The following is a 57671-nucleotide window of genomic DNA, read 5'->3' as shown; positions in this document are numbered from 1 at the left end:
ACCGCGTGGTTCGCAAGCGGTGCTCGCGCTCGATGGTTCACTCGTTCTCGCCCGGAAACTTGATATTCCGGAGACGATCGAGACGAATCAAATCCGTGGCTATTTGTTTATGGAGATCGGACATAGTATCGTCTTACCGTTTGAAGAACCATATTTTGATTACACGGTTCTTGAAGAAGACGGCAAGCGGGAAATCATGCTCTATGCCGCGCCAAACGAGGCGCTCAAGCAATACACACAACTGTTCAAACAAAAGCATTTGCGACTGGTCGCAGCTGAACCACAACCGCTTGCGACCTACTTCGGGATTGAAGCCCATCATCCGGTCGCGACGGAAGCTGATACGTTATTGATCTGGAATGCGAATGCGACGAATCACCAGCTGATCATCATCGAAGATCACGTGCCACGTCTGATTCGCTCGGTCGACACGTTTGCGGCTGACGCGTGGGATGTTGATGTCATCGATGATCAATTGCATTATCGTTACCGCTCGGATGATCCGACGGTCGAACTCATCTTAGATGAGATGTTGCTCGAGTTCTCGCGTGTACTCGATTTCTATCGATTTTCGCTCGCGCGCGAAGGACGAGAAATCACGAATGTCGTCCTTGCCGGGGACTTCCCGTTCCGTGATGAACTGGCAACACGTTTCCGGTCGAACTTTGATTTAAGTCTCGATGAAATTCCAGATATGATGACGATCGACGGACAGTCAATTCCACGAGCGTACTTACCGCTCGCTGGTCTTGCTTCACCGCGAAAAGACCGCATCAACTTATTACCGGAAAACGACGAAGCACCGAAATATCCGCTTGTCGCTTCACTCATTCTGTTGTTGTTCGGCGGACTCGCTGGTGGTTATCTCTACTGGCAAACCGATCAATTCGCGGATCGCGTCGAATCGACGAACGATCAAATCCAGATCGTCCGTCAGTTGCAGTCGGAATCGGACCAATCGGCAAAGCAGGAAGTCGCGCAACTCAAACAGACGGTCGAAGGACTCGAGACGACGCCGCGCCCTGCCGTACCGACGCTTGAACGGATTACCCGTTATCTCCCGGAACGCGGTTATATTCTTCAATTCGCCTATGGGACAGATCATGCCGTGACGATGACGACCCAATTCGAAACGCTCGATGAACTAAACGATTTTTATCGTGAATTGTTGACGGATAAAGTCTTCTTGGGAACGAATCTTGCGAGTGTGACGACTCGGACGATGAATGAAAAGGCGGATGTCGTTACGACGACGACGGTTGATCCGACGACCGGGCAAGAAATTCCGACGACGGAAATTACACCGTCGGATGATGCGAAATCTGAAGAACCACGTTATATCGGACAATTCTCGTTGAACGTCAACCCGACGGAAGTCGTCAAAGGCGAAACGAACGAAGCTGATCCGGCAGTACCAAAAGAAGATCAGCCGTCTGAATCGGAAACGGATAGCTCGACGGAAGCGACTCCTTCAACCGATCCGACGACGGAGACGACTGATCCGAATGTAACGACTGAAATCGAGGAGGTGCCGGACAATTGAAACGTTATAGTAGCTTCATCCTCCTCGGTCTAACGATCTTAATCGTTCTCGGTGCGGTCGGTTACTTCGGTTATACGACCTATACGACACACCAAACGTTGCAAGAAAAAGAAGCGACGTTGAAACGGGAACAGATGGTGCTCGAGCAAGCGAAAGCGAACGAACAGAAAGTCGACGTCGCTGAGTCGAGCTTCCTGCAACAAAAAGTCCCGGTGACGGCAGCGAACGATGACGTCATCGATGCGATTAACGCGTCGAGTCAGATTGCCGGTGTCAAAGTCCAGTCGATCACGTTTGGTCAGGCGACCACAACGCCAACGCCACAGTCACCGGTGACATCAACGCCTGCCGTTGACGGAGCAATGGCGACGGAGTCTGATCAAGATCAAGCGACAACAGCTGCGGCGACAGGAACGACCACAGCGAATGCGACGCCACTTCCGGCATCATTGACGGTTGAAGCCCCGTCGTATCTTGAATTGATGGCATTCTTAAAACAAATCGAGCGGACGGATCGAATCACGGTCTTACGCCAAATCCAGTTATCGGGACCGGAAGAACCGGGTCCAAGTAGTGGGACGCTTTTGCTTGAGGATGAGATGCTTTCATTCACAGTCGAGATTGAATCGTATTATCGTCCGGACCTGACAAAGTTGACGCCGGATAAGCAAACGCCACTCGAGGAGAAGACACCGAAGTCGGATCCATTTGTCGATGTGACAGGAAATTAAAAGAAAACAAGCGGTTCCTATGCTGTTAGGGACCGCTTGTTTTTTGTTAGACTATTCGATGACTCGAATTATCCGATTCGAAATTAATGGGAAAGAACGTGATACTAATGATAACGCAACCACACTTGATTCTCGCCTCAGCTTCACCGCGCCGGACGGAACTCTTGCAACAAATCGGAATCGTTCACGCAGTCGTACCAGCGAATGTCGTCGAAGAAGCGCCGTACCCGATGTCCCCGCATGAATACGTCCGTCATCTATCGCAAAAGAAAGCGCGAGCGATTACAGCGGACGGTGTCATTCTGGCAGCTGATACAGTCGTTGCAATTGACGATATGATTCTCGAGAAGCCGGCAGATAGGGGAGAGGCACGGGCAATGCTTGCCCGTCTATCGGGACGCGCACATGAAGTCGTGACAGGAGTAACGATTCGCTTTGGTGAGAAGGAAGAGACATTCGACGTGACGACACACGTTCATTTTGGTGCATTGCCAAACGAATGGATCGAAGGCTATATTGCGACGAATGAGCCCTATGATAAAGCGGGTGGGTACGGTATTCAAGCGATGGGTGGTCTGTTCGTCGAAGCGATCGAGGGTGATTACTATAATGTCGTCGGATTGCCGATCCACGAGATCACGAAACGTTTCGCGTCCTTTGCGATCAAGCCGATGTTTGCGTAATCCTGAAACAGAGAGGTCGGATGCTGTGATTGAATGGCCAAAGGATATGGTTCAGTTGAAAGGCTTAGCACAAGCGACGACAGTCGAGTTGCTGGCATGTCTTGTCCGAAGCGGAACGCGCGACCGGACACCGCTCGAAATCGCGGAAGAATTACTGCACATCTATCCTTCACTGATTGAACTCGAGGCAGCTGGAGTCGGTGGACTCGAGAAAGCACCAGGTGTCGGGAAGGCAAAGGCGTTGCAAATCATGGCGGGACTGGAACTCGGTCGCCGTCTCGTCACGGAACCGAAGTGGATTCGACCGACGATCCGTTCACCGGAAGACGCCGCGGAGCTGTTGTTAGAAGAGATGCGCCTCTATCAACAGGAACATTTCATCTGCCTGTATTTGAATACGAAAAATGAGGTTGTTTCGAAAAAGACGTTATTCATTGGAGGATTGAACACGTCAATCGTCCACCCGCGAGACGTTTTCCGGGAAGCGATTCGCTGCTCGGCTGCGAACTTCATTGCCGTCCATAATCATCCGTCCGGTGATCCGACGCCAAGTCGGGAAGATATCGAGGTATCCGAGCGACTTGTTGAGGCAGGACGACTCATTGGAATCAGTTGTCTTGACCACATCATCATCGGGCATGGACAATTTATTAGTATGAAACAGCGCGGATTTATGTAAGAATAACGTCTGAAGGGAAAGTTTCGTTTCTTTCCGTCAGACGTTTTTTTGTGTGTTTTCTAAGGCGAACTGTAAACAAGCTGTAACGTTTTAACGCTTTCCAATGAAGGCTTTTCCGTTATAATTAGTGAAGTGTATTCTCAGAGAGGGGTTTTTTGAATAATGTTTGGATCATTCAGCCGTGAAATCGGCATTGACTTAGGTACGGCTAACACGCTCGTGTATGTAAAGGGGCAAGGAATCGTCGTCCGTGAACCGTCCGTCGTTGCTTTCCGTACGGATACAGGGAAAATTGAGGCAGTTGGTAATGCAGCAAAAAACATGATCGGTCGTACGCCGGGTAACGTGACTGCACGACGCCCGATGAAAGACGGGGTTATCGCGGATTATGAAACAACCGCTACGATGATCAAATATTTCATGGATCAAGCTTCAAAGAAAAAAGGCTTGTTCTCTTCTAAGACGAACGTCATGATCTGTGTACCAAGCGGTATTACATCGGTCGAAAAACGTGCGGTTGAAGATGCAGCGAAACTTGCGGGTGCGCGTGAAGCATATACAATCGAAGAGCCATTCGCAGCAGCAATCGGTGCAGGTCTTCCGGTTTCAGAACCAACAGGCTCGATGGTCGTCGACATCGGTGGTGGTACGACAGAAGTTGCTGTCATCTCACTCGGTGGTATCGTCACAAGCCAATCGATCCGTGTCGGTGGTGATGAGATGGATGAGTCCATCATTCGTTACATCAAATCGAAATACAACTTGATGATCGGGGAGCGGACAGCTGAGACGTTGAAAATGACGATCGGTTACGCTCGCATCGATGAAGAATCAGAAAACGAAACGATGGAAATCCGTGGACGCGACCTCGTCACAGGTCTTCCGAAACAGATCGAAGTCACAAGTGCTGAAATTTGTGACGCACTTTCAGATACGGTCGAAGCAATTCTTGCAGGTGTTAAGCACACGCTTGAGCAGACACCTCCTGAATTATCAGCAGACGTCATGGACCGCGGTATCGTCCTGACAGGTGGTGGGGCGCTCTTAAAGAACCTCGACGCTGTCATCGAAGACGAAACACGTATTTTGACACTTGTTGCAGAAAACGCACTTGATTGTGTCGCAATCGGTACAGGAAAATCACTCGAGATGATGAATGTCCTTCGTTCGAAATCAGGCATCTCGCAAAAAAGATAAGGACGGGATGAGCGATGAAGCGATTTTTAAATAATCGAAAACTGCTCATCACACTCCTTAGTTTTCTCCTTTTGGTGATCTTAATCGGGATTTCGCTGCAAGGGCGTAACCAATCCCACTGGTATCAAAGCTTCGTGCGTGATACCGTGGGCGTCGGTCAACGCCTTTTCGCGACACCGATTGGCTGGATTGATGATACGGTCACTTCGATTAAAGAAGTGCGTGATGTGTACAAAGAGAATGAACACTTGAAATCACGATTGAACGACTATGCCGGCAATGCCGTGAAAGTCCGTGATCTTGAGCGTGAGAATAAAGAATTAAAAGACATGCTCGACCTCAAAGGTTCGATTCGCGACTATAAACTGTTACCGGCAGAGATGATCGGGCGGACATCGTCCGAATGGCAACGGTTCGTGACGATTAACATCGGCGAACAAAAAGGGGTCAAACCGAACATGGCCGTCGTAACAGCAGATGGATTGATCGGTCGCGTCATCCAGGCGAGCGCTTATACGTCCCTTGTGCAGTTGATGTCGGATACGAGTCGGACGAATAACGTTTCGGCAACGGCAGACGACACGAAAGGAAAAGGAGTCTTCGGAACGATTGAAGGCTTCGATGAAGAGACGAAACTACTCAAGTTCACGAAAATTCCGAACGACGCGAAGCTGAAAAAAGGGCAGACCGTCACGACGTCCGGTCTTGGTGGAAAGTATCCGAGCGGGATCGTCATCGGAAAAATCGAAGAAGTGAAATCCGATCAGTATGGGGCTTCGAAAATCGCATACGTCAAACCGGCAGCAGACTTCGAACAGTTCGGTCATGTCTTCGTGATTGAACGCGAAGCGAAGGAACCTTTCGCTGAGACCGATAAGGGAGGGGACACTCGTGAATAACGTTAAGTTGTTTTTCGCCGTGTTCCTTCTTTTTATCTTAGAAGGAACGTTGTTCGCGGGACCGCTTGGAGATGGTTCGCCGTATGTCATTCATACGACCTTGATCGGTCTGATGTTCCTCGGTCGGTACGGGAAGCTTGAACAAGCACTCGGATTCGGACTCGTTTTCGGATTGCTCTATGATTTCGTGTACTCGGATATTATCGGAATTTACTTATTTGCGTTATCCGCCATTCCGCTTTTTAGTAGCTTCGTGCTAAAATATGTAAAGGAGAACGTATTGACGATTCTCGTCACGTTCACGTTCAGTGCCATTTTGTATGAACTCGATATATATTTCTTCACGGCTTCGGTCGTTGGTGTCGGGGTTTCCTTCCAAGAACTCGCGACACAGATCATTCCAAGGAGTTTGGTTGCCCAGTTGATCGGGATCATCATCCTGTATTATCCGATGACCCGACTCGTGCAGTCGACCCTTGACGAGAAAAGAGGATGAGTCATGATTGAGCGTAAACGTTATGTAACGATGAAAGGCCATCGTGGTGGCCTCGCCGTCTATGTGAATGAAAGGTGCAGTGTGGATGAATTTCTTGACGATTTAGAGTTGACGCTTGCGGACAAATCCGTCGAGAACGGACGCGCCGTACCCATCACCTTCTTCTTCGGTCGACGTTATGTCGATGAAGGGGTGTTGACGGCCGTCGAATCTATCGTCGCGCGACATGATTCCTTCTCTTTCAAAGGCTATGACAGTGAATGCATCACGAAAGACGAGGCAAAAGCCTTGTACGGAGAGCGGACGTTCCATTATTTTGGTGGCACGGCACGCAGTGGGCACGTATTAGACGTTGAAGGTTCGATCGTCATCATCGGAGATATCAATCCGGGGGCGGTCGTCCATGCGACAGGAAGTATCTATTGTCTCGGAGCTTTGCGTGGTACCGTTCATGCAGGTAAAGGTGGTAATACGGAAGCAGTCATCGCTGCAAGTGTGTTGCAACCGAAATGGGTCGCGGTCGCTGGAACCGTCCATGAGGAGCCGGATGACGCACCGATTCCTGCTCTCGATATGGGCTGTGCATTTTTAGGCGAAGACGGGGTGGAATTCTCCCGCCTTCAAACCGTTCCGCTTGCGCGGATGGATCAGTTTGCGATTGATAGTGAAAGAGGGTGACGGATATGGAACAAGTGAAAGAACAGGTACATATGGAGGCGAAGACGAATATGGGACGCGCCATCGTCGTCACATCCGGTAAAGGCGGCGTCGGTAAGACAACGACGACGGCGAACATCGGAACAGCACTTGCATTGATGGGGCATTCGGTTTGTCTCGTCGATACAGATATCGGGTTACGCAATCTGGATATCGTGCTTGGTCTCGATAACCGGAGTATCTATAACATCGTTGACGTCGTAACGGGACAATGTAAATTGCACCAAGCGCTCGTCCGCGATAAGCGTTTTGAAGAGATGTATCTGTTGCCTGCTGCTCAATCAAAGGATAAGTCCTCCGTCACACCCGAACAGGTGAAGGCAATCATCGACACGCTGAAACTTGAATACGATTTTGTATTGATTGACTGCCCGGCAGGAATCGAACAAGGATTCATGAATGCGATTGCTGGAGCGGATGAAGCTGTCGTCGTAACGACACCGGAAAAAGCAGCCGTCCAAGATGCGGACCGGATCATTGGGATGCTCGAACGCTCAGAACGAAACATCGTTCCAAAACTCGTCATCAATCGGGTGCGTTCGCACATGATGGCATCAGGTGATATGCTCGATATCGATGAGATCATGCGTATTCTTTCAATCGATCTACTTGGTCTGATCATCGATGATGAAGAAGTCATCGCCGCTTCGCACCGCGGTGTGCCTGTGACGATGAATCCGGATAACCGGGCTGGACTCGGCTACCGGAACATCGCCCGCCGGATTCTCGGAGAATCCGTGCCACTGCTTGATTTAAATGAACAACCGCAAAAAGGGTTCTTCGTCAAATTGAAGAAGATGCTTGGGATGAAATAAGAATGGGAAATTAGACTAGGACGACATCGTCGCGCCTAGTCTAATTTTTTTGGAGGGATCAGTATGCGATGGATTAGTGAACAGACCGCTTCACTCGAACGATTGGCGTTGGTCGAAGGCGGTCGATTGATTGAATATCATGAACGGATGCGTGACGAGATCCGGGTCGGAACGTTCGTTTATGCCAAGGTCGACCGGTTGCATCCGACGCTCGGAGCAGCCTTTTTGATCGCGACTGACGGTACGCCGCTTTACTTACCGCTTAATGAAACGGTGGAAGCACTTCGTCGCTATCCGGACGTGCCAACGATCGGACAAGCCGTCCAGGTCGGGCAGACATTGCTCGTTCAGGTCGTCAAGGAAGGGGTCGCACCGAAGCAACACAAGGTGACGCAGAACATCACTTATGGTGGACGTTATCTTGTCTATTTCCCGTACGGTCGCCGCGTCCGTTTCAGTCGGAAGTTGGATCTCGTCGTCCAGCGTCAACTGGCGGAGCAATTGACGACGACGGAAGAAGAAGGGATTCTTTACCGGACGGAGGCAGCGAAAGCATCAATCGACGAATTGAAACAAGAGTTACAGTCATTACGGATACGGCATAAAGAACTTTTGCAGGCGCCGCGTCTTGAGCAAGACGAGGCATTGATCGTCCAAGAAGCGAAGCGACTTCCGCATGTCACCGATGCGCTCGTCATGACGCGTCAGGAAAAAGAACGACTCGAATTACTCGGTCTGTCCGTTGAACGATCGCTACGAAAAGGGCGCTTACCTGAGATGGAAGCCATTGATGGGGCAATCGAAAAAGCGATGCAACGGGTCGTCTGGCTCGACGGAGGAGCGTATCTCTTGATTGAAGAAGTCGAGACGATGACTGTCATCGACGTCAACAGCGGGAAGATGATTTCCGTCAAGGAACAAAAGCGGACGTTTGACCAGATCAACGAAGCGGCTGCCGTCGAAGTCATGCGGCAATTACGGTTACGTAATATCAGCGGGATGATTGCAATCGATTTTTTACGTGGCTCAAGTAAAGGTCAGACACGGGTGACCCAACTTCTCAAAGAACGAGCCGCACTCGAGACGAAACAAATCGAAGTGTATGGATTTACGAAGATGGGCTTATGCGAACTGACGCGACAACGACACGGAAAATCATTGCAGGAACGATCGCAGGAATCCGGTCAATGGACACGATTAAGCGTCTATCGGTTGATTGAACCGAAATTGCTTGAGATCGCGACCTATGCGGAAGCGGTCGTGATTCGCGCGCCGCGTCACTTGTTACAAGACGAATTCATCTCTCGCCAACCACTCGAGGTGCACGTGTTAGAAGGCGATCCAGCCGTCCTATTCACTGGGTCGTCACAGGACTGTCTCGATTTCATCAAGCGATCGGAATAATCCTTCAGAACAGCATTGACAAGGTGGAAGAACGTTTGGTATTCTGAATAACGTTAGTTCGTTTGGAAGCACCCAAATGACTACAACCGCACAGACCGGGTTTTAAAGCATCTGCTGCCCGTGATGGCGAGTCTGAGTTCCTAAGAGGAGGTGCACGTAATGTACGCAATTATCAAAACTGGTGGTAAACAAGTCAAAGTCGAAGCTGGCCAAGAAATCTACGTTGAGAAATTAAACGCAGACGTCGACAGCACAGTTGAATTTGGTGAAGTATTGATCCTTGGTGGTGACGATGTTAAAGTCGGCGCTCCACTCGTAGAAGGTGCGAAGGTCGTAGCAACGGTCATCAAACACGCTCGCGCGAAAAAGATCACTGTCTTCAAAATGAAAGCGAAAAAGAACTACCGTCGTAAGCAAGGTCACCGTCAACCTTACACGAAGGTCCGCATCGAGAAAATCGAAGCGTAAGCCATGATACGTGTCAAGATTCGACGAGATGAAGCGGAACTCGTCCGCTCCATCGAAGTGACAGGACATGCCGAGTTTGCAGAACCAGGTCTCGACCTTGTCTGTGCCGGCGTATCGTCGGTGATCTTCGGGGCATACAATGCCATAGAAGCATTACTCGGGCAGGTCCTGCTCCTTGAAATGGCAGAACAACAAGAGGGTGGCTACTTTTATGTAGAACCGTACGCTGACTTAGCACCGGATGTCAGTGAACGCACCCAATTGTTACTGGAGGCGACTTTGGTCCAGCTTGGTACCATCGCTGAAAGTTACGGTGAGTTTATCCAACTTGAACAAGTATAGGAGGTGGATTCCACATGTTGAAACTTAATCTTCAGTTCTTCGCATCGAAAAAAGGGGTAGGTTCGACAAAGAACGGTCGTGACTCGCAATCGAAACGCCTTGGGGCGAAACGTGCAGACGGTCAAACTGTTTCTGCTGGTTCAATCCTCTACCGTCAACGCGGTACGAAGATTCACCCAGGTATGAACGTCGGACGTGGTGGCGATGATACACTTTTCGCAACTGCAACTGGTGTCGTTCGTTTCGAACGTCTCGGACGCGACAAGAAACAAGTCAGCGTTTACCCAGCATAAGGATCGACGAAGCAGACTCTAGCCACTTTCGAGGGTTAGGGTCTGTTTTTTTTAGGAGGGAACGACCGATGGAGGAACAACAGGTACTTGATCTTTTAAAGACTCTTCGTCACGAGTGGTTGAACCGGATACAACTCGTCCGTTCGTATGGCGCGATCGGAGACGAACAAGCAGTCGAGTCGATCTGTTCGGCGTACCGGGAGCAAGCATCTCGGGAAGGACGTCTAGCGCAAATCGGATTGCCGAAAACCGCACTGGCGTTGCTGCAAGCTGAATGGTCAGGCAAAACTGTGACGTATGATGTCATCGGAGCACCCCACATGGAAGATGAGCGGTTGAAGCAACTCGTCGAAGCAGCCATCACCATGATTGATGTAGGAGTAGGAGAAGTATCCGTGACCTTCCACGAGGGCGTGACCATCGAGATCTATCGGGATCTACTAGATATGTCGCGCCTTAAGGATCTAGTGACGCCGATGGAAATCGAGTCGCAGACGGAAAATGAGTGTGTGATTGAGATTGAAAGTCTTCCGTTTGAGGAAGAGAAGTAAGAGGAGGGATCCGACATGTTTGTCGATCAGGTAAATATTTATGTAAAAGCAGGTGACGGAGGACGTGGACAAGTAGCGTTCCGTCGCGAGAAATACGTTCCGGATGGCGGTCCTGCTGGCGGTGACGGTGGTCACGGAGCTCACGTCGTCCTTGAAGTCGACGAAGGACTTCGGACATTGATGGACTTCCGTTACAAACGTCACTTTAAAGCGGTTCAAGGTGAAAACGGGATGTCAAAAGGGATGCACGGTCGTAAAGCCGAGCATTTAATCGTCAAGGTTCCACCTGGTACGGTCGTCTATGATGACGATACGAACGCAGTCATTGCTGACCTTGTCCATCATGGACAACAAGCGATCGTCGCACGCGGCGGACGTGGCGGACGTGGAAATACACGTTTTGCGACACCAGCCAACCCAGCTCCAGAGCACGCAGAAAACGGTGAGCCAGGGGAAGAGAAGTACTTGAAACTTGAACTGAAGATGCTAGCAGATGTTGGTCTTGTCGGCTTCCCGAGTGTCGGGAAATCAACGATGTTATCTGTCGTTTCAGCAGCACGTCCAAAAATCGGCGCGTATCACTTCACGACGATCACACCGAACATCGGCGTCGTCGAAACGGAAGATAGCCGTAGCTTCGTCATGGCTGACTTGCCAGGATTGATTGAAGGCGCAAGTGAAGGCGTCGGACTCGGTCATCAGTTCCTGCGTCACGTCGAGCGGACGAAAGTGATCGTCCACGTCATCGACATGAGTGGGATGGAAGGACGCGATCCAATCGAAGACTACAACATCATCAATAAAGAACTCGCGGACTATAATCTCCGCTTGACAGAGCGTCCACAAGTCGTCGTCGCGAACAAGATGGATATGCCGGATGCGGCAGAACACCTTGAAGCCTTCAAGGAAGCTTTCCCAGAGCTTGAAGTATTCGAGATTTCAGCAGCAACACGCCAAGGATTACGTGATCTCTTATTCCGAATCGCTGACCTCGTTGATGCGACGCCAGAATTCGGTCTTGAGGAACTCGAAGAGAAAACAGCGACACCACGTGTCGTCTACGGTTATGAAGCACCTGAAGCCGGCTTTACGATTTCGAAAGATGAAGACGACTGCTTCGTCATCAAAGGACCACGAATCGAAAAACTCTTCACGATGACGAACTTCATGCGTGAAGAATCGATTAAACGTTTCGCTCGGACACTGCGTCAAATGGGTGTCGACGAAGAGTTACGTCGTCTTGGTGCAATCGACGGCGATGTCGTTCGAATCCGTGATTTCGAATTTGAATTCGTTGAGTCATCCTTCTAAGCGGTTCATTCCATTAAGAAACGGAGTGTGAAAGCATCGTGGACCCATTGCCCATGATTTCATTCGTTTGGTTAATTCCGATTCTCATCTTATCCGCGTTCTTTTCCTCAGCCGAGACAGCACTCGCGAGTGTCAATCGGTTGCGGTTGTTGCACCAGTCTGAAGCAGGGGACGCGCGTGCGTCCCGTGTGTTTCGGTTGCTTCAACGTTATGAGGAGACATTGACGTCGATTTTGATCGGGAATACGCTCGTCAATGTCGGATTCATCTTGTTTGGCGGCTGGTGGATTATCCAGTTCGCCGAGACGATCGCAACGCAGACCATTGCCTTTCTTGGGCTGTTCTTTCTGTTGCTGTTGTTTGGAGAATTGATTCCGAAATCGTATGCCCGTGAGCATACGGAACGTTACGTGTTATTGATCGGACGTCCACTGCGCTTCTTCTTACTGTGCTTTCGACCGCTCGTTTTCCTGTTACTCCGCTTACGCCAGTTTGCGCTTCGATTGATTGGAGCCGATCCGAAAGGGCCACTCGTGACCGAACAGGAACTCAAGGCACTCGTCGATATCAGTCAGGAAGAGGGAATCATGGGAATCGCTGAAGCTGAACTTGTCCACCAGGCGGTTGATTTTCAACATGCAACGGTAGAGAATGCTTTGACGCCACGCATGGATATTCAAGCGATCGATATCGATGCGCGGCTCGAAGACATCCTTGCAGAGGTCCAGAAGGGTGGCTATTCTCGTCTACCGGTCTATAAAGATTCGATTGATCACGTCATTGGTGTATTATCGGAGCGGGACTTTCTGCGTGCATACGTGAAGAATGGTTCCGTCGATATCCGGGAATGGATTCGACCGGTATCGTTCGTCGTACCACAGACACGATTGATGGATTTATTGCCGGAACTCAAAGTCAAGCAGTCCCATATGGCAGTCGTACTCGATGAGTTCGGAGGGACGGCAGGTCTGATCACCCTTGAGGATATTTTAGAAGAAATTGTCGGGGAGATTTGGGATGAACACGATGAATCATTGGAATACACGAAACGGATTGGTCCAGAACAATTCGAATGTCTAGCGGAGTATGACATTGAAGACTTCTGTCAGCAATTTCAATTGACGATGCCGGACACCGATGCCCAGTCACTCGGGGGATGGATCATGGAGGAAAGCGGACAACTGCCGGACGTCGGAACGGCGATGCGTTATGAACGTGTCACGTTGACGGTCTTGCATATCGAGAACCGCCGCGTCCGGAAAGTCTTAGCGACGTTTGATCCTCCCGCTACGATGCAAGAGCCACCACTTGAACCGATTTAATAATAAAAACCGCTTATTCCTTAGGAATAGGCGGTTTTTTAATGTTCAGACATCGAGTTCCGAGACGAGGATTCCAAGATGGTCAAGTTTTGCGATAGCTGCTTCTAGTGCGTCTTCATGATCCGCTTCAAGCGTATGGATATGGACTCCGTCGGTCAAGCTCGACAGTGGAGTAGCTTGTGTCTCCTCTAGCTGTTCAAGCAGTACACGGACATCTCGGCGACTTTTTAGCATCAACTCACCTGTAATGAAGCCGTAGACAGGATGCTCGATGATGACATCCCGGATGACGACGCCTTCGTCAACGATGGCATCACATTCATCCTTTAATTGCTCGATGCCGTGGCGACAGACGATCTTGCGGCGTAATTTCGAACCGTCGATTTCAGGGTCATTGATCAAATACCCACGAGCTGTCGCAATGACGGGATATCCTTTTGCTTTTAACAATGATAAATCCTGCACGATCACTTGGCGGCTGACGCCTGCTTGTTTCGCCAGTGCTGTTCCCGTAACAGGTTGTTCACTTTCCTCAATCATACGAAGTAATGATTTCCGGCGTTCTTCTCCGGAGATGCGTTTCCCCATGATGTCTCCTACCTTTCTCCAGTGTCATGAGATCGTGTTCAACACATCAATGCACTGTTCGATTTCTTCGTTCGTCGTGTGTCTTCCAAAACTGAGTCGGATCAATCCATGAGCCGCCGATTCATCGAAGCCGATGGCGCGTAATGTCGCATTCGGACCATTTTCTCCAGCCCGACAGGCACTACCGGCGGAAACGGCGATTCCAGCACGATTCAAGGCGAGCAACGCGTGTTGACCGTCCCGTTGTTTCGTATGGATGGCACAGATCGAAGCCAGTTGCGTTGGAGATTCAACGATCAGATAACGAGACGAAGACAATGTTTTTTTTAGCATACCACGAAATACCTGACTGGATGCCTGGATTCCTGGATTTTCTAAGCGCGACGCCTCACAGGCAGCGATGAAGGCGGCAATTCCCGGAACATCGACTGTGCCTGGGCGAATCCCGAACTCATGATGTCCTTCGTAGTATGGACTAAAGAGCGGTCGTCGCAAATACAGGGCACCTAACCCTTTAGGACCGTAGACTTTATGGCTACTCATCGTGTAAGCGTCAAAGGAGTCGATGGTAATATCATCTTTTAAAAATCCTTGAACCCCATCGCAATGAAACAGAATCCCGCGCGATTGACAATATACTGCAATTCGTTCGACTGGGAACCGAAAACCGGTATCCGAATTGACGTGTTGAATCGAGACGACACCAACCTCTTCCGTACAAGCCGTAACGAATCGATCCCAGTCGAACGTTCCGTCCAGTAGTAGAGAAAGATGACGTGTTTCTTGTGCCCAGCGCGCAAGTGGAAGCAAGACCGAGTCGTGTTCACATCGAAGTGTCAAGACAACTGATTTGTTACTCTGTCGTATCAAGTGTGTCAAAGCGATGTAATTTGCTTCTGAACCGCTTCCTGTAAAGATGATAGATCCTTCTTTTTGAGCTAATTGTTGCATCAGGTACTGTCGTGCTCGTTGAAGCAGGCGTTCTGCATCCCCACCGATGTCATGAAGAGAAGAACTGTTGCCGTAGAACGATTGAGCGGCTTGTTGATAATGGTCGAGTGCTTGTGGATGCAGCGGAGTAGTAGCTGCGTAATCGAGATAGATCATGAAAAAATCCTGTCCTTTCGTCTTGTCACTCAGCTAAAAGTATGCCAAACTTATTGTCAAGTCAATAGTAAACATTTAGATATAGAGGTGTAAAACATATGTCTTTACATAAAAGGCTTGAGACGGATGTGTTGATCATTGGAACAGGGCTTGCCGCGATTTCGGTCGCCTTGCATCTTCCGCCTGGAACTGAAGCGTTGCTTGTCACAAAAGGCACGCGATTTGAGACCAACTCTGTCCGAGCACAAGGTGGGATTGCTTCTGCTTATGCAGAAGTTGATCATCGTGGTCATTTTGAAGATACGTGTCAGGCGGCAAAAGGGCGCATCAATTTGTCCGCTGTTGATTATGTGACCCGATCAGGAGCCGAGGCAATGGAATTCTTGTTACGACAAGGTGTCCTGTTTGATCAATCCGAGGGAGAGTTCTTGCTCGGTCGAGAAGGTGCGCACCGTTTGCCGCGGATTTATCACTCTGGCGGGGACGAGACCGGCAAACGAATCATGGAGACGTTAATGCCGCGAGTGCCTTTTCCGATTCTTGAGCAGACGTGTATCACGGAATTGATTCAAGTAAATGGACAGGTTGTAGGTGCAGTTGGATATAGCCTTGGAGAACCAATCGAGATTGTGGCGCGAGCAACGATTCTCGCTACTGGTGGAGTTGGTGGAATATTCGCGTCGTCGACGAATGATCCATCGATTCAAGGAAATGGGATTGCACTCGCTTTTGAAGCGGGAGCGACGATTCGTGATCTCGGCTATATCCAGCACCATCCGACGGTACTTGTTCATGCAGGTCGCTCAGAAGGTTTGATTACGGAAGCACTACGCGGAGCAGGAGCCATTCTTGTGACGAAAAGCGGGGATCGGATCATGGCAGATCATCCGATGCAAGATTTAGCGGCGCGCGATGAAGTCGCAAAACGAATCCATGAGGTGCGAAAACACGAACCGGTCTATCTCGACACGTCAAAAGTCGTTGATCGAACAAAACGGTTTCCAACGTTTGTCGAAAAATGTGAAAAATTGAACATAAATCCAGATCTCGTTGAAATCGCACCAGGCATTCATTTCTTAATGGGTGGAATCGAGACGGATCTGACAGGGCAGACGAATGTCGAAGGACTTTACGCGGTCGGCGAGACAGCATCGATCGGACTGCACGGTCGAAATCGTCTGGCGTCGAACTCGCTTCTTGAGTGTGTCGTCATGGGGAAAGCAGTAGCAGAACAGCTCGAGTTGTTACCGGGACCATCAGTAAAACAAGTGAAACGACGTCCAGGAACACTTCGTTCCGTAACAGACCGTTTATCGCAGGTCATCGGTGTCGAAATGGATATTAGGCAGGTACAAGAATGTCTGGATGCGTTAAAAGGCTGGTCATTAGAAGAATCCGGACAGGAAGCAGAAGAAAATCGATTAAGTTACGTGACAGCATGTCTATTGCTTGAAGGGGCGCGAAGTCGGTTGACAGGAGAGGATGAGAACATTGAACAAGTGGCAGTTACGGCAACAACTGGAGGCATTTTTAATCGAGGACATCGGACAGTGGGATATCACGAGTGAAGGATGTCTGACGGGACAAGAACGCGGAACCGGTCGTTTTTTAGCAAAGGAAGACGGTGTCTTCTGTGGAGGAGACATTATTCGTGAGATGGCGCATCTGTTACAAGTCAACGTGACGATTCATATAGCGGAAGGGACGGTCGTCACGCGAGGAACGCTCCTTGCTGAGTGGTCTGGTTCGTTACAGGATATTTTAAGCGGAGAACGGGTCGCTTTGAACCTTGTGCAACGCTTATCTGGGATTGCGACGCAGACACGTCAAGCGGTCGAGGTAGTAGCAGGACGAATCCGAATCACGGATACACGGAAGACGACTCCTGGATTACGGATGCTAGAAAAACACGCCGTTCGCGTCGGTGGTGGCTATAGTCATCGCGGACGACTCGATGACGCGGTCATGATCAAAGATAACCACATCACGGTCGCAGGATCGATTACGGAAGCGGTGATGCGAGCAAAACGAGTTGCAGGTCATACGACACCAATCGAAGTCGAAGTTGAGACGGAAGCGGAAGTGCTTGAGGCAGTGGCTGCAAAAGTCGACATCATCATGCTCGATAACCGGACACCAGCAGAAATCAAACAGCTCCGGCAATTGATTCCACCACATATCACGGTCGAACTATCCGGCGGGATTACGATAGACACGTTATCAGACTTCGCGGATAGCGGAGCAGACGTCATCTCACTCGGTGCGTTGACGCATTCAGCAACAGCACTTGATATTAGTATGAAAATCGAAGGAGGAAAAAAAGATGTCATTTGATCTATTACGTCACGAAGGGATTCCGGCGTCATACTTACAGCAATCAGAAGCAGAATTGATTGCGATCATCGAAGGGGTCAAAGAACGGATGGGCAGTCGCTTATTCTTACCTGCCCACCACTATCAAAAAGACGAAGTCGTCCAGTTCGCGGATGCGACGGGAGATTCGCTCCAGCTTGCACAAGTCGCGAAGCAGATGACAGAAGCCGAATATACGGTCTTTTGCGGTGTTCACTTTATGGCGGAGACGGCAGATATGCTGACCGATGCGTCACATACGGTCGTTTTGCCTGACATGCGTGCTGGCTGTTCGATGGCAGATATGGCGAATGATATACAAACGGAGCGTGCCTTTACGATCTTGACGGAACGGTTCGGAGATTCGATCTTACCATTGACGTATGTCAATTCGACAGCAGCCATCAAAGCATTCGTCGGTCGTCACGGTGGGGCGACGGTGACATCATCGAACGCTGTCCAAATGGTCGAGTGGGCGCTTGGTGAACGAGACATCTTATTCTTCCTGCCGGATCAACATCTCGGTCGCAATACGGCACATGCGCTCGGAATTCCGTTAGAGCAGATGGCGATTTGGGATCCGATTCGCGACGAACTCGTTTTTGACGGGGAGGACCAAGACGTCCGCGTCATCTTATGGAAAGGGCACTGCTCGGTGCATGAGAAATTCACAGTCGGTCAAATTGAACAGTTCCGTAAGACGGATCCGGAGCGAAAGATTCTCGTTCACCCGGAATGTTCGCATGAAGTAGTAGCAGCGTCTGATCTCAACGGATCAACTGCGTACATCATTCAACAAATCGAACAGGCTGCTCCTGGAACGAAGTGGGCGATCGGAACAGAGATGAACCTCGTCAATCGACTCGCGACGACTCATTCGGATCTCGACATCGTGTCGCTCAATCCGTTCATGTGTCCATGTCTGACGATGAACCGGATTGACTTGCCGCATTTGGCTTGGGCGCTCGAACAGGTCGAAGCAGGTGAGCCGGTCAACATCATTAAAGTCGACGCAGAGACGACGCGGCATGCCGTATTGGCGCTCGAACGAATGCTTGAGCGTTCGTAAAATAGAGAGTGAGAGCGTGGTCGTGCAAACGATCACGCTTTTTGTCTTCTGATTGAGAGAGCGAACGTATGTATTGATTTTTGCTGAAGAACGCTTTGAAGCCAAACGAAGATGTATGCTACAATAACACGAGAGTTTGTTTATAGATGGGAGCGTTCCACATTGATAGAATTCGTACGCGGCGAAGTCGCTTATGTCTGTGCGGAATTCGTGACGGTAGAAGTTGGCGGGATTGGCTACAAGATCGTAGCACCGAACCCGTTTTTTTATCGGACCGGAGACGAACAGATCATCGTATATACGTATCACTATGTCCGTGAGGACCAAGAAGTCTTATTCGGATTCCGTTCCCGGCGTGAGCGTGCCTTGTTCACGAAGTTGCTCGGTGTGACAGGGATCGGACCAAAAGGAGCGCTTGCAATCGTCGCATCAGGGAATGTCGATGCGCTTGTTGAAGCGATCGAACAAGAAAAGGAAAGTTATCTCGTCAAGTTCCCAGGTGTCGGCAAAAAGACAGCAAAACAAATGACACTCGACCTAAAAGGAAAGTTAGCAGAGCTCGCGCCAGACTACGTACCGAGCGAAGGCTTGTTCGCACAAGGTAACGCAGAGCTGAACGAAGCCTGTGAAGCTCTGACGGCGCTCGGTTACAGTGATCGAGAAGTCGAAAAAGTCAAAAAAGCGTTGCAGGCAGAAGTCCTGTCAACGGATCAATATGTTAAACGGGCACTCCAGTTGTTATTGAATGTGAGGTGAGGACATGGAAGAGCGCATTTTGTCAGAATCCGCCCATGCGGAAGATCAAGAAGAGTGGAGTCTGCGTCCTCAGACGCTCGAGCAATATATCGGGCAGGAGAAAGCAAAAGGAAACTTAAGTGTCTTCATCGAGGCGGCAAAAATTCGTCAGGAAACACTCGATCACGTTCTTCTCTACGGTCCTCCAGGTCTTGGTAAGACGACGCTTGCGACAATCATCGCAAACGAGATGGGGGTCGGCATCAAGACGACAGCCGGTCCTGCGATCGAACGACCAGGTGATCTGGCGGCAATTCTCTCATCACTTGAGCCGGGAGACGTCCTGTTCATCGATGAGATTCATCGGTTGAGTCGATCGATCGAAGAGATTCTATATCCGGCAATGGAAGACTATTGTCTCGATATCGTCATCGGTCAAGGGGAACTCGCGCGTAGCGTTCGGATCGACTTGCCACCATTTACACTCGTCGGTGCGACGACGCGTGCCGGGATGCTGTCGGCACCGCTACGTGATCGTTTTGGCGTGACGCTGAAGCTTGAATATTATACGATGTCAGAGTTGTCTGCCATCGTGACCCGGACGTCACGGTTGTTTGGATTCGAAGCGGATCGTCTCGCAGCAGAAGCGATCGCCCTTCGTTCACGCGGAACACCACGTGTCGCGAACCGGTTGTTACGGCGTGTCCGTGACTTCGCTCAAGTTGCTCATCAAACTGAGATCGATGCCTCGCTTGCGACAAGTGCACTTGATCGCTTGCATGTCGATGCGCTCGGACTCGACGATGTCGACCATCGTTTACTACGATCGCTTGCAGAACGGTTTGCCGGTGGTCCGGTCGGTCTTGAGACGATTGCAGCGACAATCGGAGAAGATGCGCAGACGATCGAAGATGTGTATGAACCATATCTGTTGCAACAAGGCTTTTTACAACGTACCCCGCGCGGACGTGTCTTAACATCGTTCGCCCGCCAACATTTAGGACTGAAAGAAGGAAATTGAACCAATGGATGTAAACTTATTTGATTTTCATTTACCAGAAGAACAAATTGCTCAAGTGCCATTGCTCGACCGGACGAGTTCGAAATTGATGGTCCTCGACCGGGAGACAGGTGCGATTCAGCATCAACACTTCCATGATATCGTCGACCACTTCCGGGAAGGCGATACACTTGTCATCAACGATACGAAAGTCTTACCAGCACGTCTCTTTGGTGTAAAGGAAGAGACAGGTGGAAAAATCGAATTGTTGCTTTTAAAGCAGACGAGTGACGATGTTTGGGAAACGCTAGCAAAACCAGCAAAACGAGTCAAACCAGGTACAATTCTGTCGTTTGGTGACGGATTACTCCGTGCTGAGTGTGTCGAAGCACTTGAAGACGGGGGACGGATTCTGAAGTTTTTCTACGACGGGATTTTCTACGAAGTGCTCGATCAACTTGGAACGATGCCATTGCCGCCGTACATTCATGAACAACTGGAAGATCAAGATCGTTACCAGACGGTCTACGCTCGCGAACGCGGGAGCGCCGCAGCACCAACAGCGGGTCTTCACTTCACACCGGAATTGCTCGAAGCGCTTCAAGCGAAAGGTGTCCGGATCGCACCGTTGACGTTACATGTCGGACTTGGCACATTCCGTCCTGTTTCGGTCGACGACGTCGATAGTCACAAGATGCATAGTGAGTACTACGAATTGCCGGAAAGTTCAGCGGCACTGCTACGCGAAACACGGAAACAAGGCGGACGGATCATCGCGGTTGGTACGACGTCGACGCGAACGCTTGAAACGGTCATCCGTGATCACGGTGACTTCGTCGAAGCAACAGGTTGGACAGACATCTTCATTTTCCCAGGTCAGGAAGTCAAAGGGATCGATGGATTGATCACGAACTTCCACTTACCGAAATCAACATTGATCATGCTCGTGTCCGCGTTATCGACACGGGAACACATTCTGCATGCCTACGAAGAAGCTGTCGCGAATGGCTATCGTTTCTTTAGCTTCGGTGATGCGATGTTCTTAACGAGAGAGGAACGAAACTAATGACAAAACACGCGGTAACATACGAACATATCAAAACATGTAAACAATCCGGAGCGCGGTTAGGAATCGTCCATACGCCGCACGGTAGTTTTGAGACACCGGTCTTCATGCCGGTCGGAACACAAGCGACGGTCAAGACGATGGCACCAGAACAAATCAAGGATATGAACGCGAACATCATCCTCGCGAACACGTATCACCTATGGGTTCGTCCTGGACACGATGTCATCAAGGAAGCGGGCGGTCTGCATAAATTCATGAACTGGGATGGCGCGATTCTCACGGATTCAGGTGGCTTCCAAGTCTTCTCACTCGCTGATCTCCGGAATATTTCGGAAGAAGGCGTTCATTTCCGTAACCATTTAAACGGTGACAAACTGTTCTTATCACCGGAAAAAGCAATGGAAATCCAAAACGCACTCGGTTCAGACATCATGATGGCGTTTGATGAGTGCCCACCATATCCTGCTTCTCACGAGTACATGAAAGCATCTGTCGAACGAACAAGCCGCTGGGCAGAACGTTGTCTTGCAGCGCACGAACGTCCGCACGATCAAGCGCTGTTCGGTATCATCCAAGGTGGCGAATACGAAGACTTACGTCGCCAAAGTGCGAAAGATCTCGTAGCGCTTGATTTCCCAGGTTATGCGGTCGGTGGTCTCTCGGTTGGTGAACCGAAAGATGTCATGTACCGAGCACTCGAATTCACGACACCACTCATGCCAGAAGATAAACCACGTTATTTAATGGGCGTTGGTTCACCGGATGCATTGATTGAAGGCGCGATTCGTGGAATCGATATGTTCGACTGTGTCTTACCGACACGGATTGCACGCAATGGTACATTGATGACATCACAAGGACGTCTTGTCGTCCGAAATGCAAAATATGCACGTGATTTCCGTCCACTCGATGAGAAATGTGATTGCTACGCATGTAAGAATTACTCGCGTTCGTACATCCATCACTTAATCCGCGCGCAAGAAACGTTCGGACTACATCTTTGTTCGACACACAATCTTCACTTCCTCGTCAAGTTGATGGAAGGCGTTCGCCAAGCGATTCGTGAGGATCGTCTGCTTGATTTTAAAGAAGAATTTTTCGAAGAATACGGTTACAATTTACCGAACGCAAAGAATTTCTAACAAATCGTCTGACAAATCAATCCTTTCACGGTATAATGAACGTGATTTGAATGATAAAAGGAGCTGAATATGATGCAACAATTATTGACATTCCTCCCGATGATCTTGATCTTCGTGGTGTTCTATTTCTTGTTGATCCGTCCACAGAACAAACGCCAGAAGCAAGTGCGTCAGATGCAAACTGAACTTTCACGCGGCGATTCGATCGTAACGATCGGTGGTCTTCACGGGGTTGTCCAAAAAGTTGACGACACGACGGTGACATTGAAGTCAGGAAACGCACAATTGACATTCAACCGAAGTGCTGTGGCAGAAGTGACGAAAAAATCAACAACTGTCATGGGCGACGAAACGGTCGAATAAGGTATTGAAAAGACGCTTTCCGGATTCCGGAGCGTCTTTTCTGTTTATATATGAGAAAAACGTTTGCTAAGATTACCATTTCTTTTGTAAGCTAGGGTAGGAGAACAAAGTTGTCTGAAAATATACTGGGAACTAGAGAAAGGACAATGTAGCATGATCAAGAAAGGGAAACTTGCCACATTCTTCATCGTCGTCATCGCGTTGCTCGTGCTAATCGGTACGACATCGTCATGGTTGCTGAAGGATACGAAGCTTGGCCTTGACCTTAAAGGTGGCTTCGAAGTCTTGTATGAAGTACAACCACTGAAAGAAGGAGACGTCATCGACCAAAATGCGATGAGTGCCACATTGACGGCAATTGAGAACCGTGTCAATGTTCTCGGTGTCTCTGAACCGGATATTCGGATCGAAGGTAACAACCGGATTCGTGTTCAACTTGCTGGCGTCAAGGATCAGACGGAAGCGCGTCAAATCCTATCTTCGACGGCACAATTGTCATTCCGTGACATCAACGATAAGTTGTTGCTTGACGGTTCAGACTTAAAAGCTAAAGGAGCAAAAGTCGGATATGATCCGAATACGAATGAACCACTCGTCGAATTGACGATGAAGTCAAAACAGAAATTTTATGAAGTAACTCAAAAAGTCTCACAAATGCAAGCACCGGCGAACCGCCTTGTCATCTGGCTCGATTACGAAAAGGGTGATACGTACGAAAAAGAGATTCAAAAGAAGAATTCGAAAATCGTTTCGGATGCATCGGTCACTCAACCAATCAACTCGGATAAGGCAATCATTTCCGGTGGCGATATCGATGCCGAGTATGGTAAACAATTGTCCTCAATCCTTAACGCAGGAGCACTGCCGGTCAAACTCGAGGAAATCTATTCGACGTCAGTCTCGGCTGCTTTTGGACAGGATGCACTTGATCAGACACTCTTCGCGTCAGCTATCGGTGTAGCTGCTGTCTTCTTGTTCATGCTAGTGTTCTACCGGATCTCTGGATTAGTTTCGATTATTACCTTGTTGTTCTACATCTATCTCGTCATGATCTTCTTTAACGGGATTAATGCCGTCCTTACATTACCGGGGATTGCGGCACTCGTTCTTGGTGTCGGTATGGCGGTTGATGCGAACATCATCACTGCAGAGCGGATCAAGGACGAATTACGAAGCGGCAAATCCGTCTTATCCGCATTTAAAGCCGGAAACCGTCGTTCGTTCGGTACGATTCTTGATGCCAACTTAACGACATTGATTTCTGCTGGTGTCTTGTACTACTTCGGTACAAGCACGGTCAAAGGATTCGCCATCATGTTGATGGTCTCAATCGCTGTCACTTTCGTCACGAATGTCTTTGTCTCACGTTACCTGATGCAACTCCTTGTCAGTAGCCGATGGTTCGATAAGAAGAAATCATGGTTCGGTGTAAAGGAGAGTGAAATCCGTGAGCTTTAATCCTACGAAATTCGATTACGTCAAACATCGCAAAATCTATTTCGCGATCACGATTGCCCTCGTCATCATTTCGGTACTTTTGCTGTCGTTCCGCGGTCTTAACCTTGGGATCGACTTCTCGCAAGGTACACGCGTCGAGATTTCTTCTGAGAATCAAATCAAGGAAGCCGATGTCCGCTCTGTCATTGAAGAGTCAGGCATTGATGCTGCGGAAATCGATGGCATCCAATTTGCTCAAGGTGGAAAACTAGCGAACGTCACGTTCGTTGGGGAATTCAGCCAAGATCAAATCTCTAAAATGAAACAAACGATTGAAACGGAATATAAGAAAGAACCGAGTATCTCGACGGTTTCGGCGCAAGTTGGTCAAGAAATCGCGCGTAACGCGATTTATGCGGTCTTACTCGCGTCACTTGGGATCGTCATCTATGTCTCGTTCCGATTCCAACCGTTATACGGGATTGCGACAGTGCTTGCACTATTGCATGATGCGTTAATGATCGTCGCCTTCTTCTCGTTGTTCCAAATTGAGGTCAACTTGTACTTCATTGCAGCGATCCTGACGATCATCGGGTATTCTGTCAACGATACGATCGTTACGTTCGACAGGGTTCGAGAAAATCTCGGACTTGCCGAAAAAGGGGGACGAAAAGTTTCGTTCGATGAGTTGGCGCATATCGTCAATGAATCGATTCAACAAACAATCGTCCGTTCGATCAACACCGTCGTGACGGTCATCATGACAGCAGCAGCGCTCTACATCTTCGGTAGCGAAGCGATCCGTGGATTCAGTCTTGCGTTGCTCGTCGGGTTGATCATGGGGATGTATTCTTCGATCTTCATCGCCGCGCAACTCTGGCTCGTCATGAAAGGTCGGACACTTGATCGGACAAAACGTGCTTCTTAAAAGAGTATCCGCATCAGCTATCGCTGGTGCGGATTTTCTATTATAATGGGGAAGTTGATTGGAGGGTTTGAGATGTACCATGCTAAAAAAACATGGCTTGATAAAGTCATCGAATCAGAACAAATCGAACAATTGACGGCGGATGGCACGATCTCACCGCACGTCGCACAACTACTTGTCCAACGGGGATTCACGACTCGTGAAGCAGCCCGTGATTTTTTAGAAACCGATCAAATGGCATTTCATGATCCATTTGCTTTTAAAGACATGCCAAAAGTCGTCGAACGGATTCAACGTGCCGTCAACGAAGGTGAAATGATTTTAATTTACGGCGATTATGACGTCGATGGTGTGAGTTCCGCGGCGATTCTCTGGCACGCCTTGATTGAAATCGGAGGGATGGCAGAGTGTTATATCCCAAACCGATTCACGGAAGGCTATGGACCGAATGAAGCCGCATTTCGCTGGGCAGCGGAAGAAGGGTTTAGTCTCGTCATCACCGTCGACTGTGGGATTTCCGGTATCCACGAAGCAGATGTCCTGAAAGAACTCGGGGTCGATTTAATCATCACCGATCATCACGAAGCAAAAGAAACGTTACCTGATGCTTTTGCCTTGATTCATCCGGGTGTTGATCCAGCGTATCCGTTCTCGAAACTCGCAGGCGCAGGAGTTGCTTTTAAAGTCGCGCATGCTCTCCTTGATCGTGAACCAGTCGAATTACTCGATCTTGCCGTGCTCGGAACGATTGCCGATCTTGTTCCGCTCGTCGGCGAAAACCGCTTGCTTGCGATTCGTGGCATCGAAGCACTGAACGCAAGTGAACGTCCAGGTATCCTTGCGTTACGTGACGTCTGCAGTTTAACTGAGGACGAACTAACGGAAGAGTCGGTCGGATTTGCGTTCGGTCCACGGATCAATGCAGCAGGTCGTCTTGATTCTGCGATGCCAGCGCTCGAGATGTTGTTAGCAGAAAGTAAAGATGAAGCACTTCATCTCGCGAAACAGCTCGACCAACAAAATAAGCAACGTCAAGATATCGTCAAGCAGATTGCGGAAGAAGCAACGGCGCTTGTCGAGGAACGCTTCAAGGATGACCGCGTCCTCGTCGTCGATGCGGCAGACTGGAACCCAGGTGTCGTCGGGATCGTCGCCTCGCGACTCGTTGAAAAATATCATCGCCCCGTCATCATGCTGTGTCATGATGCTGAAAAAGGAACAGCCAAAGGGTCTGGGCGATCGATTCCAGCCTTTGACCTCTTCGCTGAGCTGACGAAGTGTGAAGATATCTTGCCACACTTCGGAGGACATCCCGCTGCGGCTGGGATGACTTTATCTTCTGATGACGTTGAGACGTTACGTCAACGCTTGAATGAACAAGCGAGCACGTTACCGGATGACGCGTTCATCGCGACAATCGATGTCGACCTACGTCTACACGTTAGTGATGTCTCGATTCAGTTGATTGAAGACATTCAGCGATTGGCACCGTTCGGGATGGGAAACCCCGCGCCACGGATCGTCATTGAGCAGGCGAAGATTCGCGATATGAAACGAATCGGTCGTGATCTGACGCATGTCAAGGCACTCCTATCAGACGACGGGAAGGAACTCGATGCAATCGGCTTCGGCTTCGGCGACCTCGTCGATGAAGTTTCAACCTTATCGGAGATTCACTTGATGGGCAGTCTGAACATCAATGAATGGAATGGTTTCCGTAAACCACAATTGATGATTCAAGACGTCGCTGTCGAAGATGTTCAAGTGTTTGATTACCGTGGAGGTAAGCGGCCGCTGAGCGATCTATTCGCCTTACCGCACGAGACGACGACATTCGTCGCCTTTACCGATGAGATGAAGGAGAAATACACTGAACGTTCGTTGAATGGTCCGATTCGACAAAACATCGTCTTTCTTGACCTGCCGGAAGAGGAAGCAGCATTTTATCCATATGTGCAACAGGCAGAGCGGATTTATTGTGCCTTTAAGGATGAAGGCTATTATTTCGAGACGATTCCATCGCGTGAGGACTTCAAACAGTACTTCCAGTATTTTGCGAAATGTCCACGGGATGAGCTCCGGATGGGTCTCGTACGTTTGTCGAAATCGCGAAAATGGACGAAACGATCGATTAACTTTATGCATTCGGTATTCTCGGAACTTGATTTTCTTGTTACAATGGAGGACGGGCTGCCGGGTGTGAACCCAAATGCTGCAAAACGAGATCTGACGGAAGCACCGACGTACCAGCGTCATGAAGCGCGTCAAGAGCTCGAGCAACAATACATTTATTCGTCACTCGCTCAGTTGAAAGAGCGTTTTGATACTTTGGTAGAAGCGGCGAAGCAGGAGGAAAAGACATGGAGTTCAAACAGCATATAAAAGAGGTCGAGAATTGGCCGAAAGAAGGAATCAGTTTCAAGGACATCACATCACTCATGCAAAACGGACCGGCGTATAAACAATCGGTCGATGCGCTCGTTGAGTATGCACGTAGTAAAGGCGCAGATGTCATCGCAGGTCCAGAAGCACGTGGATTCGTCGTTGGTTGCCCAGCAGCTTACGCGATGGAAATCGGATTCGTTCCTGTTCGTAAAGAAGGAAAATTACCGCGCGAGACAGTCCGTGTCGAGTATGGTCTTGAGTACGGAAAAGACGTCTTGACGATGCACGAAGATGCAATCCAACCGGGACAACGCGTCGTCATCCTTGACGATTTGCTTGCGACAGGTGGTACGATTGAAGCAACGATCCAAATGATCGAAAAATTAGGCGGAACAGTTGCCGGAATCGGATTCTTAATTGAACTCGATGGTCTTGGCGGACGTGAGAAACTCGAAGGATATGACATTCTTTCATTGATTCGCTACGAAGACTGAAGACACTATACTCTCTTGGTACTTGATGACCAAGGGGGTATTTCTTTTTATTTTGACATCTTCTCAAGATTTCACGATAATAAGAATTATATATTAGGGATTCCGTTGCAGACGATCCCGGGGACTGGGTGAGGAAAAGGGATGACAAATAAACAAATCGTAAATGTAGAAGACCTTCTCGCTCGATGTGCGGAATACATGACGCAAGTTGAAGTCAAAGACATCGAACGTGCTTACCAATTCGCGAAAGACGAACATGATGGGCAATTCCGCCGTTCAGGGGAACCGTACATCATTCATCCGGTACAAGTTGCCGGTATCTTAGTCGATATTGGTTTGGATGCAACGACGATCGTCGCTGCGCTTCTTCATGATGTCGTCGAAGATACGGACATTACACTCGAAGAATTATCCGAACGATTCGGATCTGACGTTGCGATGCTCGTCGATGGCGTCACGAAACTCGGGAAAATTAAATATAAATCGAAGCGCGAAGAGTTAGCTGAGAACCATCGGAAGATGTTCATCGCGATGGCGGAAGACATTCGTGTCATCTTGATCAAACTGGCTGACCGTTTGCACAATATGCGGACGTTGCAACATATGGTCAAGGAAAAGCAAGTGCAAAAAGCAGAAGAGACGCTTGAAATCTTCGCGCCACTTGCACATCGTCTCGGGATTTCGACGATCAAATGGGAACTCGAGGACATCAGTTTGCGCTACATCAATCCGCAACAATACTACCGGATCGTTTCGATGATGAAACAAAAACGGACGGAACGAGAAGCGCTCGTTAGTTCGGTTATTGAAGAGGTCAATGAAGTACTCGATGATGTACAGATTGCAGCGGAAGTCGATGGACGTCCGAAGCATATCTATTCCATTTATAATAAGATGCAAAACTCGAAAAAAGAGTTCAGTGAAATCTATGATTTGATGGCTGTTCGCATCATTGTTGACTCAATCAAAGATTGTTACGCTGTACTCGGAATCATTCATACGCAGTATAAACCGATGCCGGGACGCTTCAAGGATTATATCGCGATGCCGAAGCCGAACATGTATCAATCGCTGCATACGACAGTCATCGGACCGAAAGGCGAGCCGCTCGAGGTCCAAATTCGGACGCGAGACATGCATTTCATTGCCGAGTACGGGATTGCCGCTCACTGGGCGTATAAAGAAGGTAAGGAACAGGAAGCAAAATCTGGATTTGAGGATAAGATTGCTCACTTCCGCGAGATTTTGGAGTTACAGAAGGACACGGCAGATGCCGAGGAATTCATGGAATCGGTCAAAGTCGACTTCTTCAGTGACATGCTGTACGTCTTCACACCAAAAGGTGACGTCATCGAGTTGCCGAAAGGTTCTGTTCCGATTGATTATGCCTACCGAATTCATACGGAAATTGGTCACCGGACGATCGGAGCGAAAGTCAACGGACGGATGGTACCGATCGACTATAAGCTAAAGACAGGTGACATCATCGAAATCGTCACGTCGAAGCATAGTTATGGTCCAAGTAAGGATTGGCTCAAGATTTGTGTGTCGAGTCAGGCGAAAAATAAAATCCGTCAATGGTTCAAACGTCAGCAACGCGAAGAGAACGTCTCAAAAGGACGGGAACTGATCGAAGCAGAGGTGAAGAAGCTTGGCTTTGAGCCGAAAGAAGTCATCAATGAGAAGACGCTCGAAGACGTGACGCGGAAGTTCAACTTCTCGCAAGAAGAAGACATGTACGCTGCTGTTGGCTATCATGGTCTGACTGCTGCCCAAGTCGCGCATAAATTAACGGAAAAATTACGCAAAGACAAAGAATCCAAAAATCTAGAACTGAACGAAGCAATCAGTGAGATGAAGACGTTTGATCGTCCGAAAAAGGAAAATCCGGAAGGGGTTCGGGTCAAAGGCATCGATAACATGCTCGTTCGCATGAGTCGTTGTTGTAATCCAGTACCAGGGGACGATATCGTCGGATATATCACGCGCGGGCGTGGCGTCTCAATTCACCGAACGGACTGTTTGAACGTCATTCACGAACAAAATCCGGAACGTCTGCTCGAAGTCGAGTGGGAACATGAAGGTAAAGCCGTCAAGAGTTATAACGTCGAAATCGAAATTTCTGGATTTGACCGGGCAGGATTGTTGAATGATGTCTTGCAGTCGGTATCTGCAACGAATACGAACATCGTCGCTGTCAGTGGGAAGGGCGACGACAGTAAACAAGCCAAAATCACGATGACGATTGCGATCAATAATGTCAATCATCTACAAAAAGTCGTCGATCGAATTAAACAAATCTCTGACGTGTATGCTGTACATCGCGTCATGATGACGTAAGGAGCGGATCCGTCGTGCGAGTTGTATTACAACGAGTCAAAGAAGCAAGTGTCACAGTCGATCAAAAAATCATCGGTCAGATCAAACAAGGATTTCTTTTGCTCGTCGGTGTCACGCACGAAGACACGATCGATCAGGTGAACTGGTTAGCTGATAAAATCGCAGGACTCCGTGTGTTTGAAGATGAGGAAGAACGGATGAATCGCTCGTTACAGGATGTCGACGGTCAGATTCTATCCGTCTCGCAGTTCACGCTGTATGGTGATGTCAAAAAAGGACGTCGTCCAGCCTTCACGGAAGCGGCGAAACCGGATGTTGCCAATGAGTTGTATGAAGCGTTCAATGAACGTCTTCGTGCGCAAGGACTGACGGTCGAGACAGGTCAGTTCGGTGCCATGATGGATATCGCGCTCATTAATGATGGGCCTGTAACGTTGATTCTTGAAAAAGAAGCAAACGCTTGACAGGAACCGAGAGACGAGGCAATATTAGACGTAACCAAATGATTCATACGACCGAAGACGAAGAGGAGTAATCAAGACCTCGTCTGCTTAGAGAGTCGCCCCTTGGCTGAAAGGGCGAACAGACGAACTCGATGAAAGACCCTTCCGAGGTATCTTCCTGAACCGATAGTAGGGAAGGTCGTACGCAGGCGTTAACTGCACCGAGTGGTCAAATGTGATTTGACAACCAGGGTGGTACCACGGGATCTTCAAGTTCTCGTCCCTTTGCGGACGAGAACTTTTTTGTATTCAAAAAAGGAGGAATTTGAGATGAAATTACCACGCGGTACGTTTGATGTCCTTCCAGGAACAGTCGAACGTTGGCAGTACATCGAACAACAATTACGTAAAATTAGTAAGCGTTACAACTATAAGGAAATCCGGACGCCGATTTTTGAGGAGACAGAACTCTTTAAACGTGGCGTTGGTGAGACGACGGATATCGTTCAAAAAGAGATGTTCATGCTTGAGAAACGCGGAAAAGACCAGTTGACGTTACGCCCGGAAGGAACGGCTGCCGTCGTTCGTTCATTCGTGACAAACAAACTGTTCGGTTCACCGAACCAACCAACGAAATTATTCTACATCGGCCCGATGTTCCGTTATGAACGTCCGCAAGCAGGACGTTTCCGTCAGCTCCACCAATACGGAGTTGAAGCACTCGGAAGTGAACAACCGGCCATCGATGCAGAAGTAATCAGTCTCGCGATGAGCATCTACCGTTCATTCGGATTGAAGCATCTTAAACTGGTCATCAACACGCTCGGGGATAACGAAAGTCGCGCCGCACACCGGGCAGCACTCGTCGAACACTTTAAGCCAGTCGTTCACGAATTATGCCAGGACTGTCAAAATCGTCTCGAAACGAATCCACTTCGTGTCCTCGATTGTAAGGTCGACCGCGATCACCCGAGCATGGCAACAGCACCATCGATTCTCGATTACTTAAACCCGGCATCAAAAGCGTACTTCGACGAAGTGTTGCTTCACTTAGATGCACTCGGTATCGAGTACGTCGTTGATCCAACGCTTGTTCGCGGAATCGACTATTACAATCACACGGCTTTCGAAATCATGTCAGAAGCAGAAGGTTTCGGAGCAATCACGACACTATGTGGTGGTGGTCGTTACAACGGTCTCGTCGAACAGATCGGTGGACCGGCAACACCGGGAATCGGATTCGGAATCGGTATCGAGCGTTTATTGATGGCGCTTGAAAATGAGAACGTCTTACCAGCAGTCGACGATCGAATCGATGTCTTCATCGTCGCGCAAGGCAGTGACGAAGTCGAAAAGACAGCGACACGCCTCCTACAATTAATGCGTCTTGAAGGACTTGTCGCGGATCGGGATTATCTCGGTCGGAAGTTCAAAGGACAATTTAAGGCAGCAGATCGCTTGAAAGCACGTTACACGGTCATCCTCGGGGATGAAGAAGTCGAGCGTGGTGCAGCTGCCCTCAAAAACATGGCTACAGGGGAACAGACGGACGTTCCGTTATCAGCAGTCGCTGATACGATCGTCGCGAAATTAAAGGAGGAAGCACAATGATCGGACGCACGCATATGAACGGACAGGTGACAGAAGAAGTCATCGGACAACACGTTCAACTTAAAGGATGGGTTCAAAAACGACGTGACTTAGGAGGATTGATCTTCCTTGATCTCCGTGACCGTAGTGGCATCGTCCAAATCGTCTTCCAACCGGAAAACGAGCAGGCACACCGTCTTGCCGAATCGATTCGTTCGGAATATGTCCTCGATATTAAAGGACATGTCATCGCACGTGAGAATCCGAACCCGAACATCCCGACTGGACAAGTCGAGGTCGTCGCGGATGAAGTCGTCATCTTAAACGCAGCGAAGATGACACCGTTTCCGATCAGTGAAGAAGCGGAGCAGACGTCAGAAGATTTACGTCTCAAATACCGTTACCTCGACTTGCGTCGCCCATCGCTCCAAGAGACATTCCGTCTTCGTTCGAAAGCATCGAACATCATGCGGAACTTCCTCGATGAGCAAGACTTCCTGGAAGTCGAGACACCGATCTTAACGAAATCAACGCCAGAAGGCGCACGTGACTATCTCGTCCCAAGCCGGGTTCACCCGGGCGAGTTCTACGCCTTGCCACAATCTCCACAATTGTTCAAACAATTGCTGATGGTGTCTGGTTTTGAGCGGTACTTCCAAATCGCACGTTGTTTCCGTGATGAAGACTTACGGGCAGACCGTCAACCTGAATTCACGCAAGTCGACATCGAGACAAGCTTCATGGACATCGAAGACTTGTATGCCATGATGGAGTCGATGATGACACGCGTCATGAAAGAAACGCTCGGAAAAGATATCGTGACACCATTCCCACGGATGCCGTATGCAGAAGCAATGAGCCGGTATGGTTCGGATAAACCGGATACACGCTTCGGTCTCGAATTGATCGATGTCGCGGATGCCGTCAAAGGAGCAGGATTCAAAGTATTCGATATGGCACTTGAAGCAGGTGGAGAAGTCAAAGCATTGAACGTCAAAGGTGCAACTGAACGCTTCTCACGAAAAGACATCGATAAGTTACAAGAATTTACGGCGATTTACGGTGCAAAAGGTCTCGCATGGGTCAAAGTGACAGCGGACGGATTGAATGGTCCAATCGCGAAGTTCTTCGACGAAGAAGCAACCGCTCGCTTGACAGCGGCGACAGATGCGGAAGCAGGCGACTTGTTGTTGTTCGTCGCAGCAAAAGCATCGATCGTAGCAGACAGCTTAGGTGCGCTCCGTCAGAAGTTGGCGAAGGAACTCGACTTAATTGATGAGTCGGTCTTCAACTTCCTTTGGGTGACAGACTTCCCACTTGTCACGTACGAAGAAGAAGATGGTCGTTTCTATGCGAACCACCACCCGTTCACGATGCCACGTCGTGAGGATCTCGAATTGCTCGAGACGGATCCTGGCAAAGTCCTCGCAGTCGCGTATGACCTCGTCTTAAACGGATATGAGCTCGGCGGTGGATCACAACGGATTTATGAACGGGATATCCAGGAGCGGATGTTCAAGTTGCTTGGCTTCTCAGAAGAAGAAGCAAACGAGCAATTCGGCTTCTTGATGGAAGCATTCGAATACGGAACACCACCACATGCTGGGATCGCACTTGGTCTAGACCGTCTCGTCATGTTACTCGCAGGGCGTTCGAACTTGCGTGATACAATTGCCTTCCCGAAAACAGCATCAGCAAGTGATCTGTTGACGGCAGCACCAAGCCCAGTCTCGGATGCGCAATTAAATGATCTCTCAATTCGTACAGCAGTCAAACAATCTTAAGTCACGACAAGCGAATCTTCCGGTATGGGAGGTTCGCTTGTTTCATGAAGGAGGGCGAACGGATGGAACGACACTTTTTTGAACGGTCTCCAGTTGAAGTCGGACCAGACTTCTTAGGAACACACATCACGGTCGATGAGGTAACGATGCGAATCGTCGAGGTCGAAGCCTATCTCGGTCCTCACGATCAAGCGGCACACTCGTTTTCCGGTAAACCGACGAAACGAACGGCACCGATGTTCGGTCCACCCGGACATTTATATGTTTATTTTACGTATGGTATGCATCACTGTATGAATATCGTTTGTGGACATGAAGGGGAAGGATACGGACTGCTGTTACGAGGTGCCGAAATCATCAGTGGGCACGATCTTGTCGCTGAACGCCGTTTCGGTTGTTCCTACGCAGAATTGACTGCGATTCAACGACGAAATCTCGTCAATGGACCGGCAAAATTGTGCCAAGGATTCGGTCTAACGACTGCTGATTCAGGTCAGGATCTTTATCAAGACCGGTTTCGACTCGTTGCCGACCCAGTCGATGCAATCGTCCAGACGACACGCATTGGTATTCCAAATGCTGGAGAAGCGACGGCCTATCCATGGCGTTTTTATGTCGACGCGAGTGAAGGTGTCAGTAAACGTTAAAAAATGGACGCTCCGATCAGGAAGCGTCCATTTTTTATTTAGGATTGTTGATTGATTTTTTAGCTTGTTGTTTTTTATAGAATTTATAAACGATTGGTCCAACCGTCGTTACAAGCGTCACTAATGTTCTGAGTTTACCGCGTTTTGCAGCCATTGATCCATTCACTCCTCTGATTTGTTGTAGTAATCATATTCCACGAAAACAACGTCTTAAAACCTCGTCGGCACATCGATTGGTTTTCTAAGTCCCTTGGTCGGGTCATAGTATAAGAGAAGGGAGCCGATCAATATGGGAGCAGTCGTCTGGTACCGCAATGATTTGCGTGTCGATGATCATGAAGCACTTCGGAGCGCATGCGAAGAACAAGATACGATTCGGGCAGTATACGTTAAAAATCATAAGGAACAGCTGTTTGAAAGAGGCGCACAACAAACGAAATTCGAAGAAGAAACATTAGTGAATTTAGCCGATCATTTGTCTCAAATCGGAATTGCATTAGATATTTTAGAGGGGAAGGTGAATGAGGCACTTGATTCTTATCTACAAACGGATGATACAGTCTATTTCCATAAGATGACTGGAACAGAAGAAGCGGCAAGTGAGCAGTATGTCAAAGACAGATATACAGTCCGTTCTTTTGAGACACAGACACTACATCGCCGGGAAGATATCGGAAGTGACGAACTGAAGCGCGTCTTTACAGCGTTTCGAAAACGTGTCGAGGCGAAAGGAACCTTCTACGATCCACTTGAGCCACCAACGGGTATTCGATTAATAAGGGAGGAATCAGTCAAAGCGGATCCAGAGATTGCGTTCCCGTTCCGTGGTGGAGAATCAGCGGGGAGAGCACGTCTTCAAGAATACTTTGCTGAGCCTGTATTCACCTATAAAGAAACACGTAATGGTTTTTTGCGAGATGATTCTTCGAAGTTATCTGCCTGGCTAGCGAACGGATCGCTGTCACCGCGTCGCGTCATGACTGAATTGCAGAAAGCCGAGCGAAAAAAGGGAGCAAATGAATCGACGTACTGGTTGTATTTCGAACTGTTGTGGCGTGACTTTTTCCATTTAACGATGCGTGAGACAGGAAGTCGTCTGTTTCGATCGAATGGATTAAAGGAAGGACAATACACGTGGAAGACGGATCAGCTAGCTGTCGAACGTTGGATAAAAGGAAAGACCGGTGTACCGTTCGTTGATGCCTTTATGAACGAGATTCGCGAGACGGGATGGATGTCGAACCGGGGCAGGCAGATCGTTGCCAGTTATCTCATTCATGAATTAAAACAGGACTGGCGCATCGGAGCACAGTATTTTGAACAACAATTGATTGATCATGACGTCGCTTCGAACTATGGCAACTGGGCATTCATCGCAGGGGTCGGGAATGCGACACGGACGCCACGATTCGATCCCGTGTTCCAGCAACAACGATATGATCCGAACGAAGACTTCACGAAACGTTGGACTTAAAAAAGCATCTTTTTCTTGAGTGGGAAGTAGTTGCATTTCAGAGGGGAGGATGCTATATTAAATGCATCAGATGGGGTTCCTGAATTGTACGAGAGCCGCCTTTTATCTTTGAGCCACTCTTTTTTGATAGGGAGTTTGACGTTCCAACTAGTAGTACATGCCTCGTAACACAGCAGGAGGACGTACGAATAGGAATCGGATAAGACACCCACCTGCACAGCAGGTTCAAAAATAAGGTATCGACACGGCACTTCGGGTCCCATCGTCTTATTATTTTATTGTTTGACACGTCGCATGACGTTTTTTTTTATGATATAATTCCGAGTAAAACAGTATGAGTATTGTGAGGTTATGAGATGTTACATCAATTTTCGCGTAATGAACTAGCAATCGGTAAAACTGGACTTGACGCATTGGCATCCAAGTCTGTCGCTATTCTGGGAATCGGTGGTGTTGGATCGTTCTCGGCAGAAGCGCTTGCCCGTAGTGGTGTAGGTCGTTTGATTCTCGTTGATAAGGATGATATCGACATCACGAACGTCAACCGACAAATTCATGCCTTGCTTCCGACGGTCGGTCAGCCGAAGGTCGATGCGATGGCTGAACGTCTTGCGTTAATCAATCCAGACCTTGAAATCGTTCGTTTAAAGATGTTCTACAATGAAGAAACATTCGAGTCGTTCTTTGAACAGCAGCCGGATTATGTCATTGATGCATCGGACACGGTCTCGTTCAAAATTCACCTGATTCAAGAATGTAAGAAACGTAACATCCCGATTATCTCGAGCATGGGGATGGCGAACAAAATGGATCCGACACGCATCAAGATCGTTGACATCAAAGATACAAGTTATGATCCATTAGCGAAGGTCATTCGGACGAAACTCCGGAAAGCCGGCATCCATAAAGGTGTTCCTGTCGTCTTTTCCGATGAACCACCCGTTAAGATCATTGAAGAAGTCCGCCAAGTCGTCGGAAACGATGCCGCTGCGATTCGTAAAGCGAAGATGCCACCGAGTTCGAATGCATTTGTTCCATCTGTCGGTGGACTGATTGCAGCGAGCTACGTCATCAATGAGATTGTCCGTGAAGCTGGCGTGACGATCGAACGCGTTCGTTAAAAAAAAGCGACCTTATGGTCGCTTTTTCTGATGTGTGGCTGTTTGTTTGTTCCAAAAATCAAGTCGAGCTTGCAGTTGTTTCTCAAAACCGCGCGGGCTCGGGCGATAAAAGACCGGCTTTGTTCGGGCCAGGTTCTCGGGCCAGTAATTTTGTGGCACATAGGCATGCTCGAACTCATGAGGATATTGATAAGTGACACCATTCCCGAGCGCCGCTGCCCCCGGATGATGAGCATCGCGCAAGTGCGGCGGGACGGGTCCGCCGTCCGAACGACGAACGAGCGTCAATGCTTGATCGATTGCTGAGATGACAGCATTCGATTTCGGTGCCGTCGCGAGATATAAGACCGTTTCAGCAAGCGGGATCCGTGCTTCCGGGAAACCGACGTACTCGCACGCGCGTGCGCAGGCATCGACCATTAATAACGCTTGCGGATCAGACAGACCGATGTCTTCTGCCGCATGGACGTAGAGACGACGGACGATGAAACGTGGACTTTCGCCCGCTTCAATCATGACGGCGAGCCAGTAGAGCGCGGCGTCCGGATCGGAACCACGAATCGATTTAATGAAAGCGGAGATGACATCATAATGACGATCGCCGTCCTTATCATACTTCAATGCCTTTTGCTGAATCGATTCCTCCGCGACAGCGAGGTCGATCGTAATTTGACCATCGATTTCCGGTGTCGTCAAGACGGCGAGTTCGAGCGCATTCAATAATGCCCGGTAGTCGCCGTCTGACAACTTGACGTAATGATCGATTGCTTCATCCGTGATCGTGATTGGATATTTGCCAAGACCACGCTCCGTGTCCTTCAGGGTCCGATCGAGGACGATCCGTAAATCATCTGCCGTCGGGGGTTCAAAACGAAAGACTGTTGCCCGCGATAAGAGAGCGGCGTTAACCTCAAAACTCGGATTTTCCGTCGTCGCCCCGATCAATGTGATCGTACCCGCTTCAAGCGCTGGCAGTAAGGCGTCTTGCTGCATCTTATTGAACCGATGGATCTCATCGAGAAAAAGGATCGTTTTTTGATCCTCGAACTGAAGACGAGCTTCGGCTGCTTTTAGAATTTCCCGTAATTGTTCCAGTTTCGCCGTGACCGCATTCAATTGCTCGAATGCTGATTTCGTATAACTGGAGATGACACGTGCGAGCGTCGTCTTACCGGTACCAGGTGGACCGTAAAAAATGACGGTTCCGAGACGATCGGCTAAGATGGCACGCCGCAGGAGCGTTGTCTCTCCAATCAGATGACGTTGTCCGACGATTTCATCCAGATTCTGCGGACGCATTCGATTCGCGAGCGGTCCGGCAGGAGACTGGGATTCAAATAAATGTGCCATACACATACGCTCCTTCCACTTTTAGCTACTACTATACTAGAAAGGATGATCCTTCGCATGATGAAAATCTCGACGAAAGGGCGATATGGTCTGACGATCATGATCGCACTCGCGAAAGAAGCTGAATCTAAACCATTGTCCTTAAAGAAAATCGCGCAGATGTATGACTTATCTGAACACTATCTCGAGCAATTGATCGCACCACTTCGTAATGGTGGTCTCGTCAAAAGCGTCCGCGGCGCTTATGGCGGATATAAGCTCGGTCGTGAAGCGCAAAGCATCACGGCGGGTGAAATCATCCGCTTACTTGAAGGACCACTCGTTGTCGTTGAAGGTGATGCGTGTGACGAGGTCACGAAACGCAAACTGTGGGATAAAATCCAACAAGCAGTCGATCAAGTACTCGATTCAACGACGCTACAAGACTTAGCGGAAGAAGACGATACAGGATACATGTTCTATATTTGAGAGGTGAAAACGAATGAATTACTTTGACCATTCGGCGACGACGCCGATGCGTCCGGAAGTCCTTGAGGCGATGACGCCTTATTTGCTCGAACAGTATGGTAACCCATCGAGTGTCCATGCGGCTGGTCGGTCTGCTCGTGCAGCGATTGACAAAGCACGTCGGCAGATCGCACAAGAATTGAACGCGAAACCAACTGAACTGATTTTCACAAGTGGTGGAACGGAGTCGGATAACTATGCCATCTTCGGTGCGGCAGAGGCAGCGCGTGAAAAAGGATGTCATCTCATTACGACACGTTTTGAGCATCATGCCGTGCTCCGCGCCTTCGAAGAGCTCGAAAAACAAGGCTATGACGTCACGTATCTTGATGTACCAACGACAGGCGTCGTCTCATTGGATGCCTTGCAAGAAGCTGTCCGGGAAGATACGACACTTGTCTCGATCATGTTCGGCAACAATGAAGTCGGGACGATCCAGCCGATTGCGGCAATTGGTCAATTCTTACGGGAACGCGGTATTTTGTTCCATACGGACGCGGTGCAAGTGTTCGGAAAACAAGCAATTGATGTCGAAGCGTTACAGGTCGATCTTTTATCCGCGTCTGGTCATAAAATCAATGGTCCAAAAGGAATCGGGCTATTATATGTACGGACAGGTGTGAAATTAGCGACGCAGACGTATGGCGGAGAACAGGAACGCAAGCGTCGCGCTGGTACGGAGAACGTACCGGGAATCGTCGGTTTAGCGAAAGCGCTCGAACTGATGATCGCAGAGCGCGATCAACAGCAGGACCACATCAAACAACTGCGTAGCGTTTTGCTAACACGCTTGGATGAAAGTGGCGTCACTTACGAAGTCAACGGTGTTGAAGGATTGCCGAATGTCCTCAATCTTTACTTCCCGCAAATTGAAATCGAACCGTTCTTGATCATGCTTGATATGCGCCAGATGGCTGTATCGAGCGGGAGTGCATGTACGGCAGGATCCGTCGAGCCTTCGCATGTCTTGTCGGCGATGTATGGTGAAGATGAACGGACACGGGCATCGGTTCGGATCAGTTTTGGTCACGGAAATGAGCTCGCGCAAGTCGAACTACTCGCACAAGCCTTGCAAGATGTCGTAAAATCGTTTCAGAATTAACTAAGAGGTGAAATGAATGAATACACGAGCGAAAGCCCCGAGTGAAACGACAGTCGTCGTTGGGATGTCGGGCGGTGTCGATTCGTCTGTGACGGCTCATTTATTAAAAGAGCAAGGCTATAACGTCATCGGGATCTTCATGAAAAACTGGGATGACACGGATGAGAACGGCTTTTGTACGGCGACGGAAGATTATGAAGACGTCATCGCCGTAGCCAATCAAATCGGCATTCCGTATTATGCGGTAAATTTTGAAAAAGAGTACTGGGATAAGGTCTTCACGTACTTCCTCGATGAATATAAACTCGGTCGGACACCGAATCCAGACGTCATGTGTAACAAGGAAATCAAGTTCAAAGCCTTCCTCGATCACGCGATGCGTCTTGGTGCCGATTTCGTCGCGACAGGTCATTATGCACGTGCTGTCTATGAAGATGGAGAACATAAATTGCTTCGTGGTGTCGATGCAAACAAGGATCAAACGTATTTCTTGAATCAATTGTCGCAAGAGCAAATCGCGAAGGCGATGTTCCCGATCGGTCACATGGAAAAATCAGAAGTGCGCCGGATCGCAGAAGAAGCGAACCTTGCAACAGCTAAGAAAAAAGACTCGACCGGTATTTGCTTCATTGGCGAGCGGAATTTTAAACAGTTCCTCGGTCAATACCTACCGGCACAACCCGGTGAGATGCGGACGCTTGACGGCAACGTCATGGGTCGTCACGATGGATTGATGTACTATACGATGGGGCAACGCCACGGGCTTGGTATCGGTGGCGACGGAGAACCTTGGTTCGTCGTCGGAAAAAACCTAAAAGAGAACATTCTCTATGTCGATCAAGGATTCCATAACGAATTATTGTATTCGGAAGGATTACTTGCTTCAGATGTTAGTTGGACATCTGAACGTCCAGTCGGTGAGACATTCCGTTGCACAGCGAAATTCCGTTACCGTCAACAAGACACATCCGTCACGGTTCGTGTCCTTGAAGATGGACTCGATGTTTCGTTTGACGAACGTCAACGGGCGATCACACCAGGACAAGCGGTCGTGTTCTATGATGGAGACATCTGCCTCGGTGGTGCCACAATCGATGCAGCCTATAAAGCAGGCGAACGCCTCGCTTATTTAGCGTAAGGAGCAAAAGAAGATGAACTATAATGAAGTAGGGTTCCGGCATCTAGAAGCTGGAAATTATGAATTAGCAGCGCAAGCTTTTAATGATGCGATCGAACAAAACCCAAAAGATCCGACAGCATACGTCAATCTTGGAACATTACTCCAATCGATGAACGACGCTGATCGTGCCCTCCGTTTTTATGACCGGGCACTGATGATTGATAATACGTTTGCGAGTGCCTATTATGCGAAAGGTGCCTTGTTCTTTGCTGCCGACAAACTCGTCGAAGCAGAGGAATCATTGCGGGCAGCGTTGTTATATGGACTTGACGACGCGGATCTCCATTTCATGCTTGGGATGACGTATCAAAAACTCGGTGATCCAGTCCGCGGGTTGCCCCGTTTACAGCGTGCGTCAGAACTAAACGGTGTCGATATCGAGATCGCATTCCAATACGGACTTGCCTTAGCGCAAAATGAGAAGTTGGAAGAAGCGGTCGAGATGTTCGAGCATGTCTTGATGCTTGACGAAACGCATACAGATGCACGATACAATTATGCGATTGCTCTTGCCTTCCTCGGTCAACAGGAAGCCTGTTATGCAGAACTTGAAGCCGTTCTTGCCTATCAGCCGGAACACGCGCTTGCACGAGATGCAAAAGCGAAGATGGATGCGTTATTAAAACAAGCAGATTGATCTAAAAAAAGACGATTCCAGGCGGAATCGTCTTTTTTGTATGGTATTTAATTCCCGACTTCACGGATGACACGAAGCGGAGGTCCGGAAAAGTCTTCATAGGCTTCATCCATGTTTTTCGTATACAGTTCGATGACGTTATTTTCTGTATCCTTGAAATAAGCGGAATACTCTTTTTGGTTCGAGGTCTCCTGTTCATCCCATTCTCTGAGCTTCACGGTGATTGAAGCTTCCCGAAGCTGATTTAAGGCTTGCTGGAACTCGTCCTTCTCAACGTAAAAGGCGCAGTGGACATGGACTCCGCCTTCATCGTACAACGTATCCCATTCGGAGACCGGTAAATGTTTAACGGTTCGTTCTTCCATCGTGAAGTCCCGTTTCAGCCAAAGACCGAGTCGGGTGTTGCCGCCAATGTAGAGCCACGTTGCCCAGACCCCATCTTGTTTAGATTGTTCTTTGCTCGGCTCAGCATCCTCAGGTGCCCATTGCTCGACAATCGGAATACCAAGTGTCTCATTCCAAAAACCAAGGGCGCGATCCATATCCTCGACTTCAAGTACTAATTCACACAATCCTGCAATCGGTAAACGTGCCATCCTTGAACTCCTCCTCTTAACGAAATGTTTCACGTTATCTTTCCCTGATTTAAAATCTGGTAAACGAATGCTATGATGAAAGCAGCGAATGAAAAAGAGAGAAAGAAGGTGGAGTGATGGAGCACCCCCATCAAGTCGTCGGGCGCGTCAAACGTGTGCTCTTTTCTTCTGAAGAAGAAGCACACTCCATTGTACTGGTCGCCGTCAAAGAAAAGAACTTTGAGTTAAAAGAGACCGAGCTCGTCATTACGGGTACAGGAGTCGGAATCGAACTCGGAGGAACGTATCAAGCATTCGGTCGTCTCATTGATCATCCTCGCTTCGGAAAACAACTGAAGGCGGAGCTGATTCGCCGATCGGTTCCGATGACCAAACATGCGACGATCCGCTTCTTGACGAATGGTTCGTTCACCGGCATTGGTCCGAAAACAGCGAAAAATATCGTCGATGCTCTTGGAGAAGACGCAGTGGATCTCATTTTGAAAGATGAACGGGTACTGAATCAGGTGCCTGGGTTGAAACAAAAACAAGCCGACATCATATTGAATCGACTCGCCACGTTATACGGTGTCGATCAGTTGATGCTGTTCTTAGCACCGTTTGATGTCACACCGAAGCTAGCGGCAAAGATCTATGCCGCGTACGAGGGCGACGCCATGGCACGGATTCGAGAGAATCCGTATTCCTTGATGTATGAAGTAAACGGGATCGGCTTTAAGACAGCCGATCATATTGCCGCGCACCTCGGACTTGTCGGGCTACATCCAGAGCGTGTCGCTGCTTCGATCATGCATATATTAGAACAAGAAGCGGGCGAGGGACATGCCTTCGCGACTGTCGACTCTCTGTTGCAACGGGCACCCCGTCTGCTAGGGGAAGATCCGGGAGAGCGGCTGGAACAAGCGATCGAACTGTTGCTCGCTGAAGATAAGGTCAAGCTTGAAGAAGGTTGCTTGTATTTACCGACGATCTTTTATGCGGAAGTCCGAGCGGCGAAGGAGCTAGCACGCGTCATGGCAAACGGTGCCGAACAGGAAGTCGATGTCGCGACGATTCTTGAAGCAATCGGGCACCTCGAAGAACAGTTTGGCATGGAATATGCCGCGCAACAGCGAGAAGCGATCGAGTTAGCGGTCAAAGCGCCGCTGATGGTCTTGACTGGTGGACCGGGTACCGGTAAGACGACTGTCATCAAGGGAATTTTGCATGCGTTGCAAGAAATTCATGACTGGCCGCTTGAGAAGAGTCGCGTCAAGACAGGGGATGTCTATCCATACGTCCTTGTTGCACCAACGGGACGTGCCGCTAAACGTCTATCGGAAGCAACAGATGTACCGGCGATGACGATTCACCGTCTCTTAAAGTATGACGGAACGAACTTCCAACTGAATGAGGATCAGCCGATCACGGGAAAAGTACTGATCATCGATGAATCGTCGATGATTGATATCTACTTGTTATCGAGTTTGCTTCGCGCCGTCCCGAATGGCATGAAGATCTTGTTCGTCGGTGACCGCGATCAATTGCCATCCGTCGGTCCAGGACAGGTGCTGGCAGACTTGATGGATACGGAAGGAATTCCCGTCGTCCGTTTGAACGTCGTCCATCGTCAAGCAGAAGATTCTTCGATCTTGCGTCTTGCGCACGATTTGAAGAACCGGACGACGTCTGCTGATTTGTTATCACCACTTGCGGATCGCCGCTTCTATACTGCGTCTCCGCAAGAGACGTTACGGGGCATCTCGGCCTTCGCGGAAAAAGCACTCGCAAAAGGCTACTCGAAATTCGATGTCCAGGTCCTCGCGCCGACCTACCGGGGTCAGGTCGGGATCGACGAATTGAATGTCGCCTTGCAACGCGTCTATAACCCGGAGGAACCGAAGAAACGGGAAGTCAAACAAGGAACGCGGATTTACCGGACCGGGGACAAGATTCTCCAGCTCGTCAACAATGCGGAAGAAAACGTCTATAACGGAGATATCGGCGAAATCGTCAATATCTTCTTCGCTAAAGAGAATGTCGATAAAGTCGATAAAATCATCGCCCGGTTCGATCAGACGGAGGTCGAGTACAACCGGAGTGATTGGGATCAATTCACGCACGCCTATGCGATTACGATCCACAAAGCGCAAGGATCTGAGTTTCCGATCGTCTTGATGCCAGTCTATTTCACGGGGGCGTTCAAACATTCCCGAAATTTAATTTATACGGCAGTTACTCGGGCAAAATCGAGTTTGTTATTATTCGGTGATCCGCGTGCGTTCCATAAAGCGTCGCAAGAAGAGGAACCCCGGCGCCGAACACGATTGATCGAACGACTCGGTGGGGTGACAAAGACTTGACGGATGCTGTTCGATAGGTAATAATCACGATAGATGAATGGACGTAACACGTTGATGGAAGATAAGTAAAAGGAAAACTCGAGTCCAGAGAGAAGTGAGTCTGCTGCAATCACTTTCTCGAGTCCCTTTGAAGCTCCTTCCGGAGTCGGGTGTAAACACCTGCGGGTCATCCCCGTTATCAGATGTTCGAGGTAGGCAATAGGTTGCTTACGAACGAGGGTGGTACCACGGAAGCGATGCTTTCGTCCCTTTTCAGGGATGAAAGCATCGTTTTTTTGCGTCCAAATAAAACCATTGGAGGTAACTGTTCATGAAAGCTCTAAAACCATTAACGGGTGCACAAATCCGTCAGATGTATCTTGATTTCTTCCAAAGCAAAGGGCATGCGATCGAACCGAGTGCTTCGCTCGTACCGGTCGAGGATCCATCGCTCTTGTGGATCAACTCGGGTGTTGCAACACTCAAGAAATATTTTGATGGTCGTGTCATTCCTGATAATCCACGTATCGTCAACGCACAAAAATCAATCCGGACGAACGATATCGAAAACGTCGGGAAAACAGCGCGTCACCATACGTTCTTCGAGATGCTCGGAAACTTCTCTGTCGGTGATTACTTCCGTGAAGATGCAATCAAATGGGGTTGGGAACTCTTGACGAGTGATGACTGGTACGGTCTTGACCCAGAACGTCTTTCGGTCACGATTCATCCGGAAGATGATGCAGCGCGTCAAATCTGGCTTGAACTCGGTGTACCGGCTGAGCGGATCATTCCGCTTGAAGATAACTTCTGGGAAATCGGTGAAGGTCCATCTGGTCCGAATACGGAAATCTTCTTTGATCGTGGTCCAGCTTTCGGAGACGATCCGAACGATTCAGAACTTTATCCAGGTGGCGAAAACGAACGCTATCTCGAGATCTGGAATATCGTCTTCAGTCAGTACAACCACGACGGACACGGCAACTACACGGAACTTCCGCGTAAAAACATCGATACTGGGATGGGACTCGAACGGATGGCGTGTGTCATGCAGGACGTGCCGACGAACTTCGATACGGATCTGTTCATGCCGATCATTCATAAGACAGAAGAAATCAGCGGCAAGATCTACCGTGATGATTCGAAACTTGATGTAGCATTCAAAGTCATCGCAGACCACATCCGTACTGTATCATTTGCGATCGGTGATGGTGCTCTTCCTTCGAATGAAGGACGTGGATATGTCCTTCGTCGTTTACTACGCCGTGCGGTTCGTTATGCGAAAATGCTTGGGATCGAACGTCCGTTCATGTATGAACTCGTTGATACGGTCGGGAATGTCATGGTTGACTTCTACCCACAAGTTCCGGAAAAAGCGGACTTCATCAAACGCGTCATTAAAAACGAAGAAGAACGTTTCCATGAGACGCTTCATGACGGTCTTGCAATCTTGAACACGGTGGCTCAGAATTCTAAAGCAAACGGTGAGCACGTCATCAGTGGCGAAGATGCGTTCCGTTTGTATGACACGTATGGTTTCCCACTCGAATTGACAGTTGAGTATGCGGAAGATCATCAGATGTCTGTTGATGAAGAAGGCTTCAAACAAGCGATGGACGCTCAACGTCAACGGGCGCGGGCAGCACGTGAAGAGAGCGGTTCGATGCAACAACAATCGGAAGTCCTCTCGACACTAAAAGATAAAAGTACGTTCGTCGGCTATACCGACCTTAAGGCGGATGCAAAAATCATCGCATTGTTGCATGATGGAGAACGAGTCACAGAAGTGGCTGCTGGTGAAGAAGCGCAAGTCATTCTCGATATCACGCCGTTCTACGCTGAAAGTGGTGGTGAAGTCGCGGATACAGGAACAATCGAAGGCAAAGACTTCGTTCTTGATGTCAAAGATGTTCAAAAGGCACCAAACGGTCAAAACTTGCATACGGTCATCGTCCGTACAGGAATCGCAACGGAAGCGGCGGATGTCGTTGCAAACGTCGAAGCAGCAGAACGTAAAGCCGTCACGAAAAACCATACAGCAACACACTTGCTTCATAAAGCATTGAAAGACACGCTCGGAACACACGTCAACCAAGCGGGATCACTTGTTTCTCCAGAACGTCTCCGCTTCGACTTCTCACACTTCGGTGCCGTGACACAAGAAGAGTTGACAAAAATCGAACAAGACGTCAACCAAGCGATCTGGGCATCATTACCAGTTGATATCGAAGAGATGAACATCGCTGATGCAAAAGCAAAAGGCGCGATGGCATTGTTCGGTGAGAAGTACGGGGAAACGGTCCGTGTCGTCTCAGCAGGCACATACTCGATCGAGTTGTGTGGCGGAATCCACGTCGGAAACACTGCAGAGATCGGTCTGTTCAAGATCGTCTCAGAGTCTGGGATCGGTGCAGGTACACGCCGAATCGAAGCCGTGACAGGTGCAGGCGCGTATCGTGTGATGAATCAACACTTAGAAACACTCGAACAAGCAGCAGCTGTCTTGAAAACGAAAACGACGGAAGTTCCGGTCCGTATCGAAGCACTGCAACAACAACTTCGTGAGACGGAACGGGCGAACGAATCGTTGCAAGCAAAACTTGCGAACATCGAAGCTGCTTCACTAAAGGACGATGTTGAGGAAATCAACGGCGTACGTGTGCTTGCGAAACGTGTCGACGTCTCAGATATGGATGCCCTTCGCGGTATGATGGATGAGTTGAAGAGCTCACTCGGATCAGCAATCATTGTTCTCGGTAGTGCGCAAGGTGAAAAAGTCAATCTCGTCGCAAGCGTTTCAAAAGATTTAATCGACCAAGGCTATCATGCTGGTAAATTGATCAAGGAAGTCGCAACACGCTGCGGTGGTGGCGGTGGCGGTCGCCCTGACATGGCTCAAGCTGGTGGGAAAGATGCGTCGAAATTAGAAGAAGCACTCGCGTACGCTTCACAATACGTGCAATCACTGGCATAATAGAAACGTAGTGTATATGAAAGAGGTGATGAACGTGAGTCAGATGGATCAAACGATGAAATTCAACTTTCCAGAAGACGATAACAAAGCAGCGACACGGGATGTGTTGTTGACGGTCTATCATGCTTTAGAAGAAAAAGGATATCATCCGATCAACCAAATCGTCGGCTATCTCCTATCTGGAGATCCTGCTTACATTCCTCGTCATAATGACGCACGTAACTTAATTCGTAAGATTGAACGTGACGAATTGCTCGAAGAACTCGTGAAATCTTATTTGGCGGAGAGTGGAAATTCAAAATGAAACGTGCAATGGGACTAGACGTCGGTTCGAAGACGATCGGGGTAGCGGTCAGTGACTTGATGGGCTGGACGGCGCAAGGTGTCGAGACGGTCAAGTGGACGGAACCGGATTACCCAGAAGCCTTCAAACGGCTCGATGTCATCATGGAGACATACAATGTCGAAATCCTAGTCATTGGTCTTCCGAAAAACATGAACGGTTCCATCGGTCCCCGTGCGGAGGCGAGTGAAGCCTTTGCGAAGGAAATCGAACAGCATACTGGGCTTGAAGTCGTCTTCATGGATGAACGGTTGACGACGATGCAAGCAGAACGGATGCTGATCGATGCCGATGTCAGCCGCAAGAAACGAAAACAAGTCATCGATAAGATGGCTGCCGTCATGATCCTGCAATCGTATTTGGATCGGGCGAATCGATGAAGGGGGGAGAAACCGATGGCTGAAGAAAAACGTCAGTATCTCTTTCCAGATGAAGAGGGCGGCGAACATCTTTTCGAAGAATGGTACCGTTACTCAAGTGAACGGACAGGAAAAACCTATCTATTTCTTGAAATGATCGGTAACCCTGACGAAGGAGCGGATGATCTAATCATCTGCGAGATCGATGAATATGGAGAAGGCGAAGATGATTTTGAATTGAGCCTGATCGATGAAAATGATGAGCAAACTTGGGATGAACTCGAGCTTGCGTTAAAGGAGCGGATCACTGATGCAACAGAATGAGCCAACACGTTACGTAATTCCGGACGGCGAAGGAAATGATTTCGAATTCGTAGAACGTCTGCGTTATGAAAGCCCACGTTCGAGCAAGACATACATCTTCCTCGAGCCAATCGGAGCAGATTATGACGAAGCAGAAGAAGTCGATATCTTCGTTTACGAACTCGACGAATACGGTGATGGAGACAACGACTTCAACCTCGTACCAATCGACGAAGACGATACAGCGACTTGGGATGAAATCGAAGAAGTCTTTAACACGCTCGAAGATCAGTTAGACTAACCCGACTCATGACAGGTGACGTCGTAAGAGACTTTCTCTTACGGTGTCACCTTGTTTTAAGAGAAGAAGGAGGAACCGATGGAGAACGAATGGAAGCAAAATGCTGAAATCGAAAAAAGGCGACGCCGGACATCACGCCGGATCACGCTGATCATCCTTTCTGTATTGTTGACGATTTTTCTAGTTACCAGTGCGGTCATCTATGTCTTTTTGAAAAATGCGCTTGAACCGGTCGATGAAGCAGCGACGAAATCCGTCAAAGTCGAAATTCCTTTAGGCGCAGGAACGAGTACGATCGCTTCCTTACTAAAGGAAAAAGATTTGATTGCAAACGAGACGATTTTCCGTTATTACGTCCGTTATAAGAATGAATCGTCATTCCAGGCGGGTACATATACCCTGTCACAAGCCATGTCCCCGGATGAAATCATCAATGAATTGAAAACGGGAACGGTCATGAAGGCAGCGGATGTGAAAATCACGTTACCTGAAGGCATCACGATGGATCGTCAAATTGATTTAATCGCGAAAGCGACGAAGTTCAAAGAAGAGACGATTCGTAAAGAATTGACGGATGCGATGTTTATCGATGCCATGATTGAAAAATATCCGATGTTGACGGATGAAGTGAAGAAGAATGGCGTCTTGTACGCACTTGAAGGATATCTCTTTCCAGCAACGTATGAGTTCGATAAAGGAAAAAGCATTGATCAAATCGTCGAGACGATGCTCGACGAGACAGAAAAAGTCTACGATGAAAATGAGGATGCCATTCGAAAGTCAGGCATGACCTTCCATGAAGTGCTCAGTCTCGGTTCAATGGTCGAGCGTGAAGCCGCGACACCGAAGGATCGTCGTGAAATCGCAGGCGTCTTCAAAAACCGTTTAGATGATGGCATGAAACTTCAGTCGGACCCGACGGTTTGGTATGGCACAGGCGAGAATACGGCATTGACGACGCTGAAGGATCTTGAGAATAACTCGAAGTACAATACGTATAAGTACGAAGGAATTCCGATTGGTCCGATTTCAACGGTCAGTAAGGATTCCGTATTAGCTGTCTTGAACCCGAATAAAACAAAATATGTCTATTTCTTCGCCCGTCCACCAAGTGATACACATCCACGAGGACAGATTCTTTACGAAGAGACATATGAAGAACATCAACGAAACGTCGTTAAGTATAAACCGGAATGGGTGGAATACGAAGCGAGTAAAGAGCAATGAGCAACGGGTTGGGTTGAAGCGGAAATGACGCTTCAAGTCAACCTGTTTATGCGGAAGAGGGAGTGAATGGCGTGAAGGATTTCACGACCTATGTCGAATCGATGATTCATCCTCGTGATGCCCTACTAGAAGAAATGGAGCGTTATGCGGAAGAACATCATATACCGATCATCGAGTTGACCGGTTCCGAAGTCTTGTTGTCGCTCCTGCGATTACAGCAACCGAAGCGTATTTTAGAAGTCGGAACAGCAATTGGTTATAGTGCGATCCGGATGGCACGCGCGTTACCGGATGCGCGTATTACGACAATCGAACGGAATGCAAAGCGGTATGAAGAAGCAAAAACCTTCATCGCCCGGTCAGATGTGGCGGATCGGATTGACATCATTTTTGGTGATGCAGTAGAATTAGCCGAAACGCTTGAAGACCAGTTTGATGCAGTCTTCATCGATGCAGCTAAAGGACAGTATAAAAAATTCTTTGCGGGATATGGGCGACTCATTCCAGAGGGTGGCGTGCTTTATACGGACAATCTCTTCTTACACGGAGATGTCCTTGAGCCTGACCCGAAGACGTTCGATCGAAGAAGACGTCGGCTCGTGCGTCTCGTCAAAGAATTCACGGTCTGGATGATGGAACAAGAACAATATGATACGACGATTTTTCCGCTCGGTGACGGTGTATCCGTCAGTCGGAAAAAGTCGAAATGATGGAGGAACGAATGACATGCAAAAACCGGTAGTAATAGGCGTAGCGGGCGGAACGGGTTCAGGGAAGACGACGGTGGCACGTTCACTTGTCGATGCGTTCCCAAGCGAATCAATCGTCATGATTGAACAGGACGCATACTATAAAGACCAAAGTGAATTATCAATGGAAGAGCGATATCAGACAAACTATGATCATCCATTTGCTTTCGATAATGGTCTTTTGATCGAACACATTCAAGCGCTCCGCGAAAACATTGCCGTTGAAAAACCGGTATATGATTATGTCGCACATACACGTGCTCAAGAAACGATTCGTCTCGAACCACGTGATGTCATCATCGTAGAAGGAATTTTAGCGCTTGAAGACGAACGGTTACGGGAACTAATGGATATTAAGGTGTTCGTCGATACGGATGCGGACGTTCGCATTCTTCGTCGGATGCAACGTGATATCAACGAACGTGGGCGTTCAATTGATTCTGTCGTTGAGCAGTACACGAATGTCGTCCGTCCGATGCATCTGCAGTTCTGTGAACCGACAAAACGTTATGCGGATATCATCGTACCAGAGGGCGGCGAAAACCACGTGGCAATCGATTTACTCGTAACGAAAATCCGAGCGATCCTTGATTATCGTTCGGCACTTGATCAAAGAGGATATTGATTCCAAAAAAGATGTGAATATACTATACTAGTGGAATAAAAAGGAGCGTGACAAAAATGGCAGAAAAGCAATACTACATGACGCTTGAAGGTAAAGCGAACATTGAAAATGAATTGAATGAATTGAAGTCAGTCCGCCGGAAAGAAGTCGTCGAGAACATCAAGATTGCCCGTTCGTTCGGTGACCTTTCAGAGAACGCAGAGTATGATTCAGCAAAAGAAGAGCAAGCAATGGTCGAAGGCCGGATTGCTCAACTGGAAGAGATGCTTCGCAACGTTGCCATCATCTCGGAAGAAGAGAAGGATATCTCAGTCGTCGGTATCGGAACGACAGTCACTTTCTTGAGTGTCGAAGACAACGAAGAAGATACGTATACGATCGTTGGTAGTGCCGAAGCAGATCCGTTCACGGGTAAAATTTCGAACGAATCACCAATCGCAAAAAGTTTAATGGGGCACCAAGTCGGAGATCAAGTCTCTGTACCAGCACCAGGCGGCGAATACGCAGTAAAAATTACATCGATCAAATAAAGAACACAGGAGCCGGAGCAATCCGGCTTTCTGTTTGATGGAGGAATGGACCATGCCAATCGCAATCATCGGCGCAATGGAAGAGGAAGTCAACTTATTGCGCAACGAGTTGTCAGAACGTAAAGATACAGTCATTGCAAACTATCATTTTTATGAAGGACTCTTGAATAGCGTTCCTGTCGTCATTTTGAAGTCAGGAATCGGGAAAGTGAACGCTGCGATCGGTACGACATTATTGCTTGACCACTACAAACCAACTGCTGTCATCAATACCGGCTCAGCTGGCGGATTTAAAGAAGGCTTAACGGTTGGGGATGTCGTCGTCTCAACAGAAGTACGTCACCATGACGTAGACGTGACAGCGTTTGGTTACGAATATGGTCAGGTACCTGGAATGCCAGCTGCCTACCAAGCAGATCCAAAGCTCGTAGCAACAGCAGAAGCTGTCATCGAGCGCATGGATGCAATTCGTGTCGTTCATGGATTGATCGCGACAGGTGACTCATTCATCCATGATTCAGAGCGTTCTGCTCAAATCAAGGCGCACTTCCCAGAAGTCGCAGCCGTCGAGATGGAAGCTGCGCCAATCGCACAAGTCTGTCATCAGTTTGGTGTTCCGTTCGTCGTGACACGTTCGATTTCAGATAGCGCTAATGAAGAAGCGTCACTCTCGTTTGATGAATTCCTCGAGATTGCGTCAATCAATTCCGCTAAAATGGTCATGGAAGTCGTTCGGACGTTAGCAGAATGAGGTAGAAGGAAGGGCACGGGAGACCTTGCTCTTCCTTTTTTCTTTGACAAAAGCAAATTAACGCTTTATATTAGTACCAGATACTAATAACAAAAGGGGATGCCTTATGAAGATCGGGATTGTAGGATTAGGAACGTCTTTGCCATCACGTCGCGTAACGAATGATGAGCTAGCAACGACGCTCGACACAAGTGATGAATGGATTCGGACACGAACAGGAATCGGGGCACGACGAATTGCAGCCGATGATGTGGATGTAACAGACTTAGCGACAGAAGCGGCTCAGAAGGCACTCGATGATGCTGGATTGACAGTAGAGGACATCGGCTTGATCGTTGTCGGAACGGCAACAGGACGTGCGTTCCCTTCTACAGCCTGTATCGTTCAAGAGCGCCTGGGAGCACGAGGGGCGACCGCTTTTGATATCAGTGCGGCCTGTAGTGGATTCATCTTCGCATTACAAACAGCTGCAAGCATGTTAGCAACAGTCGAAGGAAAACATGCACTTGTCATCGGTGCTGAAAAAATGTCGAGTATCGTTGACTGGTCAGACCGGTCGACAGCGATTTTATTCGGAGATGGTGCAGGAGCGGTCGTCATCGGACAAACTGAGCAAGAGGGATTAAATGCTTTTGAACTCGGAACAGACGGACGTGGAGCCCATCTGTTGTTTAAGGATATCGATGGACCAATCGAGATGAACGGTCGCGAAGTCTTTAAGTTCGCCGTTCGTAAATTACCGGAAATCGTTGAGAAGGTCATTCAAAAAGCAGACAGCACGCTTGAAGATGTCGATATCTTGATTCCGCATCAGGCGAACCTACGCATCATCGATGCAGCGTGTGAACGACTGCATATTCCGCAAGAAAAGGTCATCGTTACGATCGATGAGCATGCGAATACATCTGCTGCTTCGATTCCACTCGCACTCGAAGAAGCACGTAAGCAAGGTCGTCTGACACTAGGTACGAAACTTGTACTTGCTGGCTTCGGTGCCGGATTGACTTGGGGAGCAGCATATATTACTTGGACTAAAGGAGAGAACACATAAGATGATGAGAAAACGCGTTGTAGTCACAGGAATCGGGGCATTGACACCAATCGGGAATGATGCGAATACATTCTGGGATGCATTAAAAGAAGGAACGAACGGAATTCGTCCGATGGAGCGTCTCGATATCGATGAGTATCCAACGAAGGTTACGGGCGAATTACAGAACTTCGATGTCACAGAATTCATTGAGGCGAAAGAAGCACGGAAAATGGATCGCTTCGTTCATTATTCACTTGTCGCAAGCCTGGAAGCTGTAAAAGATGCTGGAATCGACATTAAAGAAATTGCAGAACGTGCTGGGGTCTGGATCGGATCTGGAATCGGTGGCGTTGAGACGATCGAGAAACAAGCGAAAATCTACTTTGAACGTGGACACCGTCGTGTCAGCCCATTCTTCATTCCAATGATGATCCCGAATATGGCAAGCGGTCAGGTATCGATTTATACTGGAGCTAAGGGACCAAATAACTGTTCCGTCACTGCATGTGCTTCAGGAACGAATGCCATCGGAGAAGCACTGCGTGTCATCGAACGTGGTGACGCGGATGTCATGATTGCTGGTGGTGCGGAAGCTCCGATCACGAACTTAGCATTTGCTGGTTTTTGTGCCAACAAAGCGATGTCAACGAACCACGATCCTGAGACGGCAAGCCGTCCATTTGACGAAGGACGTGACGGATTCGTCATGGGAGAAGGAGCAGGAATCTTAATTCTTGAAGAATATGAGCATGCAGTAGCTCGTGGTGCGAAAATCTATGCAGAGGTCAGTGGGTATGGATTAACAGCTGATGCGTACCACATCACGGCTCCGGATCCAGACGGAGACGGTGGAGCACGCGCGATGGCGATGGCGATTCAAGATGCGGGCATCACTCCGGAGGCAGTCGGATACATCAATGCTCATGGAACGAGTACACCAATGAACGACATCCTTGAAACAAAAGCGATCCACAGTGTCTTCGGTGAACAAGCGAAACAACTCGTCGTCAACTCGACGAAATCGATGATCGGTCACTTACTTGGTGGAGCAGGTGGTGTCGAGGCGATTGCAACAATTAAATCGTTACAAGAACAAACAGTTCACCCGACGATCCATCTGAAACAGCCGAGTGAAGGCTGTGATCTCGACTACGTGACAGAAGGTTCACGTCACGTCGAAATGACTTATGCGCTCAGCAACTCGCTTGGGTTCGGTGGACACAACGCATCACTCGTCTTCAAACGGTATGAAGCTTAAGCTCAAGCGACTCCCTTGAAACATCAAGGGGGTCGCTTTTTTGATGAAATTCTGATTCAATAGAGAAATGCGTGTTTGACGCAGAAAGGAGTCGTTTATGGCTAACATCACAAAAAAGACATCGATCATGGCACTGCTCCTATTTTTACTGATTGCACTTAGTGGCATGCTCATATATCGTCTGTCGTCGTCTCAAGAAACTAAAACAAGTAACGAAACAAAAACAGCAAAAGTCGAACTGATTGAATCATCGCTTCCGAAAACGTCAGATATTGCGCTGGCGACAGATAGTCGTTCACAGACACTTTTAGCGCAATTGTATGAAGGATTATATGTCTTTACTTCCGGAACATCGGTCCGTCGAGGTTTAGCGCAGGATATGTCAGTCTCGAAAGATCGATTGACGTATACGATTCAACTCAAAGAAACGAAGGATGCCAATGGTCAGCCGATTACGGCGCAGCAGTTCGTCGATAGTTTTCGGCGTATCGCTGCTAATCAAACCAATTCACCGTATGGTTTCTTGTTTGAAGTATTTAAAAATGGACGCGCCGTCAATGATGGAAAAATGAAACCAGAGCGTTTAGGAGTCAAAGCCAAAGGACGCAATCAACTCATCATCACGTTGAATCAGCCGGTTTCGAATCTAAAGGAATTACTTGCGATGTCCGTCTTCTATCCACAACCGGAATCAAAGAAGTGGGAAGAACTTGTTGGAAATGGTGCATTTACACTAGAAAAAATGTCGAAAAGCGGATATACGCTTAAGAAAAATGATCAGTATCATCAGCAAAACGTTGTCACAGTAGCGAAAATAGAAAGCCGTATCACTCCCGATCATCAGACGCAATGGAGTTCGTATGAGAAAAGCAAGGCGGCTATCCTCCCATTACAAGAAAGTGTCGAAACACAAGGTGATCAGGTTTCACGACCGACCTATCAAAAAAAGCGGAGTGGTGTCTTTTATATCGCCTTTAATCAAAAAAATGACACGTTCCGCGATACGACACTCAGAAAGCGGATTGCTCACGCCTTGATGGAAAAAGAATCAGTTCAACTTCCTTTAGGGTATGCAGGTATTCCGACGAATCGATTCGTCGTCACGGATACGAACGTATTGATGTTAGAATCCGTTCAAGAGAAACCTGAAAAATCACAAGAACATAGTAAACAACAAATTGAGATGCTTAATTTTGATGATCCACAAGCAAAACGGATTGGGGAACAACTCGAAACCTATCTTGAGAAACAAATACCTGAGATTGATATCATTCTTAAGCCAGTCGCGATTGAAGAGAAAATCGACAAAGAACAATCATCACGATATGCGATGACTTTGACTGGATGGATGCCAGATTATCCAGGACCGCTAGCCTATTTAAATCAGTTCGTCTCAGACAATCCTTTAAATTCGGTGAATTATCAATCCAAGGTATACGACCAGACAGTTGAAAAAGCAAGAAAAGAAAAAGAGATAAAACGAAAACAAGCACTCTATCATCGAGCCGAAGAACGGTTAATCCATCAGGATGCTGTCGTCGTTCCTTTGTATCAGACGACTGAGAAATTATATGTTTCTGATACGATTCAAGGAATTGAAGTACCGATTTATGGACCGGAATACCTACTCCGCTCGATGAAAATTTTAAAATAATCACTTAACTGGGACCATTATTTCTTAAGGTCCCAGTTTTTTTTGAAAAAATATTTAGAAAAATCGGATAAAAGGTTTGCAAAATTATCAGAACATTGTAAACTATTTGTAACGAAGGGTTTGATTCGAATATAGTATTTCTTTTTTTTTCGGTCAAAAACCTGACAGTATCATTTTTTTAGAAACCTAGGGGGGTCATCGTAACATGAAGAAGAAAAGCTTTGCTTTAGCTACATCGGTAGCACTCGTATCAAGTGCGTTCCTCGCAGCTTGTTCGACAACGGATTCAGGCGACAAATCGGGCGACACAGGTTCAAGCAAAAAATCCAATGATCAAACACTTAATTTGATC

56 protein-coding genes, 1 other RNA gene, 1 pseudogene and 3 other annotated features (2 of these 61 only partly in view) are annotated in these 57671 nt (G+C 48.5%); of the genes and pseudogenes, 54 read left to right on the top strand and 4 right to left on the bottom strand.

Annotated features, from left to right (window positions below; translation table 11 throughout):
• The 16 genes from ACN9MT_RS11195 to ACN9MT_RS11120 form a co-directional block, all read left to right on the top strand.
• Positions 1–1543: the 3' portion of a fimbrial assembly protein gene (locus ACN9MT_RS11195; protein WP_426272174.1), read on the top strand. Its footprint begins 197 nt before the window's first position; only the last 1543 of its 1740 coding nucleotides appear in the window; its start codon lies off the left edge, out of view; it ends in the stop codon at positions 1541–1543.
• Complete coding sequence (locus ACN9MT_RS11190; RefSeq protein ID WP_290751819.1) at positions 1540–2274, top strand: hypothetical protein; 735 nt, start codon at positions 1540–1542, stop codon at positions 2272–2274. Before ACN9MT_RS11195 ends, ACN9MT_RS11190 begins: the two co-directional genes overlap by 4 nt.
• Before the next feature lie 107 nt (positions 2275–2381).
• The gene (locus ACN9MT_RS11185) at positions 2382–2957 is read left to right on the top strand and encodes a Maf family protein (protein ID WP_290785242.1); all 576 of its coding nucleotides are present in this window, start codon (positions 2382–2384) and stop codon (positions 2955–2957) included.
• 46 nt (positions 2958–3003) lie between these two features.
• Positions 3004–3636, top strand: a complete 633-nt coding sequence (gene radC / locus ACN9MT_RS11180) for a RadC family protein (protein ID WP_290785805.1) — start codon at positions 3004–3006, stop codon at positions 3634–3636.
• 162 nt (positions 3637–3798) lie between these two features.
• Complete coding sequence (locus ACN9MT_RS11175) at positions 3799–4833, top strand: rod shape-determining protein (RefSeq protein WP_029342258.1); 1035 nt, start codon at positions 3799–3801, stop codon at positions 4831–4833.
• A 14-nt stretch (positions 4834–4847) separates the two neighbouring features.
• Positions 4848–5732 carry a rod shape-determining protein MreC gene (mreC, locus tag ACN9MT_RS11170; protein ID WP_056062539.1) on the top strand — a complete coding sequence of 295 codons (885 nt, stop codon included), beginning with the start codon at positions 4848–4850 and terminating at the stop codon, positions 5730–5732.
• Entirely contained in the window at positions 5725–6228 is a 504-nt protein-coding gene (mreD, locus tag ACN9MT_RS11165; protein ID WP_035406481.1) for a rod shape-determining protein MreD, read from the top strand. Before mreC ends, mreD begins: the two co-directional genes overlap by 8 nt.
• A gap of 3 nt (positions 6229–6231) precedes the next feature.
• On the top strand, positions 6232–6906 hold the full coding sequence (locus ACN9MT_RS11160; RefSeq protein ID WP_035406484.1) for a septum site-determining protein MinC: 675 nt from the start codon (positions 6232–6234) through the stop codon (positions 6904–6906).
• 50 nt (positions 6907–6956) lie between these two features.
• Entirely contained in the window at positions 6957–7760 is an 804-nt protein-coding gene (gene minD, locus ACN9MT_RS11155) for a septum site-determining protein MinD (protein ID WP_029342255.1), read from the top strand.
• A gap of 63 nt (positions 7761–7823) precedes the next feature.
• Positions 7824–9164 carry a ribonuclease E/G gene (locus ACN9MT_RS11150; protein WP_056062534.1) on the top strand — a complete coding sequence of 447 codons (1341 nt, stop codon included), beginning with the start codon at positions 7824–7826 and terminating at the stop codon, positions 9162–9164.
• 74 nt (positions 9165–9238) lie between these two features.
• Positions 9239–9308 (top strand) — a sequence feature (ribosomal protein L21 leader region).
• A 15-nt stretch (positions 9309–9323) separates the two neighbouring features.
• Positions 9324–9632, top strand: a complete 309-nt coding sequence (rplU, locus tag ACN9MT_RS11145) for a 50S ribosomal protein L21 (RefSeq protein WP_012370978.1) — start codon at positions 9324–9326, stop codon at positions 9630–9632.
• 3 nt (positions 9633–9635) lie between these two features.
• On the top strand, positions 9636–9974 hold the full coding sequence (locus ACN9MT_RS11140; protein WP_023468945.1) for a ribosomal-processing cysteine protease Prp: 339 nt from the start codon (positions 9636–9638) through the stop codon (positions 9972–9974).
• A gap of 14 nt (positions 9975–9988) precedes the next feature.
• Positions 9989–10267: a 50S ribosomal protein L27 gene (gene rpmA, locus ACN9MT_RS11135; protein ID WP_012370976.1), complete on the top strand. Its 279-nt coding sequence runs from the start codon at positions 9989–9991 to the stop codon at positions 10265–10267.
• 68 nt (positions 10268–10335) lie between these two features.
• On the top strand, positions 10336–10818 hold the full coding sequence (locus ACN9MT_RS11130) for a Spo0B domain-containing protein (protein WP_308101818.1): 483 nt from the start codon (positions 10336–10338) through the stop codon (positions 10816–10818).
• 15 nt (positions 10819–10833) lie between these two features.
• Positions 10834–12129, top strand: coding sequence for a GTPase ObgE (gene obgE, locus ACN9MT_RS11125; protein WP_087681178.1), 1296 nt, complete (start codon positions 10834–10836; stop codon positions 12127–12129).
• A 53-nt stretch (positions 12130–12182) separates the two neighbouring features.
• Positions 12183–13451, top strand: coding sequence for a hemolysin family protein (locus tag ACN9MT_RS11120; RefSeq protein ID WP_426272173.1), 1269 nt, complete (start codon positions 12183–12185; stop codon positions 13449–13451).
• Between the two features lie 45 nt (positions 13452–13496).
• On the opposite strand, the gene ACN9MT_RS11115 is transcribed toward ACN9MT_RS11120, so the two are convergent.
• Together ACN9MT_RS11115 and ACN9MT_RS11110 are read right to left on the bottom strand one after the other, a co-directional pair.
• Positions 13497–14039: a transcription repressor NadR gene (locus ACN9MT_RS11115; protein WP_056062524.1), complete on the bottom strand. Its 543-nt coding sequence runs from the start codon at positions 14037–14039 to the stop codon at positions 13497–13499.
• A 24-nt stretch (positions 14040–14063) separates the two neighbouring features.
• A complete protein-coding gene (locus tag ACN9MT_RS11110) occupies positions 14064–15146 on the bottom strand; it encodes a cysteine desulfurase family protein (protein WP_426272172.1) in 1083 nt (360 codons plus the stop codon).
• A gap of 98 nt (positions 15147–15244) precedes the next feature.
• Between ACN9MT_RS11110 and ACN9MT_RS11105 the strand changes: the two genes are divergently transcribed.
• From ACN9MT_RS11105 to ACN9MT_RS11015, 19 genes and pseudogenes are all read left to right on the top strand, one after another.
• A complete protein-coding gene (locus tag ACN9MT_RS11105; protein ID WP_426272171.1) occupies positions 15245–16714 on the top strand; it encodes an L-aspartate oxidase in 1470 nt (489 codons plus the stop codon).
• Positions 16629–17480, top strand: a complete 852-nt coding sequence (gene nadC, locus ACN9MT_RS11100) for a carboxylating nicotinate-nucleotide diphosphorylase (protein ID WP_313586529.1) — start codon at positions 16629–16631, stop codon at positions 17478–17480. The genes ACN9MT_RS11105 and nadC overlap by 86 nt, the downstream gene beginning before the upstream one ends.
• On the top strand, positions 17470–18567 hold the full coding sequence (gene nadA, locus ACN9MT_RS11095) for a quinolinate synthase NadA (protein ID WP_426272170.1): 1098 nt from the start codon (positions 17470–17472) through the stop codon (positions 18565–18567). The genes nadC and nadA overlap by 11 nt, the downstream gene beginning before the upstream one ends.
• 162 nt (positions 18568–18729) lie before the next feature.
• Positions 18730–19323 carry a Holliday junction branch migration protein RuvA gene (gene ruvA, locus ACN9MT_RS11090; RefSeq protein WP_023468936.1) on the top strand — a complete coding sequence of 198 codons (594 nt, stop codon included), beginning with the start codon at positions 18730–18732 and terminating at the stop codon, positions 19321–19323.
• A gap of 4 nt (positions 19324–19327) precedes the next feature.
• Entirely contained in the window at positions 19328–20323 is a 996-nt protein-coding gene (ruvB, locus tag ACN9MT_RS11085) for a Holliday junction branch migration DNA helicase RuvB (protein ID WP_056062504.1), read from the top strand.
• 4 nt (positions 20324–20327) lie between these two features.
• A complete protein-coding gene (gene queA, locus ACN9MT_RS11080; RefSeq protein ID WP_214853061.1) occupies positions 20328–21368 on the top strand; it encodes a tRNA preQ1(34) S-adenosylmethionine ribosyltransferase-isomerase QueA in 1041 nt (346 codons plus the stop codon).
• Entirely contained in the window at positions 21368–22513 is a 1146-nt protein-coding gene (tgt, locus tag ACN9MT_RS11075; RefSeq protein WP_029342245.1) for a tRNA guanosine(34) transglycosylase Tgt, read from the top strand. Before queA ends, tgt begins: the two co-directional genes overlap by 1 nt.
• 72 nt (positions 22514–22585) lie before the next feature.
• Entirely contained in the window at positions 22586–22876 is a 291-nt protein-coding gene (gene yajC, locus ACN9MT_RS11070) for a preprotein translocase subunit YajC (RefSeq protein WP_308101811.1), read from the top strand.
• A gap of 156 nt (positions 22877–23032) precedes the next feature.
• A pseudogene (secD, locus tag ACN9MT_RS11065) lies at positions 23033–25241 on the top strand (protein translocase subunit SecD).
• A 72-nt stretch (positions 25242–25313) separates the two neighbouring features.
• Complete coding sequence (recJ, locus tag ACN9MT_RS11060) at positions 25314–27623, top strand: single-stranded-DNA-specific exonuclease RecJ (RefSeq protein WP_426272169.1); 2310 nt, start codon at positions 25314–25316, stop codon at positions 27621–27623.
• Positions 27602–28120 carry an adenine phosphoribosyltransferase gene (locus tag ACN9MT_RS11055; protein WP_035406521.1) on the top strand — a complete coding sequence of 173 codons (519 nt, stop codon included), beginning with the start codon at positions 27602–27604 and terminating at the stop codon, positions 28118–28120. Before recJ ends, ACN9MT_RS11055 begins: the two co-directional genes overlap by 22 nt.
• A 141-nt stretch (positions 28121–28261) precedes the next feature.
• Positions 28262–30460 (top strand): RelA/SpoT family protein, encoded by a 2199-nt coding sequence (locus ACN9MT_RS11050; RefSeq protein ID WP_056062492.1) that lies wholly within the window; start codon positions 28262–28264, stop codon positions 30458–30460.
• Positions 30461–30474: 14 nt separating this feature from the next.
• Positions 30475–30924: a D-aminoacyl-tRNA deacylase gene (dtd, locus tag ACN9MT_RS11045; protein WP_035406526.1), complete on the top strand. Its 450-nt coding sequence runs from the start codon at positions 30475–30477 to the stop codon at positions 30922–30924.
• A 45-nt stretch (positions 30925–30969) separates the two neighbouring features.
• Positions 30970–31191: a binding site (T-box leader), on the top strand.
• A gap of 42 nt (positions 31192–31233) precedes the next feature.
• Positions 31234–32514 (top strand): histidine--tRNA ligase, encoded by a 1281-nt coding sequence (hisS, locus tag ACN9MT_RS11040; RefSeq protein ID WP_426272168.1) that lies wholly within the window; start codon positions 31234–31236, stop codon positions 32512–32514.
• Complete coding sequence (gene aspS, locus ACN9MT_RS11035) at positions 32511–34277, top strand: aspartate--tRNA ligase (RefSeq protein ID WP_426272167.1); 1767 nt, start codon at positions 32511–32513, stop codon at positions 34275–34277. Before hisS ends, aspS begins: the two co-directional genes overlap by 4 nt.
• A 62-nt stretch (positions 34278–34339) precedes the next feature.
• On the top strand, positions 34340–34924 hold the full coding sequence (locus ACN9MT_RS11030; RefSeq protein ID WP_035406536.1) for a DNA-3-methyladenine glycosylase: 585 nt from the start codon (positions 34340–34342) through the stop codon (positions 34922–34924).
• Positions 34925–35213: 289 nt separating this feature from the next.
• Complete coding sequence (locus ACN9MT_RS11025) at positions 35214–36398, top strand: DASH family cryptochrome (RefSeq protein WP_426272166.1); 1185 nt, start codon at positions 35214–35216, stop codon at positions 36396–36398.
• Between the two features lie 73 nt (positions 36399–36471).
• Positions 36472–36661: non-coding RNA, 6S RNA (gene ssrS, locus ACN9MT_RS11020), on the top strand.
• Between the two features lie 93 nt (positions 36662–36754).
• Positions 36755–37519 (top strand): tRNA threonylcarbamoyladenosine dehydratase, encoded by a 765-nt coding sequence (locus ACN9MT_RS11015; protein WP_023468920.1) that lies wholly within the window; start codon positions 36755–36757, stop codon positions 37517–37519.
• A 12-nt stretch (positions 37520–37531) separates the two neighbouring features.
• Here ACN9MT_RS11015 and ACN9MT_RS11010 read toward each other — a convergent pair whose 3' ends face one another.
• Positions 37532–38869, bottom strand: a complete 1338-nt coding sequence (locus ACN9MT_RS11010; RefSeq protein ID WP_290751758.1) for a replication-associated recombination protein A — start codon at positions 38867–38869, stop codon at positions 37532–37534.
• Between the two features lie 60 nt (positions 38870–38929).
• On the opposite strand from ACN9MT_RS11010, the gene cymR reads away from it, so the two are divergent.
• From cymR to ACN9MT_RS10990, 4 genes are read left to right on the top strand one after another with little or no spacing between them, the layout of a single operon-like run.
• Complete coding sequence (gene cymR, locus ACN9MT_RS11005) at positions 38930–39337, top strand: cysteine metabolism transcriptional regulator CymR (protein WP_056062801.1); 408 nt, start codon at positions 38930–38932, stop codon at positions 39335–39337.
• 13 nt (positions 39338–39350) lie between these two features.
• On the top strand, positions 39351–40478 hold the full coding sequence (locus ACN9MT_RS11000) for a cysteine desulfurase family protein (protein ID WP_426272165.1): 1128 nt from the start codon (positions 39351–39353) through the stop codon (positions 40476–40478).
• A gap of 16 nt (positions 40479–40494) precedes the next feature.
• A complete protein-coding gene (gene mnmA, locus ACN9MT_RS10995; protein ID WP_426272164.1) occupies positions 40495–41616 on the top strand; it encodes a tRNA 2-thiouridine(34) synthase MnmA in 1122 nt (373 codons plus the stop codon).
• A 13-nt stretch (positions 41617–41629) separates the two neighbouring features.
• The gene (locus tag ACN9MT_RS10990; protein WP_056062473.1) at positions 41630–42295 is read left to right on the top strand and encodes a tetratricopeptide repeat protein; all 666 of its coding nucleotides are present in this window, start codon (positions 41630–41632) and stop codon (positions 42293–42295) included.
• Positions 42296–42342: 47 nt separating this feature from the next.
• On the opposite strand, the gene ACN9MT_RS10985 is transcribed toward ACN9MT_RS10990, so the two are convergent.
• Positions 42343–42891, bottom strand: a complete 549-nt coding sequence (locus ACN9MT_RS10985; RefSeq protein ID WP_290772620.1) for a VOC family protein — start codon at positions 42889–42891, stop codon at positions 42343–42345.
• Between the two features lie 116 nt (positions 42892–43007).
• Between ACN9MT_RS10985 and recD2 the strand changes: the two genes are divergently transcribed.
• The 15 genes from recD2 to ACN9MT_RS10910 all read left to right on the top strand — a co-directional run.
• A complete protein-coding gene (recD2, locus tag ACN9MT_RS10980; RefSeq protein WP_290785227.1) occupies positions 43008–45233 on the top strand; it encodes an SF1B family DNA helicase RecD2 in 2226 nt (741 codons plus the stop codon).
• 42 nt (positions 45234–45275) lie between these two features.
• Positions 45276–45486, top strand: a binding site (T-box leader).
• Positions 45487–45543: 57 nt separating this feature from the next.
• A complete protein-coding gene (gene alaS, locus ACN9MT_RS10975) occupies positions 45544–48186 on the top strand; it encodes an alanine--tRNA ligase (RefSeq protein ID WP_290785225.1) in 2643 nt (880 codons plus the stop codon).
• Positions 48187–48220: 34 nt separating this feature from the next.
• A complete protein-coding gene (locus ACN9MT_RS10970) occupies positions 48221–48490 on the top strand; it encodes an IreB family regulatory phosphoprotein (RefSeq protein WP_029342229.1) in 270 nt (89 codons plus the stop codon).
• The gene (gene ruvX, locus ACN9MT_RS10965) at positions 48487–48909 is read left to right on the top strand and encodes a Holliday junction resolvase RuvX (RefSeq protein ID WP_056062458.1); all 423 of its coding nucleotides are present in this window, start codon (positions 48487–48489) and stop codon (positions 48907–48909) included. Before ACN9MT_RS10970 ends, ruvX begins: the two co-directional genes overlap by 4 nt.
• 15 nt (positions 48910–48924) lie before the next feature.
• Positions 48925–49212 carry a DUF1292 domain-containing protein gene (locus tag ACN9MT_RS10960; RefSeq protein WP_023468909.1) on the top strand — a complete coding sequence of 96 codons (288 nt, stop codon included), beginning with the start codon at positions 48925–48927 and terminating at the stop codon, positions 49210–49212.
• On the top strand, positions 49199–49492 hold the full coding sequence (locus ACN9MT_RS10955; RefSeq protein ID WP_023468908.1) for a DUF1292 domain-containing protein: 294 nt from the start codon (positions 49199–49201) through the stop codon (positions 49490–49492). Before ACN9MT_RS10960 ends, ACN9MT_RS10955 begins: the two co-directional genes overlap by 14 nt.
• Before the next feature lie 78 nt (positions 49493–49570).
• Positions 49571–50719 carry an endolytic transglycosylase MltG gene (mltG, locus tag ACN9MT_RS10950; protein ID WP_035406563.1) on the top strand — a complete coding sequence of 383 codons (1149 nt, stop codon included), beginning with the start codon at positions 49571–49573 and terminating at the stop codon, positions 50717–50719.
• 71 nt (positions 50720–50790) lie between these two features.
• Positions 50791–51429 carry an O-methyltransferase gene (locus ACN9MT_RS10945; RefSeq protein ID WP_081780346.1) on the top strand — a complete coding sequence of 213 codons (639 nt, stop codon included), beginning with the start codon at positions 50791–50793 and terminating at the stop codon, positions 51427–51429.
• Positions 51430–51445: 16 nt separating this feature from the next.
• On the top strand, positions 51446–52093 hold the full coding sequence (udk, locus tag ACN9MT_RS10940; RefSeq protein ID WP_035406565.1) for a uridine kinase: 648 nt from the start codon (positions 51446–51448) through the stop codon (positions 52091–52093).
• A gap of 56 nt (positions 52094–52149) precedes the next feature.
• A complete protein-coding gene (gene greA, locus ACN9MT_RS10935) occupies positions 52150–52623 on the top strand; it encodes a transcription elongation factor GreA (protein WP_029342224.1) in 474 nt (157 codons plus the stop codon).
• A gap of 52 nt (positions 52624–52675) precedes the next feature.
• Positions 52676–53374, top strand: a complete 699-nt coding sequence (mtnN, locus tag ACN9MT_RS10930; RefSeq protein WP_029342223.1) for a 5'-methylthioadenosine/S-adenosylhomocysteine nucleosidase — start codon at positions 52676–52678, stop codon at positions 53372–53374.
• Positions 53375–53480: 106 nt separating this feature from the next.
• Complete coding sequence (locus ACN9MT_RS10925; protein ID WP_290772607.1) at positions 53481–54425, top strand: beta-ketoacyl-ACP synthase III; 945 nt, start codon at positions 53481–53483, stop codon at positions 54423–54425.
• Position 54426: 1 nt separating this feature from the next.
• Positions 54427–55665, top strand: coding sequence for a beta-ketoacyl-ACP synthase II (fabF, locus tag ACN9MT_RS10920; protein WP_035406574.1), 1239 nt, complete (start codon positions 54427–54429; stop codon positions 55663–55665).
• Between the two features lie 97 nt (positions 55666–55762).
• Positions 55763–57319 carry a peptide ABC transporter substrate-binding protein gene (locus ACN9MT_RS10915; protein WP_426272163.1) on the top strand — a complete coding sequence of 519 codons (1557 nt, stop codon included), beginning with the start codon at positions 55763–55765 and terminating at the stop codon, positions 57317–57319.
• A gap of 205 nt (positions 57320–57524) precedes the next feature.
• Positions 57525–57671, top strand: partial view of a peptide ABC transporter substrate-binding protein gene (locus tag ACN9MT_RS10910; protein WP_035406580.1) — the 5' end (the start) only. Its footprint extends 1497 nt past the window's final position; 147 of the gene's 1644 nt are visible here — the first part of the coding sequence; the start codon lies at positions 57525–57527; the stop codon falls past the right edge of the window.

The sequence above is a fragment of the Exiguobacterium sp. R-17 genome, assembly GCF_049913315.1.
Classification (GTDB): domain Bacteria; phylum Bacillota; class Bacilli; order Exiguobacteriales; family Exiguobacteriaceae; genus Exiguobacterium_A.
This window is presented reverse-complemented; position numbering and strand designations above follow the sequence as displayed.

Coding starts and splice junctions, on each gene's coding strand:
- mreC (WP_056062539.1), top strand. CDS start 4,848: ATGAAGCGATTTTTAAATAATCGAAAACTGCTCATCACACTCCTTAGT.
- ACN9MT_RS11050 (WP_056062492.1), top strand. CDS start 28,262: ATGACAAATAAACAAATCGTAAATGTAGAAGACCTTCTCGCTCGATGT.
- ACN9MT_RS11175 (WP_029342258.1), top strand. CDS start 3,799: ATGTTTGGATCATTCAGCCGTGAAATCGGCATTGACTTAGGTACGGCT.
- mnmA (WP_426272164.1), top strand. CDS start 40,495: ATGAATACACGAGCGAAAGCCCCGAGTGAAACGACAGTCGTCGTTGGG.
- ACN9MT_RS11010 (WP_290751758.1), bottom strand. CDS start 38,869: ATGGCACATTTATTTGAATCCCAGTCTCCTGCCGGACCGCTCGCGAAT.
- nadA (WP_426272170.1), top strand. CDS start 17,470: ATGTCATTTGATCTATTACGTCACGAAGGGATTCCGGCGTCATACTTA.
- ACN9MT_RS11015 (WP_023468920.1), top strand. CDS start 36,755: ATGTTACATCAATTTTCGCGTAATGAACTAGCAATCGGTAAAACTGGA.
- ACN9MT_RS11025 (WP_426272166.1), top strand. CDS start 35,214: ATGGGAGCAGTCGTCTGGTACCGCAATGATTTGCGTGTCGATGATCAT.
- hisS (WP_426272168.1), top strand. CDS start 31,234: ATGAAATTACCACGCGGTACGTTTGATGTCCTTCCAGGAACAGTCGAA.
- mltG (WP_035406563.1), top strand. CDS start 49,571: ATGGAGAACGAATGGAAGCAAAATGCTGAAATCGAAAAAAGGCGACGC.
- recD2 (WP_290785227.1), top strand. CDS start 43,008: ATGGAGCACCCCCATCAAGTCGTCGGGCGCGTCAAACGTGTGCTCTTT.
- obgE (WP_087681178.1), top strand. CDS start 10,834: ATGTTTGTCGATCAGGTAAATATTTATGTAAAAGCAGGTGACGGAGGA.
- ACN9MT_RS11115 (WP_056062524.1), bottom strand. CDS start 14,039: ATGGGGAAACGCATCTCCGGAGAAGAACGCCGGAAATCATTACTTCGT.
- ACN9MT_RS11130 (WP_308101818.1), top strand. CDS start 10,336: ATGGAGGAACAACAGGTACTTGATCTTTTAAAGACTCTTCGTCACGAG.
- greA (WP_029342224.1), top strand. CDS start 52,150: ATGGCAGAAAAGCAATACTACATGACGCTTGAAGGTAAAGCGAACATT.
- ruvX (WP_056062458.1), top strand. CDS start 48,487: ATGAAACGTGCAATGGGACTAGACGTCGGTTCGAAGACGATCGGGGTA.
- udk (WP_035406565.1), top strand. CDS start 51,446: ATGCAAAAACCGGTAGTAATAGGCGTAGCGGGCGGAACGGGTTCAGGG.
- rplU (WP_012370978.1), top strand. CDS start 9,324: ATGTACGCAATTATCAAAACTGGTGGTAAACAAGTCAAAGTCGAAGCT.
- nadC (WP_313586529.1), top strand. CDS start 16,629: ATGAGAACATTGAACAAGTGGCAGTTACGGCAACAACTGGAGGCATTT.
- aspS (WP_426272167.1), top strand. CDS start 32,511: ATGATCGGACGCACGCATATGAACGGACAGGTGACAGAAGAAGTCATC.
- ruvB (WP_056062504.1), top strand. CDS start 19,328: ATGGAAGAGCGCATTTTGTCAGAATCCGCCCATGCGGAAGATCAAGAA.
- ACN9MT_RS10960 (WP_023468909.1), top strand. CDS start 48,925: ATGGCTGAAGAAAAACGTCAGTATCTCTTTCCAGATGAAGAGGGCGGC.
- ACN9MT_RS11105 (WP_426272171.1), top strand. CDS start 15,245: ATGTCTTTACATAAAAGGCTTGAGACGGATGTGTTGATCATTGGAACA.
- ACN9MT_RS11055 (WP_035406521.1), top strand. CDS start 27,602: ATGGAGTTCAAACAGCATATAAAAGAGGTCGAGAATTGGCCGAAAGAA.
- ACN9MT_RS10915 (WP_426272163.1), top strand. CDS start 55,763: ATGGCTAACATCACAAAAAAGACATCGATCATGGCACTGCTCCTATTT.
- queA (WP_214853061.1), top strand. CDS start 20,328: ATGGATGTAAACTTATTTGATTTTCATTTACCAGAAGAACAAATTGCT.
- ACN9MT_RS10955 (WP_023468908.1), top strand. CDS start 49,199: ATGCAACAGAATGAGCCAACACGTTACGTAATTCCGGACGGCGAAGGA.
- radC (WP_290785805.1), top strand. CDS start 3,004: ATGGTTCAGTTGAAAGGCTTAGCACAAGCGACGACAGTCGAGTTGCTG.
- yajC (WP_308101811.1), top strand. CDS start 22,586: ATGCAACAATTATTGACATTCCTCCCGATGATCTTGATCTTCGTGGTG.
- rpmA (WP_012370976.1), top strand. CDS start 9,989: ATGTTGAAACTTAATCTTCAGTTCTTCGCATCGAAAAAAGGGGTAGGT.
- ACN9MT_RS11030 (WP_035406536.1), top strand. CDS start 34,340: ATGGAACGACACTTTTTTGAACGGTCTCCAGTTGAAGTCGGACCAGAC.
- cymR (WP_056062801.1), top strand. CDS start 38,930: ATGAAAATCTCGACGAAAGGGCGATATGGTCTGACGATCATGATCGCA.
- tgt (WP_029342245.1), top strand. CDS start 21,368: ATGACAAAACACGCGGTAACATACGAACATATCAAAACATGTAAACAA.
- ACN9MT_RS11110 (WP_426272172.1), bottom strand. CDS start 15,146: ATGATCTATCTCGATTACGCAGCTACTACTCCGCTGCATCCACAAGCA.
- ACN9MT_RS11120 (WP_426272173.1), top strand. CDS start 12,183: ATGATTTCATTCGTTTGGTTAATTCCGATTCTCATCTTATCCGCGTTC.
- minD (WP_029342255.1), top strand. CDS start 6,957: ATGGGACGCGCCATCGTCGTCACATCCGGTAAAGGCGGCGTCGGTAAG.
- ACN9MT_RS11160 (WP_035406484.1), top strand. CDS start 6,232: ATGATTGAGCGTAAACGTTATGTAACGATGAAAGGCCATCGTGGTGGC.
- ACN9MT_RS11000 (WP_426272165.1), top strand. CDS start 39,351: ATGAATTACTTTGACCATTCGGCGACGACGCCGATGCGTCCGGAAGTC.
- recJ (WP_426272169.1), top strand. CDS start 25,314: ATGTACCATGCTAAAAAAACATGGCTTGATAAAGTCATCGAATCAGAA.
- ACN9MT_RS10990 (WP_056062473.1), top strand. CDS start 41,630: ATGAACTATAATGAAGTAGGGTTCCGGCATCTAGAAGCTGGAAATTAT.
- ACN9MT_RS10985 (WP_290772620.1), bottom strand. CDS start 42,891: ATGGCACGTTTACCGATTGCAGGATTGTGTGAATTAGTACTTGAAGTC.
- mtnN (WP_029342223.1), top strand. CDS start 52,676: ATGCCAATCGCAATCATCGGCGCAATGGAAGAGGAAGTCAACTTATTG.
- fabF (WP_035406574.1), top strand. CDS start 54,427: ATGATGAGAAAACGCGTTGTAGTCACAGGAATCGGGGCATTGACACCA.
- alaS (WP_290785225.1), top strand. CDS start 45,544: ATGAAAGCTCTAAAACCATTAACGGGTGCACAAATCCGTCAGATGTAT.
- ACN9MT_RS11185 (WP_290785242.1), top strand. CDS start 2,382: ATGATAACGCAACCACACTTGATTCTCGCCTCAGCTTCACCGCGCCGG.
- ACN9MT_RS11140 (WP_023468945.1), top strand. CDS start 9,636: ATGATACGTGTCAAGATTCGACGAGATGAAGCGGAACTCGTCCGCTCC.
- ACN9MT_RS11150 (WP_056062534.1), top strand. CDS start 7,824: ATGCGATGGATTAGTGAACAGACCGCTTCACTCGAACGATTGGCGTTG.
- ACN9MT_RS10925 (WP_290772607.1), top strand. CDS start 53,481: ATGAAGATCGGGATTGTAGGATTAGGAACGTCTTTGCCATCACGTCGC.